Annotated in this window: 52 protein-coding genes (1 of these 52 cut by a window edge); 29 read left to right on the top strand and 23 right to left on the bottom strand. The window is 67.5% G+C overall.

What is annotated here, in order from left to right; all coding sequences use genetic code 11:
• The 5 genes from cbiD to mrdA all read left to right on the top strand — a co-directional run.
• Window positions 1-501, top strand: partial view of a cobalt-precorrin-5B (C(1))-methyltransferase CbiD gene (gene cbiD, locus CYAGR_RS10880; protein WP_051017119.1) — the final stretch only. Its footprint begins 633 nt before the window's first position; only the last 501 of its 1134 coding nucleotides appear in the window; its start codon lies beyond the left edge, outside the window; its stop codon occupies window positions 499-501.
• A 48-nt stretch (window positions 502-549) separates the two neighbouring features.
• The gene (gene guaA, locus CYAGR_RS10875) at window positions 550-2169 is read left to right on the top strand and encodes a glutamine-hydrolyzing GMP synthase (protein ID WP_015109862.1); all 1620 of its coding nucleotides are present in this window, start codon (window positions 550-552) and stop codon (window positions 2167-2169) included.
• Between the two features lie 125 nt (window positions 2170-2294).
• On the top strand, window positions 2295-2876 hold the full coding sequence (locus CYAGR_RS10870; protein WP_015109861.1) for a hypothetical protein: 582 nt from the start codon (window positions 2295-2297) through the stop codon (window positions 2874-2876).
• Window positions 2877-2928: 52 nt separating this feature from the next.
• On the top strand, window positions 2929-3339 hold the full coding sequence (locus CYAGR_RS10865) for a hypothetical protein (RefSeq protein ID WP_015109860.1): 411 nt from the start codon (window positions 2929-2931) through the stop codon (window positions 3337-3339).
• Window positions 3339-5120 carry a penicillin-binding protein 2 gene (gene mrdA, locus CYAGR_RS10860; protein ID WP_015109859.1) on the top strand — a complete coding sequence of 594 codons (1782 nt, stop codon included), beginning with the start codon at window positions 3339-3341 and terminating at the stop codon, window positions 5118-5120. Before CYAGR_RS10865 ends, mrdA begins: the two co-directional genes overlap by 1 nt.
• A 6-nt stretch (window positions 5121-5126) precedes the next feature.
• Here mrdA and CYAGR_RS10855 read toward each other — a convergent pair whose 3' ends face one another.
• The 4 genes from CYAGR_RS10855 to CYAGR_RS10840 all read right to left on the bottom strand — a co-directional run bounded on the left by CYAGR_RS10855 (window position 5127) and on the right by CYAGR_RS10840 (window position 8507).
• The gene (locus CYAGR_RS10855) at window positions 5127-6263 is read right to left on the bottom strand and encodes a glycosyltransferase family 4 protein (protein ID WP_015109858.1); all 1137 of its coding nucleotides are present in this window, start codon (window positions 6261-6263) and stop codon (window positions 5127-5129) included.
• A 10-nt stretch (window positions 6264-6273) separates the two neighbouring features.
• Window positions 6274-7470, bottom strand: coding sequence for an NAD-dependent epimerase/dehydratase family protein (locus tag CYAGR_RS10850; RefSeq protein WP_015109857.1), 1197 nt, complete (start codon window positions 7468-7470; stop codon window positions 6274-6276).
• A 65-nt stretch (window positions 7471-7535) separates the two neighbouring features.
• On the bottom strand, window positions 7536-7700 hold the full coding sequence (psb34, locus tag CYAGR_RS10845) for a photosystem II assembly protein Psb34 (RefSeq protein WP_015109856.1): 165 nt from the start codon (window positions 7698-7700) through the stop codon (window positions 7536-7538).
• A gap of 57 nt (window positions 7701-7757) precedes the next feature.
• Window positions 7758-8507 carry a thiazole synthase gene (locus tag CYAGR_RS10840; RefSeq protein WP_245552666.1) on the bottom strand — a complete coding sequence of 250 codons (750 nt, stop codon included), beginning with the start codon at window positions 8505-8507 and terminating at the stop codon, window positions 7758-7760.
• A gap of 138 nt (window positions 8508-8645) precedes the next feature.
• On the opposite strand from CYAGR_RS10840, the gene CYAGR_RS10835 reads away from it, so the two are divergent.
• The gene (locus tag CYAGR_RS10835; protein ID WP_015109854.1) at window positions 8646-9215 is read left to right on the top strand and encodes a hypothetical protein; all 570 of its coding nucleotides are present in this window, start codon (window positions 8646-8648) and stop codon (window positions 9213-9215) included.
• 64 nt (window positions 9216-9279) lie between these two features.
• On the opposite strand, the gene CYAGR_RS10830 is transcribed toward CYAGR_RS10835, so the two are convergent.
• The 3 genes from CYAGR_RS10830 to rpmI form a co-directional block, all read right to left on the bottom strand.
• Window positions 9280-9843, bottom strand: a complete 564-nt coding sequence (locus tag CYAGR_RS10830; protein WP_015109853.1) for a tetratricopeptide repeat protein — start codon at window positions 9841-9843, stop codon at window positions 9280-9282.
• 37 nt (window positions 9844-9880) lie between these two features.
• Window positions 9881-10228: a 50S ribosomal protein L20 gene (gene rplT / locus CYAGR_RS10825; RefSeq protein WP_015109852.1), complete on the bottom strand. Its 348-nt coding sequence runs from the start codon at window positions 10226-10228 to the stop codon at window positions 9881-9883.
• Window positions 10229-10302: 74 nt separating this feature from the next.
• Entirely contained in the window at window positions 10303-10503 is a 201-nt protein-coding gene (gene rpmI / locus CYAGR_RS10820) for a 50S ribosomal protein L35 (RefSeq protein WP_015109851.1), read from the bottom strand.
• Window positions 10504-10577: 74 nt separating this feature from the next.
• Between rpmI and CYAGR_RS10815 the strand changes: the two genes are divergently transcribed.
• The 3 genes from CYAGR_RS10815 to CYAGR_RS17260 all read left to right on the top strand — a co-directional run bounded on the left by CYAGR_RS10815 (window position 10578) and on the right by CYAGR_RS17260 (window position 14649).
• Entirely contained in the window at window positions 10578-12167 is a 1590-nt protein-coding gene (locus tag CYAGR_RS10815; RefSeq protein WP_015109850.1) for a SpoIID/LytB domain-containing protein, read from the top strand.
• Between the two features lie 25 nt (window positions 12168-12192).
• Window positions 12193-13602 carry a glycosyltransferase family 2 protein gene (locus CYAGR_RS10810; RefSeq protein WP_015109849.1) on the top strand — a complete coding sequence of 470 codons (1410 nt, stop codon included), beginning with the start codon at window positions 12193-12195 and terminating at the stop codon, window positions 13600-13602.
• A gap of 123 nt (window positions 13603-13725) precedes the next feature.
• On the top strand, window positions 13726-14649 hold the full coding sequence (locus CYAGR_RS17260; protein WP_015109848.1) for a glycosyltransferase family 2 protein: 924 nt from the start codon (window positions 13726-13728) through the stop codon (window positions 14647-14649).
• A 53-nt stretch (window positions 14650-14702) separates the two neighbouring features.
• On the opposite strand, the gene CYAGR_RS10805 is transcribed toward CYAGR_RS17260, so the two are convergent.
• From CYAGR_RS10805 to tig, 5 genes are all read right to left on the bottom strand, one after another.
• The gene (locus CYAGR_RS10805; RefSeq protein WP_015109847.1) at window positions 14703-16619 is read right to left on the bottom strand and encodes a DNA polymerase III subunit gamma/tau; all 1917 of its coding nucleotides are present in this window, start codon (window positions 16617-16619) and stop codon (window positions 14703-14705) included.
• Window positions 16620-16646: 27 nt separating this feature from the next.
• The gene (locus CYAGR_RS10800) at window positions 16647-17381 is read right to left on the bottom strand and encodes a lecithin retinol acyltransferase family protein (protein ID WP_015109846.1); all 735 of its coding nucleotides are present in this window, start codon (window positions 17379-17381) and stop codon (window positions 16647-16649) included.
• A gap of 210 nt (window positions 17382-17591) precedes the next feature.
• Complete coding sequence (clpX, locus tag CYAGR_RS10795) at window positions 17592-18965, bottom strand: ATP-dependent protease ATP-binding subunit ClpX (RefSeq protein WP_015109845.1); 1374 nt, start codon at window positions 18963-18965, stop codon at window positions 17592-17594.
• Between the two features lie 108 nt (window positions 18966-19073).
• Window positions 19074-19715 carry an ATP-dependent Clp endopeptidase proteolytic subunit ClpP gene (clpP, locus tag CYAGR_RS10790; protein WP_043327052.1) on the bottom strand — a complete coding sequence of 214 codons (642 nt, stop codon included), beginning with the start codon at window positions 19713-19715 and terminating at the stop codon, window positions 19074-19076.
• A 144-nt stretch (window positions 19716-19859) separates the two neighbouring features.
• Entirely contained in the window at window positions 19860-21353 is a 1494-nt protein-coding gene (tig, locus tag CYAGR_RS10785) for a trigger factor (RefSeq protein WP_015109843.1), read from the bottom strand.
• Window positions 21354-21620: 267 nt separating this feature from the next.
• On the opposite strand from tig, the gene CYAGR_RS10780 reads away from it, so the two are divergent.
• The 3 genes from CYAGR_RS10780 to CYAGR_RS10770 all read left to right on the top strand — a co-directional run bounded on the left by CYAGR_RS10780 (window position 21621) and on the right by CYAGR_RS10770 (window position 25722).
• Complete coding sequence (locus CYAGR_RS10780) at window positions 21621-22706, top strand: aspartate-semialdehyde dehydrogenase (RefSeq protein ID WP_015109842.1); 1086 nt, start codon at window positions 21621-21623, stop codon at window positions 22704-22706.
• A 71-nt stretch (window positions 22707-22777) separates the two neighbouring features.
• A complete protein-coding gene (gene dapA, locus CYAGR_RS10775) occupies window positions 22778-23632 on the top strand; it encodes a 4-hydroxy-tetrahydrodipicolinate synthase (RefSeq protein WP_051017228.1) in 855 nt (284 codons plus the stop codon).
• 77 nt (window positions 23633-23709) lie between these two features.
• Window positions 23710-25722 carry a ribonuclease J gene (locus CYAGR_RS10770; RefSeq protein ID WP_015109840.1) on the top strand — a complete coding sequence of 671 codons (2013 nt, stop codon included), beginning with the start codon at window positions 23710-23712 and terminating at the stop codon, window positions 25720-25722.
• A 16-nt stretch (window positions 25723-25738) separates the two neighbouring features.
• Here the strand turns inward: CYAGR_RS10770 and CYAGR_RS10765 are convergent, their stop codons facing one another.
• Both CYAGR_RS10765 and tilS read right to left on the bottom strand, forming a co-directional pair.
• Window positions 25739-26512 carry a hypothetical protein gene (locus CYAGR_RS10765; RefSeq protein ID WP_015109839.1) on the bottom strand — a complete coding sequence of 258 codons (774 nt, stop codon included), beginning with the start codon at window positions 26510-26512 and terminating at the stop codon, window positions 25739-25741.
• Entirely contained in the window at window positions 26505-27536 is a 1032-nt protein-coding gene (gene tilS / locus CYAGR_RS10760; RefSeq protein ID WP_015109838.1) for a tRNA lysidine(34) synthetase TilS, read from the bottom strand. The genes CYAGR_RS10765 and tilS overlap by 8 nt, the downstream gene beginning before the upstream one ends.
• Before the next feature lie 23 nt (window positions 27537-27559).
• Between tilS and CYAGR_RS10755 the strand changes: the two genes are divergently transcribed.
• The 3 genes from CYAGR_RS10755 to uvrB are packed head-to-tail and all read left to right on the top strand — an operon-like array spanning window position 27560 to window position 30841.
• The gene (locus tag CYAGR_RS10755; protein WP_015109837.1) at window positions 27560-28330 is read left to right on the top strand and encodes a DUF561 domain-containing protein; all 771 of its coding nucleotides are present in this window, start codon (window positions 27560-27562) and stop codon (window positions 28328-28330) included.
• Window positions 28331-28357: 27 nt separating this feature from the next.
• Window positions 28358-28780 carry a phage holin family protein gene (locus tag CYAGR_RS10750; RefSeq protein WP_015109836.1) on the top strand — a complete coding sequence of 141 codons (423 nt, stop codon included), beginning with the start codon at window positions 28358-28360 and terminating at the stop codon, window positions 28778-28780.
• Between the two features lie 51 nt (window positions 28781-28831).
• Window positions 28832-30841: an excinuclease ABC subunit UvrB gene (gene uvrB / locus CYAGR_RS10745; protein ID WP_015109835.1), complete on the top strand. Its 2010-nt coding sequence runs from the start codon at window positions 28832-28834 to the stop codon at window positions 30839-30841.
• Here uvrB and mscL read toward each other — a convergent pair.
• From mscL to CYAGR_RS16560, 7 genes are read right to left on the bottom strand one after another with little or no spacing between them, the layout of a single operon-like run.
• Window positions 30838-31239, bottom strand: coding sequence for a large conductance mechanosensitive channel protein MscL (gene mscL, locus CYAGR_RS10740; RefSeq protein WP_425386779.1), 402 nt, complete (start codon window positions 31237-31239; stop codon window positions 30838-30840). The genes uvrB and mscL overlap by 4 nt on opposite strands.
• 24 nt (window positions 31240-31263) lie before the next feature.
• The gene (locus CYAGR_RS10735) at window positions 31264-32049 is read right to left on the bottom strand and encodes an EAL domain-containing protein (RefSeq protein ID WP_043325738.1); all 786 of its coding nucleotides are present in this window, start codon (window positions 32047-32049) and stop codon (window positions 31264-31266) included.
• 27 nt (window positions 32050-32076) lie between these two features.
• Complete coding sequence (locus CYAGR_RS10730) at window positions 32077-33234, bottom strand: PQQ-dependent sugar dehydrogenase (RefSeq protein WP_015109833.1); 1158 nt, start codon at window positions 33232-33234, stop codon at window positions 32077-32079.
• Window positions 33207-35042, bottom strand: a complete 1836-nt coding sequence (locus CYAGR_RS10725; RefSeq protein WP_015109832.1) for an MBL fold metallo-hydrolase — start codon at window positions 35040-35042, stop codon at window positions 33207-33209. Before CYAGR_RS10725 ends, CYAGR_RS10730 begins: the two co-directional genes overlap by 28 nt.
• 39 nt (window positions 35043-35081) lie before the next feature.
• Entirely contained in the window at window positions 35082-36896 is a 1815-nt protein-coding gene (locus CYAGR_RS10720) for an aspartate kinase (RefSeq protein ID WP_015109831.1), read from the bottom strand.
• Between the two features lie 28 nt (window positions 36897-36924).
• Window positions 36925-37950 carry a DNA polymerase III subunit delta gene (gene holA, locus CYAGR_RS10715; RefSeq protein ID WP_015109830.1) on the bottom strand — a complete coding sequence of 342 codons (1026 nt, stop codon included), beginning with the start codon at window positions 37948-37950 and terminating at the stop codon, window positions 36925-36927.
• Entirely contained in the window at window positions 37950-38630 is a 681-nt protein-coding gene (locus CYAGR_RS16560) for a type II toxin-antitoxin system prevent-host-death family antitoxin (protein WP_015109829.1), read from the bottom strand. The genes holA and CYAGR_RS16560 overlap by 1 nt, the downstream gene beginning before the upstream one ends.
• 274 nt (window positions 38631-38904) lie before the next feature.
• Here CYAGR_RS16560 and CYAGR_RS10705 point away from each other — a divergent pair, with 274 nt between their 5' ends.
• Window positions 38905-39588 (top strand): precorrin-8X methylmutase, encoded by a 684-nt coding sequence (locus tag CYAGR_RS10705; protein ID WP_015109828.1) that lies wholly within the window; start codon window positions 38905-38907, stop codon window positions 39586-39588.
• Here CYAGR_RS10705 and mutS read toward each other — a convergent pair.
• Window positions 39558-42398 (bottom strand): DNA mismatch repair protein MutS, encoded by a 2841-nt coding sequence (gene mutS / locus CYAGR_RS10700; RefSeq protein WP_015109827.1) that lies wholly within the window; start codon window positions 42396-42398, stop codon window positions 39558-39560. The genes CYAGR_RS10705 and mutS overlap by 31 nt on opposite strands.
• 110 nt (window positions 42399-42508) lie before the next feature.
• On the opposite strand from mutS, the gene ribH reads away from it, so the two are divergent.
• From ribH to CYAGR_RS18410, 13 genes are all read left to right on the top strand, one after another.
• The gene (gene ribH, locus CYAGR_RS10695) at window positions 42509-42997 is read left to right on the top strand and encodes a 6,7-dimethyl-8-ribityllumazine synthase (RefSeq protein WP_015109826.1); all 489 of its coding nucleotides are present in this window, start codon (window positions 42509-42511) and stop codon (window positions 42995-42997) included.
• Entirely contained in the window at window positions 42994-43902 is a 909-nt protein-coding gene (gene rfbA / locus CYAGR_RS10690) for a glucose-1-phosphate thymidylyltransferase RfbA (protein ID WP_015109825.1), read from the top strand. Before ribH ends, rfbA begins: the two co-directional genes overlap by 4 nt.
• Window positions 43899-44513 carry a dTDP-4-dehydrorhamnose 3,5-epimerase gene (rfbC, locus tag CYAGR_RS10685; protein ID WP_015109824.1) on the top strand — a complete coding sequence of 205 codons (615 nt, stop codon included), beginning with the start codon at window positions 43899-43901 and terminating at the stop codon, window positions 44511-44513. The genes rfbA and rfbC overlap by 4 nt, the downstream gene beginning before the upstream one ends.
• 86 nt (window positions 44514-44599) lie before the next feature.
• On the top strand, window positions 44600-44788 hold the full coding sequence (psbZ, locus tag CYAGR_RS10680; RefSeq protein ID WP_015109823.1) for a photosystem II reaction center protein PsbZ: 189 nt from the start codon (window positions 44600-44602) through the stop codon (window positions 44786-44788).
• Window positions 44789-44840: 52 nt separating this feature from the next.
• Window positions 44841-45659 (top strand): ABC transporter permease, encoded by an 819-nt coding sequence (locus CYAGR_RS10675; protein ID WP_015109822.1) that lies wholly within the window; start codon window positions 44841-44843, stop codon window positions 45657-45659.
• Complete coding sequence (locus CYAGR_RS10670) at window positions 45656-46918, top strand: ABC transporter ATP-binding protein (protein WP_015109821.1); 1263 nt, start codon at window positions 45656-45658, stop codon at window positions 46916-46918. Before CYAGR_RS10675 ends, CYAGR_RS10670 begins: the two co-directional genes overlap by 4 nt.
• A 31-nt stretch (window positions 46919-46949) precedes the next feature.
• The gene (locus CYAGR_RS10665; protein WP_083891381.1) at window positions 46950-47972 is read left to right on the top strand and encodes a class I SAM-dependent methyltransferase; all 1023 of its coding nucleotides are present in this window, start codon (window positions 46950-46952) and stop codon (window positions 47970-47972) included.
• Window positions 47911-48522 (top strand): dTDP-4-dehydrorhamnose 3,5-epimerase family protein, encoded by a 612-nt coding sequence (locus CYAGR_RS10660; RefSeq protein WP_342662058.1) that lies wholly within the window; start codon window positions 47911-47913, stop codon window positions 48520-48522. Before CYAGR_RS10665 ends, CYAGR_RS10660 begins: the two co-directional genes overlap by 62 nt.
• Window positions 48519-49760, top strand: a complete 1242-nt coding sequence (locus tag CYAGR_RS17255; protein WP_015109818.1) for a class I SAM-dependent methyltransferase — start codon at window positions 48519-48521, stop codon at window positions 49758-49760. Before CYAGR_RS10660 ends, CYAGR_RS17255 begins: the two co-directional genes overlap by 4 nt.
• Window positions 49761-49763: 3 nt before the next feature.
• On the top strand, window positions 49764-50894 hold the full coding sequence (locus CYAGR_RS17250; RefSeq protein ID WP_015109817.1) for a DegT/DnrJ/EryC1/StrS family aminotransferase: 1131 nt from the start codon (window positions 49764-49766) through the stop codon (window positions 50892-50894).
• 11 nt (window positions 50895-50905) lie between these two features.
• Window positions 50906-51652 (top strand): formyltransferase family protein, encoded by a 747-nt coding sequence (locus CYAGR_RS17245; protein ID WP_015109816.1) that lies wholly within the window; start codon window positions 50906-50908, stop codon window positions 51650-51652.
• A 29-nt stretch (window positions 51653-51681) separates the two neighbouring features.
• Complete coding sequence (locus CYAGR_RS17240; protein WP_245552509.1) at window positions 51682-52407, top strand: cephalosporin hydroxylase family protein; 726 nt, start codon at window positions 51682-51684, stop codon at window positions 52405-52407.
• A 166-nt stretch (window positions 52408-52573) separates the two neighbouring features.
• Window positions 52574-53404: a class I SAM-dependent methyltransferase gene (locus tag CYAGR_RS18410; protein WP_015109814.1), complete on the top strand. Its 831-nt coding sequence runs from the start codon at window positions 52574-52576 to the stop codon at window positions 53402-53404.
• Window positions 53405-53413: 9 nt separating this feature from the next.
• Here CYAGR_RS18410 and CYAGR_RS17235 read toward each other — a convergent pair whose 3' ends face one another.
• Window positions 53414-54766: a glycosyltransferase family 2 protein gene (locus CYAGR_RS17235; protein ID WP_015109813.1), complete on the bottom strand. Its 1353-nt coding sequence runs from the start codon at window positions 54764-54766 to the stop codon at window positions 53414-53416.
• Window positions 54767-55281: the final 515 nt, after the last annotated feature.

The raw sequence follows: 55281 nt of genomic DNA, 5'->3' as shown, positions 1-55281 counted from the left end.
GAGAACGGCCTCGATCTGGCCCCCCAGCTGGGCCTGCCGCCGGAGCTGCTGCTCAAGGCGGGCAACTGGCTCGGCCCCGTGTTGGTGGCGGCCGCCGAAGCGGGGGTGGAGCGGCTGCTGCTGTTCGGCTACCAGGGCAAGCTGATCAAGCTGGCCGGCGGCATCTTCCACACCCACCACCACCTGGCCGACGGCCGTGCCGAGGTGCTCACCGCCCTGGCCGCCCTGGAGGGGGCCGGCGGCGCCACCCTCGCCGCCCTGCACGGGGCCGCCACGGTGGAGGCCGCCCTGGCCGGGCTGGAGCAGGCCGATCCCGACCTGGCCGGACGCCTGCGGGCCCGGATCGCCGCCGCCATCGAGAGCCGCTGCCGGGCCTACCTGGCCAGCCATGGCGCCCCGACGGCCGCCGTGGGGGCGGCCCTGTTCGACCGCCAGCGCCGGCTGCGGGTCTGCGGGCCGGTGGGGGCGGCGCTGATGGAACGCTTCAGGGGCGCGACCTAGGGTGCTGGGACCGATCACCGGGCCCAGGCCCAGGCCTCCTTCGAGCCGATGTCCCAAACGACGCAGACCGCACCACCGGGTTCGGAACGGGACCACGCCAGCGGTTCCCGCCGTCACCCGGCCATCGTCATCCTGGATTTCGGCTCCCAGTACTCCGAGCTGATCGCCCGCCGGGTGCGGGAGACGGAGGTCTTCTCCCTGGTGATGGGCTACACCACCAGCGCCGCGGAACTGAAGGCCCTCCAACCGAAGGGAATCATCCTCAGCGGCGGCCCCAGCTCCGTCTACGAGGAGGGGGCCCCCACCTGCGACCCCGGCCTCTGGGACCTGGGCATCCCGGTGCTGGGGGTCTGCTACGGCATGCAGCTGATGGTGCAGCAGCTGGGCGGATCGGTGGTGGCCGCCGGCCGGGCCGAGTACGGCAAGGCGCCGCTCCATGTCGACGACCCGGTCGACCTGCTCACCAACGTCGAGGAGGGCTCGACGATGTGGATGAGCCACGGCGATTCGGTGGAGTCGCTGCCGGAGGGCTTCGTGCGCCTCGCCCACACCGACAACACCCCCGAGGCCGCGGTGGCTGACCATGCCCGCCGCCTGTACGGGGTGCAGTTCCATCCCGAGGTGGTGCACTCCACCTGCGGCATGGTGATGATCCGCAATTTCGTCTACCACATCTGCGGCTGCATCCCCGACTGGACCACGGCCGCCTTCATCGATGAGGCCATCGGCGAGGTGCGCGCCCAGGTGGGCGAGAAGCGTGTGCTGCTGGCCCTCTCGGGCGGGGTCGATTCCTCCACCCTGGCCTTCCTGCTGCACCAGGCGATCGGCGATCGCCTCACCTGCATGTTCATCGACCAGGGCTTCATGCGCAAAGGCGAGCCGGAGTTCCTGATGGATTTCTTCGATCGCCAGTTCCACATCAATGTGGAGTACATCAATGCCCGTGAGCGCTTCATCTCCAAGCTCGCCGGCATTACCGATCCGGAGGAGAAGCGCAAGATCATCGGCACCGAGTTCATCCGCGTGTTCGAGGAGGAGAGCCGCCGCCTCGGCCCCTTCGACTACCTCGCCCAGGGCACCCTCTATCCGGATGTGATCGAGAGCGCCGGCACCAACGTGGACCCCAAGACGGGCGAGCGGGTGGCGGTGAAGATCAAGAGCCACCACAACGTGGGCGGCCTGCCCAAGGACCTGCAGTTCAAGCTGGTGGAGCCGCTGCGGCGTCTGTTCAAGGACGAAGTGCGCAAGGTGGGCCGCAGCCTCGGGCTGCCCCAGGAGATCGTGGGCCGCCATCCCTTCCCCGGCCCCGGCCTGGCGATCCGCATCCTGGGGGAGGTCACCGACGACAAGCTCGACATCCTCCGTGACGCCGACCTGATCGTGCGGGAGGAGGTGCGCGACGCCGGCCTCTACGACGAGATCTGGCAGGCCTTCGCCGTGCTGCTGCCCGTGCGCAGCGTCGGGGTGATGGGCGACAAGCGCACCTACGCCTACCCGATCGTGCTGCGCTGCGTCTCTTCCGAGGACGGCATGACCGCCGACTGGTCGCGGCTGCCCTACGACCTGCTGGAGCTGATCTCCAACCGCATCGTCAACGAGGTGCGGGGGGTGAACCGGGTGGTGCTCGACATCACCAGCAAGCCCCCCGGCACGATCGAGTGGGAGTAGGCGGGAGTGCCGGGCTGGCCCGCAGGGGCTGGCTTCGATAATCTCGGCGCCCGGCCGTTCGCTCCGTGCCTCCCGTCTCCCCCGCCGTCGCTGGCAGCCCTGCCGGGGCTGAGCAGGACCCCCAGATGCACCGCCGCCTGCAGCAGGACAGCATCCTGCTGGCCGGCAAGACCGTCTTTCTCAACCCTTTCCTCTACTGGCGTCGTTTTGATGCCAACACCGACCGCTGGCTGCGGGAACCCGGCCAGCTGCCGGAGGAGCAGATCCGCAGCAACCGTCTGCGCTTCTATCCCGAGGTCGACTGGGACGCCCTCGATCCGGCCGACCTGGCGATCAAGGAGGGGGCCGTGGAGATGTTCCTCAAGAGCCTGGAGCTGATCAGCACCTTCAACCCCGACCTCAGCGCCGGCCACCTGCTGGAGGTGGAGCGCAAGATGGCCGTCACCAAGAAGAAGGCCTTCGAGCGCTGGGTGGCCCGGGCCCTCGACCGCCGCGGCAAGGAGAGCCTCAGGGAGCGGCGCCGCTTCGACCGCGACCGCTGGCTGCGGGGCTGGATGGAGTGGCTGTCCCTTGAGGGCACCCGCCAGGCCCTGCTGCCCTTCAGCGTGCTGTTGGTGCTGGCCGTCGGCGGCGGCTGGTGGCTGGGCAGCACCCGCTTCTGCGGCCAGGTGATCGTCGATCCCGGGGTGCAGCGACCCGCACCCTGAGCGGGGCCGTTCCACACGTCAGACTGCAAATCCCGGTCCGGGTTCCGACGTCATGGCTGCCGATCCCCTCGATTCCCTGCGCCTGGCCCTGATGCAGGACGTGCTGCCGGTGGGACTGGCGGTGGTGGAGCGGGTCCGCAAGGGGGGCCCGGCCGAGGTGCTCGCCGCCTTCGACGGCACCAGCGCCGATCCCCTCGGCCAGCTGCGCCAGGAGGGGGAGCCCGCGGCCAGTCAGGTGAGGGAGAATCTGGATCGCTTCCAGCCCGGCCTGGGCAACCCCGTGATGAAGGTGGAGGTGCGCGACGTCGGCGCCGAGGAGGGCTCCGCTGGCCCGGGCCCCGGGGCCACCCCTGCCGCCTGGGAGGCCGCGCCGCCACCCAACCCGGCGGATCCGGCCGAGCTGCTGGCGGCCCTGGAGCGCATCGAGACGCGCCTGGCCCTGCTCCAGAGCCGACTCGGCTGATGGTGCGCGCTGCCGGCGGTGGGGTCGGGGCCGCCTCCACCCGCCACACAGGGACCGGCCACCAGGCCGCCCTTCTGCTCACGTTCATGCTGCTGGTGCTGGCGGCGATCCTTGGGCGCCTCGCCTGGCTCCAGCTGTTGCACGGGGCCGAGAACCGGGCGATGGCGGACGAGAACCGGATCCGCCTGTTGCCGCGCAACCCCGTGCGGGGCCGCCTGCTGGATCGCAAGGGGCGGGTGCTGGCCACCAACCGGCTCACCTACAACCTCTACCTCCAGCCCCTCCAGGTCGACGACCGCGGCTGGCCCGGGCTGCGCGACCGGCTGGCCGGCCTGCTGGCGATCCCCGCCGACCGGCTTGAGGCCGCGCGGAAGCGCGGCGCCAACGCCCAGGGGTTCCGGATTCCCCTGGCCCTCTCGCTGACGCCGGTGCAGGTGCTGCGCTTCCGGGAGCAGGCCGGGTCCCTGCAGGGAGCGGAGGTGTCCGAGGACGTGCTGCGGGCCTATCCCGACGGCAGCCTGGGGGCCCACGTGATGGGCTACACGAGCAGCATCACCGAGGAGGAGTACGCCGCCCTCAAGGACCACGGGTACCGCATCAGCGATCGCATCGGCCGCAGCGGGCTGGAGAAGGTCTACGAAACCCACCTGCGCGGCGAATGGGGCGGCCAGCAGCTGGAGGTCAACGCCGAAGGCCAGGTGCAGCGGGTGCTGGGGGACAAGCCCGCCAAGGCCGGCAAGGATCTGCGCCTCACCCTCGACCTTGACCTGCAACGGGCGGCGGAGAAGGCCCTTGATGGGGTGCGCAAGGGGGCGATCGTGGCCATGGACCCCCAGACCGGAGCCGTGCGGGCGATGGCCAGCCGGCCCAACTTCGATCCCAACATCTTCTCCGACGGCCCCACCACCGCCCAGTGGAACGCCCTCAACCGGCCGGAGGCGCCGATGCTGAACCGGGCCTTCCAGGGCTTCCCGCCGGCCAGCACCTTCAAGGTCATCACCACGATCGCCGGCATCGAGTCGGGCAAACTCAACGAAACGTCCACCGTGCCGACGGTGGGCTCCTTCTGTTACTACGGCCAGTGCTACGCCGACCACGGCTCCTTCGGCAGCATCGGCTTCCCCTTCGCCCTCGGGGTGAGCAGCAACAGCTTCTTCTACAAGGTGGGGCTGATGGTGGGCCCCGATGAGATGTTCAAGGCCGCCCGGCGCATGGGTTTCGGCCGCCGCACCGGCAGCGAACTGTCCGCCGAGGAATCCCCGGGACTGCTCGGGGACCCGGCCTGGAAGAAGGAGGTGCTGGGCGAACCCTGGACACCGGTCGACACGATCACTTCCTCGATCGGCCAGGGGGCGGTGACCGTGACGCCGATCCAGATGGCCCGCCTCTATGCCGCCGTGGCCAACGGTGGCTGGCTGGTCACCCCCCACCTGGTGGAACGCAACTACCCGCGCCAATGGATCGGGCTGAAGCCGGCCACCCTGCGGGTGCTGCACGCCGGCCTGCGCCAGGCGGTCACCAGCGGCACGGCCACCATCCTCAACGACCCCAGCCTGCCGCCCGTGGCCGGTAAGACCGGCACCGCCGAGGATCCGCCCCGTCCCGACCATGCCTGGTTCGGCGGCTACGCCCCGGCCACCGGTAAGCCCACCCTGGTGATCGTTGCTTTCGGCGAGAACTCCGGCGGCTACGGCGGCACCGTGGCGGCTCCGATGGTGAAGGCCCTGATGACCGTCTGGTTCCGCGGCGTCAGGCCGCCGGTGGTGGCCCGGCCGGGCTGAGGACCCTCAGGCGGCCTGGGGCAAGCGGCCCTGCTGGAGCACCTGGCGGTAGTAGCCCTGCAGCTGGGCGGTGGCACCGGCCCAGCCCCAGCGCTCGGCCTCCTCGCGGGCGGCCAGGCGCAGCTGGCGGCGGGCCGCCGGATCCCCCAGCAGCCGCCGCACGGCCGTGGTCAGGCTGGAGGGCTGGTCGGGGTCGTAGAGGCAGCCGTTGACGCCGTCGCTGACGATGTCGGGGATGCCGCCCCGGTTGGCCCCCACCACCGGGCAGCCGGCGGCCATCGCCTCCAGCAGCACGAGACCGAGGGTTTCGGTGCTGGAGGGGAACAGGAAGGCGTCGCCGCTGGCATAGGCCGAGGCCAGCTCCTGGCCGGCCAGGTAGCCCACGAAGGTGGTGGCGGTGCCGTCGAAATGGCGCTCCAGCTGCTGGCGGTGGGGACCGTCTCCCACGAGGGCCAGCCGGGCCTGGGGCATGGCTTCGAGCACCGGCTGGATCCGCTCGATCTGCTTCTCCGCCGAGAGCCGGCCGATGTAGAGGAGCAGATGGCCGGTGTCCTCATGGCCGCCGTGGAGCCGCTCACGCATGGCGCCGGAGGCCAGTTCGGGGCGGAACAGGTCGGTGTCCACGCCCCGCTGCCAGAGGGCCGTGTGCTGGATGCCCCGGGCCGCCAGTTCCTCGACCATGGCGGTGGAGGTGCAGAGGTTGAGCTGGGCCTGGTTGTGGGCGGCCTTGAGCAGTTCCCACAGCAGGGGCTCGAGCATCCCCATGCCGTAGTGCTCCAGGTACTTGGGCAGATGGGTGTGGTAGCTGGCCACCAGGGGCAGGCCGCGGCTGCGGGCCAGCCAGATGCCCCCCAGGCCCAGCACGGCCGGATTCACCACATGGACCAGATCGGGGCCGAAGCGGTCGAGGGCCTCCGAGACCGCCGGCCGCGGCAGGGCCAGCTTCAGCTCGGGGTAGAGCGGCAGCGGCATGGCCGGCACCCCCACCACCCGGGCCCCCATGTAGCCATCGGGAGCGCCCTCGGGGCAGAAGATCAGCACCTCGTCGCCGGCCAGCACCAGCTGCTGCACCGTCTTGGTGAGCCGCGTGACGATGCCGTCCACCTTCGGCAGGAAGGTTTCGGTGAAAAAGGCGATCTTCACAGGGAGGAGATCAGGCGAAGGCCTTGATCGCTTCGGCCTGGCGCTGGGTCCAGGCGGAGAGGCAGGGGATCTTGGAGCGGTCGCAACGGTCGGCCCAGCGGCGGGCCACGTCCACCACCTCGGCCAGCAGGCCGTCGTCGAGGGTGGTGGGTTTGAGGCCCAGCTCGATGAAGCAGCGGTTGTCGACGATCAGATCGTTCTCGATCGCCTCCTTGCGGGGATTGGGAAGGTAGTTGATCTCGGCGCCGGTGAGGGCCGCCACCTTGCGGGCCAGTTCGCCGACCTGGTGGCTCTCGGTCATCTGGTTGAAGATCTTCACCTTCTCGCCCGGCTCGGGGGGGTGCTCCAGGGCTAGCTGGACACAGCGCACCGAGTCGCGGATGTGGATGAAGGCACGGGTCTGGCCGCCGGTGCCGTGGACGGTGAGCGGGTAGCCGATCGCCGCCTGCATCAGGAAGCGGTTGAGGACGGTGCCGTAGTCGCCGTCGTAGTCGAAGCGGTTGGTGAGCCGGGGATCCCGCTGGGTGAGATCGGTGTTGGTGCCCCAGACGATGCCCTGGTGCAGATCGGTGACCCGGATCGCATCGTTCTTGTTGTAGTAGAAGAACAGCAGCTGATCCAGCGTCTTGGTCATGTGGTAGACGCTGCCGGGGTCCGTGGGGTGCAGGATCTTCTCGGTGAAGCAGGTGCCGTCCGGCTGGGGCACCTCCACTGTCAGGTAGCCCTCCGGGATCGTGGCGCCCCGGTGGGAGCCGTAGCCGTAGACGCCCATGGTGCCCAGGTGCACGATGTGGACGTCGAGGCCGCTGTCGACGATGGCCGCCAGCAGGTTGTGGGTGCCGTTGACGTTGTTGTCGACGGTGTAGCGCTTGGTGGCGCTGCTCTTCATCGAGTAGGGGGCGGCCCGCTGCTCGGCGAAGTGGACGATCGCTGCCGGGCGCTCGCTGCGCAGCATTTCCAGCAGCCGGTCGTACTCCCGGGCGATGTCGAGGTGCACGAAGGTCATGGCCCGGCCGCCCACCTGTTCCCAGGCCCGCAGCCGGTCCTGGATCGTGGCGATGGGCGTCAGCGACTCGACGCCAAGGTCGATGTCGATCTTGCGACGACTCAGGTTGTCGACAATGACGACGTCGTGTCCGGCTTCCGCCAGGTTCACGGCACAGGGCCAACCACAGAAGCCGTCGCCGCCGAGAACGAGAACCTTCACCCCAGACTCCTGAACGAGCAGTTGCTCAGACGGGCAAGCTACTACAGGCCTCAGAGGCCCAGCCCTCAGCTGATGCCGGCCGCCACCGCCACCATCACGGCCACCAGGACCAGGCCGCCGATCAGCAGCATCCGGTTGGCGCCGCTGGTCTCGCCCTGCTCCTGGAGCACCATGCGGGGCTCCTTGGCGAAGGCGTTGAGCTTGCCGCCGTCTTCTTCGGTGACCTGCATGGCTGGGGATCGGTTTGCGGCAAACCCTATGGAGCGGGCCGGCGATCGGCCCGATCGTCAATGGTTCGTCACACGCCCCTCCAGGGGAGAACTGGCCCGGGCCTCGGCCCGCTGCGGCAGCCGGCCCGCCAGCAGGGCGGTGCGACCGGCTTCGGTGGCCAGGGCCATCGCCCGTGCCATCGCCGGCGGATCCCCCGCCAGGGCAATGGCGCTGTTGATCAGCAGGGCGTCGGCGCCCATCTCCATCGCCTGGGCGGCCTCGCTGGGCACCCCCAGGCCCGCATCCACCACCACCGGCACGCCGGCGTTCTCAATGATCAGCGCGATGTTGGCGGCGTTGCGGATGCCCTGGCCCGAGCCGATCGGCGATCCCAGCGGCATCACCGTGGCGCAGCCGACCTCCTCCAGCCGCTTGGCCAGCAGCGGATCGGCGTTGATGTAGGGCAGCACGGCGAAGCCCTCCTTCACCAGCTGCTCGGCGGCCTCGAGGGTGCCGAAGGGATCCGGCAGCAGGTGGCGGGAGTCGGGGATCACCTCCAGCTTCACGAAGTTGTTGTCCTCCTGGCCCGCCAGCCGCGCCAGCTCCCGGCCCAGCCGGGCCACCCGCACCGCCTCTTCGGCGGTGGCGCAGCCGGCCGTGTTGGGCAACATCCAGATCCGGCTCCAGTCGATCGCCTCCATCAGGCCGCCGTGGCCCGGGGCGCCGCTCTGCACCCGCCGCACCGCCACGGTGACGATTTCGCAGCCACTGGCCTCCAGGCTCGCCTGCATCGTCTCCAGGCTCGGGTACTTGCCGGTGCCGGTCATCAGGCGACTGCGGAAGCGGCGTCCGGCGATCAGCAGATCGTCTCGGGAGGTCAGGGGGGCGATGGCGGTCACGGTCGGGGGCCTGCGGCGGACGGGCGCATCCCGATTAGTCTGCCTTCTGCCTGTGAGACCCACGCCATGCCGGTGCCTCTGGCCGCCGTGCCCCTGCTGCTCGCCGCCAGCCCGGTGCTTGCCGCCAGCCCCCTGCCGGCCGATGGATTCGTGCCCTTCACGGCCCCCGAGGCCCAGGTGATCCGCCAGGACGGCGGCACGAACGGCGAAGTGGAGACCTTCGATCCGATCGCCCGTGCCCGGCTGATCGCCGAACAGATGCCCCGCCGCTGGAGCGGCCGCTACCAGTCCTTCAGCGGCGGGCCCACCGTGCCCGTCCAGCTGCGGATCGACGGGGCCACCCCGATCGGCCAGATGGTGGACCTGCGCGGTGCAATGGCCATTGGCGGGGTCGAATCCCAGGTGCAGGGCAACCTCAATGCCAAGTCCGACCAGCTCGACCTGCTGCTGCTGGGGGATCCCCTCGGCGGCGCCCTGGAGCCCGGTGGCGCCTTTCAGAGCGTTCAGGGCCTGTCGTTGAGCGGTTGGCGGGCGCCCCGTCTCACCACCCCCGGCGGCCGGCTGCAGCTGGTCCCGGAGCGCACCGCCCAGGCCCCCGCCGCTGCCGATCCCGCCCCGGTGCGCGGCCTCTGGTGATCCAAGCCGTGGCGGCGGCAGCCAGGCCGGCCGTGGTGGCGGCAGCCAGGCAGGCCGGAGGCCGTCAGGAGGCCTTGCCCTTCTCGCCCGCCTCACGGCCACTCCGCCGTTCCAGGATCACGAGCCGCTTGCGGGCCGTCTTGTTGGTGGCCTCCAGCTGCAGCACCTTCTCGTAGAGGCTGCGGGCCTCGTCGGCCTTCGACTGCTTCTCGAGGGCGAAGGCCAGATTGTTGAGGGCCACCGGGTAGTCGGCCTTGGCCCGCAGGGCGGCCCGATAGTGGCGCACGGCGGCGCTGTAGTTGTTCTGGGCCGCCAGGGTGAAGCCGAGGGCGTTCTCCATCAGGGCCCGCGCCTCGGCAGGGACCTTCTCGGCGTCGGCCAGCTTCAGGGCCAGCTTGAGGTTGCCCTGGGCCTCGGTGTAAAGGCGCTTGCGCAGCTGCACCGAGGCCAGCTCGTAAAGGGTGGAGGCATCCCTGGGGCCGTCAGCGGCCTTGTCGTTGCCTCCGAGCCGGGCCAGGGCGAGTTCATCGCGCCGCACCCGCAGGATCTGGCGGCCGACCACGATGGCGGCCACGCCCAGGAGGGCGATCAGGCCGAGCAGGTAGGCCTGGGGCAGCAGATCGGTCATCGGTGCCGGCCGGACGGTCGGGGCTGGGGGGACGGCGTCAGTGGCCTGCCGCGGTGGCCACGGCGGTGAAGCTGGCGGGATCGGCCACGGCCAGCTGGGCCAGCATCTTGCGGTTCAGGCGCACGTCGGCCCGCTTGAGGCCACCGATCAGCTTGCTGTAGCTGAGGCCGTTCATGCGGGCAGCGGCGTTGATCCGGGCGATCCAGAGGCGGCGGAAGTCACGCTTGCGGCGGCGACGGTCGCGGTAGGCATTGCAGAGAGCCTTCATGACCCGCTGGTTGGCGGTGCGGAACAGGCTGCCGTTGCTCCCCTGGAAGCCGCGGGCGAGGCGAAGGATCTTGTTGCGGCGTTTGCGGGCGACGTTGCCCCTCTTGACGCGGGCCATGGGAAGTGATCTTGGGGTAGGAAACGGGGTGGAGAAACAGGCAGGCGGACGCTCCGAAGGGAGCCCGACCGGACTCAGCCGGCGTAGGGCAGCATCCGGGCCACGTTGTCGTGGTCACGATCGTCGACCACCGCCATCGTCCCCAGGTAGCGCTTGCGCTTGGGGCTCTTGTGATCGAGCAGGTGGTTGAGGAAGGCACGCCGGCGCATGAACTTGCCGGTGCCGGTGGCCTTGAACCGCTTCGCGGCCGCTTTGCGGGTCTTGAGCTTCGGCATCTCGGTAGGCGCAGGCACAAACAAGCACACTACGACGCGGGTGAACCCTCCTCCAACCCCCCCCCTGCCCGTCGATGTCGCTGCGTCCCCGCGTCCTGCCCCGGCTGCTGCTGGCGGCGGCGCTCCTGTTCCCGGTCGGCTGCCGGGCCGAGCAGGGGCCGCCCCCCCTGTCGCCGCCACCCCCTCCGGACGCCCGCACCCCTGGGGACACCAGCCTGGTGCACTGGCCGGTGGCCCGGCCGGAGCCGGTCACGGCGGCCCGTCCGGTGCTGGCGGTGGCCCTGGCGGCCCGCCTCGGTCCGGCGCCAGGAGAGGCCCCCGCAGCCCCGCCCCTGCGCCTGCGCAGCAACGAGGGCCTGCTCACCCTGATCGACGCCAACGGCCAGCGTTTCCAGGCTCCCTCCCTGGTGCTGCACTGGCGCCGGGAGGCGCTGCCCGGGCCCGTGGCGCTGCGGCGCCGGGTGCTGGGTCCGTTCGCCAGCTTCGAGAGCGCCGAGCAGGCGGCCGGGCTGTGGCGTTCGGAGGGGGTGGCGGCCGTGATCGCCCGGCCCCGTGAGTGGGAGGTGTGGGCCCCGGCCGGCGCCCCCGACCCCGCCGTGCTGCCCGAGGGGCTGCGGCTGCAGGCCTACGAACGGACGGTCAGCGAGCGCGTCGGCCTGGAGCTGCGCCGGGCCCAGGGGGTGGTGCCCCTGGCCGGCCCGATCCGGATCGAGGCCCCCGGCGGCCTGCTCTGGAACCGGGGGGTCTACGCCGGCCCCTTCCAGCTGCTGAGCGACGCCCACGGCGGCTGGAGCCTGGTGGAGCAGGTCCCCCTGGAGCGCTACCTGGAGGGCGTGGTGCCCCATGAGATCGGGGCCGGGGTGCCGGCGGCGGCCCTGGAGGCCCAGGCCGTGCTGGCCCGCACCTGGGCGGTGCGCAACCAGCACCGCTTCGCGGCGGACGGCTACCACCTCTGCGCCGACACCCAGTGCCAGGTGTACAGCGACCCGCGCGATGCCGGCGCCGCCGTGCGCCGGGCCATCGCCGCCACCCGGCTGGCCGTGCTGATGGGCGCCGATGGACCGATCCACGCCGTGTACCACGCCAGCAACGGCGGCATCAGCGCCGGCTACCAGGAGGCCTGGAACGGGCCGCCGGTCCCCTACCTGAACCCCTTCCCCGACGGTCCCGGCCCCTTCCAGGCCCGGTTCCCGGTGCCCCTGGCCGCCGCGGCCCTGCCCACGCTGCTGCGGGACGGCCAGGCGGCCTGGGGCGCCGACCATCCCGTCTTCCGCTGGCAGCGGCAGCTCACGGCGGCCCAGGTCGCCGCCGCCCTCGGGCCGGAGCGGGGCGTGGGGCGGCCCACCGCCCTGAAGGTGCTGGCGCGGGGCCCCAGCGGCCGGGTGCTGGCCCTGGAGGTGCAGGGAACCGCGGGCCGCACGGTGCTGCGGCTGGATGCGATCCGGCGCACCCTGCGCACCCTGCCCAGCACCCTGTTCACCCTGCGGCCGGCGGGCGAGGGCGTCTGGCAGCTCTCCGGCGGGGGCTTCGGCCACGGGGCCGGGCTCTCGCAGGCGGGGGCGATCGATCTGGCCGGTCGCGGCTCGAGTGCCCGGCGGATCCTGGCGCACTACTACCCGGGTACCTCTCTCCAGCCCCTGGGTGCCGGCGGCGATTCCCCCTAGAGTCACCGCCTGCATGAGGTTCACCATGGCTGCCGGCGGCAGTGACAGCGATCGCCGCCGTGCCAAGGCGGCCCTGTTCCTCGCCTGCTGCGGCCTGGTGGGAATTGCCCCCCACTGGCTGCCCCCGGGCCGCAGCCTGGTGCCGGCCCTCACCCTGGCGACCCTGCTCGGCGGTTACAGCCTCAGGACCGTTCTGCTGCAGGCCGTCCGCCGCCGGCCCAACGTGGCTCCCGCGGCGGCGGCCCCGGCGACGAGCGAGGCGGGCACCTGCCCCGCCGTCGATGTGGTGGTCGCCGCCCGGGATGAGCAGGCGGTGATCGCCCGGCTGGTGGAGCGCATCGCCGCCCTGCGCTGGCCCCAGGGGCAGCTGACCCTTTGGGTGGTCGATGACGGCAGCAACGATCGCACGCCCGAGCTGCTGGCCGATCTCCAGGGACGCCACCCCTTTCTGCAGGTGCTGCGCCGGCCCCGGGATGCGGGCGGTGGCAAGTCGGGGGCCCTGAATCTGGTGCTGGAGCAACTGGGTGGCCGCTGGATGCTCGTGCTCGACGCCGATGCCGATCTTCAGCCGGATGTGCTGGAGCGCCTCGTTCCCTGGGCGGAGGCCGGGGGCTGGGCGGCGGTGCAGCTGCGCAAGGCGGTGGCCAATGCCCAGAGCAACCTGCTCACCACCGCCCAGGCGATGGAGATGGCCTTTGACGCCATGATCCAGGAGGGGCGTCTGGCCAACGGCGGGGTGGCCGAACTGCGGGGCAACGGCCAGCTGCTCTCGCGGGAGGCGCTGCTGAAGGTCGGGGGCTTCAACGAGGACACGGTGACGGACGATCTCGACCTGAGCTTCCGTCTGCTGCTCGAAGGCCTGCCGATCGGCGTGCTCTGGGATCCGCCGGTGCAGGAGGAGGCGGTGCTGACCCTCCCGGCCCTCTGGCGCCAGCGCCAGCGCTGGGCCGAGGGCGGTCTGCAGCGCTTCTTCGACTACGGCCCTGGCCTGGTGTCCGACCGGCTCGGGTTCAGCCAGAAACTCGATCTCACCTGTTTCTTCCTGCTGCAGTACGTGCTGCCGGTGGTGGCCAGCGCCGACCTGATCGGCACCCTGCTCACCCGCACGGCCCCCACCATGTGGCCGTTCTCGATCGTGGCCCTGGCCCTCTCGGGCATGGCGATCGCCACGGGCTGCCGCCGGCCGTCGGAGGGCCCCCCCCTGCCGGCGATGAACCCTCTCAGTGCCGGCCTGGGCATCCTCTACCTGGTCCACTGGTTCCTGGTGATCCCCTGGGTGACCCTGAAGATGGCCCTGCTGCCCAAGAAGCTGGTCTGGGTCAAGACCCTGCACCTGGGTGCTGAGCCAACGGACCCCTTACAGGCTGATGGAGGCTCATCCGACGATCCTGATGGACCTGATGGCCAGAAGGAGCTTGTCTCTGAGGTTGGCTGAACGGATGGATGACAAACCTGCTTGCATCCCAGGGCTGAAGGATCTTGTGGTGCTGTCATTTTGCAGCATTATCCATGACCATCCTCTATGAATCCAGGGGCTCCATTCGAGAGTGGAGGTCCGATGCCAGGCGTTGATGTTTCCGTTGTCATCCCGTGCTTCAACGCGAAGGACTTTGTCGGAGAAGCGATCAGATCCGTTCATTGCCCCCCGCTCTTATCCATCGAGGTGATTGTCGTCGATGACGGGTCAACGGATGGATCATGGGAAGAGCTGGGTCGGCTGCAGGAAACCGAGTTTCCGTCCCTGAAGATCCTTTCTCACCCAGGACATGCCAACCGGGGGGTCAGCGCGGCGAGGTATCTCGGCTTCAGTGCTTCGGTGGGTCGGTACTTGGCATTCCTCGACGCCGATGACGTCTTTATGCCCGACAAGATTGCCGCGCAGGTCAAGGTTATGGATGCCAGCCCGGAGGTTGTGCTCTGCCATACCGGTGTTCAGGTCGTCGGTGACGTTCAAAGGAGTGCATTTTTTGAGTCGTCCTTCTCCCGAAATCCGACCAACCCCTATCGACTGCGCTCCTTGAAAGACTATCTGGTCAGAAACAGCATCTGCAATTCATCGGTCATGGTGCGCTCCTCATCGCTCAGGGAAATCCCATTCGCCTACGTTCAGTTGGCTCAGTATGAGGACTGGTTGTGCTGGTCTCTGCTGGCGGCAAAGGGCTTCTTCCTCTATCTTGATAGGCCACTTGTCGGCTACCGTGTTCACGGCAATGCGGCAACAGCTTCCATTGAAAAAGGCAAGCTCAACCATCTCTATGCCTTGCTTGAGTACAAGATTGTCCTGTTAGTCCGCTCGGAGTCAGCATTACATGCCTGTCGCGTTCTATGTTCACTTCTGGAGACGATTCGACTGCTGATGGTGGAGTACCTGTGGCAGCCAATTGAAGAAGCAAGTAAGGCTCCGAAGATCCGTAGAAACCTCTTGGTCTGGATCCTTATTGGAGGAGCAAAAATCGTTCGCAAAGTCCGACTCCCGCAATAGTATCTCCAGGTCAGGAGAGAGATGATCCGCGCATCCTCGTCAGCAATCGTTGGTCAGGGGACATCTTCAAAGTCTTCGATCACTTCACCGCCGAAAAAGTCTGCAAGGTTGCGCGCCTTCTCGTTCAAGCGTGATGGGGCATGGACGCGAGAGGACGGTCCCGCCTTGATCTCGTCGTCATTGGGTTCACTGGAGACGGGCGCCCGTGCCTGCCCCTGGAGGATGGTGGTGGTGGCTGGGAGTTCGCCATTCCTGGGGCGGGGCCCGGAAGGAACCCCCTCCAGCTGCGGGCCACCCTGCGGCTCCGGCGATGGGAGCTCCCGCCTGTTCAGGGGTATGGGAGCCGTGGGCGGAGGCTGTGGCTGTGGGGTTGCTTCCGATGCCCCCGCCTCCAGGGTCAGCTGGCGTGGGCTTCCCAGGGCGGTGGCCACCGCTTTCTCCAGCAGGGGCAGGCGGCTCTGAACCATGGCCATCCAGGTCCCGGCCACCCGCACCACCGCCCGCCGCCCATCCAGCCGCAGCAGCTGGGCCTGCTGGGAGAGCAGCATCCGGGTGGAGGGGAGTTCCAGCCCGGCCAGGATCTGCTGCCACAGTTCGGCCAGATCCTCGCCGGCGGGCACCGGTCCCTCCGGGGCGGTCGCCGGTTCCGGTGGGGGAGCGGCCGGCATGGTCCCGGCCGTGGCCGCCGGGGCCATGGCCGGGGTCGGTGCCAGCGGTGTCGGCGCTGGTGAGGCCGAAACGGCCGGCACGGGCTCCGGGCTGCGGCTGACCCGCTGGCCTTCGGCGCCGGGCGGCTGCGGCCCGGCCGGGGTGGTGGCGGTTGTGGCCGTGGCTGTGGCGGCGGGTGTGGCGGAGGCTGTGGCGGCCACGGGGTCCGGTTCGGCGAGCAGGCCCAGCAGCAGCACCTCCAGCCACAGCCGCGGCTGGACGCTGTGGCGCAGCTGCTGTTCGCTGCCCTTCAGCTGGGACTGCCACCGCAGCAGGCGGGCCTTGCCGATCCGGCGCGCCACTTCCGGCAGCCGCGGCCGCAGCTCCGGCGACACGCTGGTGAGCTCCAGCCGGTCGGGGGCCACCCCCGCCAGCAGCAGATCCCGCAGCAGGCTGACCAGCCCCTGCAGCACGGCGGCCGGTTCCCGTCCCCGGTCCAGCAGTTCGCGGCAGCCCTCCACTACCTGGAGGGGATCCGCCGCCGCCATGGCCTCGGCCAGCTGCAGCAGTTCCACCTCCGGCACCGCCCCCAGCAGGTCCCACACCGCGTCGGCGGCGATCGGCTCCGGCAGCAGGCTGAGCTGGTCGAGCAGGCTCTCGGCGTCCCGCAGACCCCCCTGGGAGCGCTGGGCCACCAGGTGCACGGCCTCCGGGGTGATGCCGATGGATTCCTCGGCGGCGATCCACTGAAGATGCCCCACCAGGTCCTCCAGGGGGATGCGCCGGAAATCGAAGCGCTGGCAGCGGCTCAGGATGGTGGGCAGCACCCGCTGGGGATCGGTGGTGGCCAGCACGAACACCACCCGCGGCGGCGGTTCCTCCAGGGTCTTGAGCAGGGCGTTGAAGGCGGCGGTGGAGAGCATGTGACACTCGTCCACCACGTAGACCTTCCAGCGGGCCTGGACCGGGGCGAAGCGGGACCGTTCGATCAGCTCCCGGATGTTGTCGACGCCGGTGTTGGAGGCGGCGTCGATCTCGATCACATCGAGGGCGTTGCCGGCGGCGATGTCGTTGCACAGCTGGCAGCGGCCGCAGGGCTCCGGGGTGGGTGCCGGGCTGGCCAGGCAGTTGAGCGAACGGGCCAGGATCCGGGCGCTGGAGGTCTTGCCCGTACCCCGGGGCCCGCTGAACAGGTAGGCCGGGGCGATCCGGTTCTGGAGCAGGGCCTGGCTGAGGGTGTCGGCCACAGCCTTCTGGCCCACCAGCTGGTCGAAGCGCTGGGGCCGGTACTTGTGATGAAGGGGCTCGTAGGACTGGACCATGCACCCTGCCCTGACCGGATGAGGAGCCTAGGTCGGGCCGCCATCGGTCGGATCGGGTCCCGCCGGCTCCAGCAGCCGCTGCAGCCGGTCCTCCATCTCCTCCACCGCCGCCAGCTGGTCGGCCAGGTTCTGCCCCGCCAGGCGCAGGCGCTCGAAGGGGTCGTTGCCTGTGGTGATGGCCCCATTCCCTTCGCCCCAGCGCCGTTCGGCCCGGGCCAGCTCCTCCTCCAGGCGCTCCTGCAGTCGCTGCCGCAGGCCATCGAGCTGCTCCAGGCTGCGGCGGGCCAGCTCCCGACCCCGGGCCAGCTGCTCGGGGTCGAGGCCGCTGGCCAGGGTCTCGGCGAGGGACTGGCCCTGGCGCAGCAGCACCCGCGCCCCGGTGAGCAGGGCCGCCGGCACGAACTGGCCCAGGGCCAGAGCGCCGAGGCTGCCGGTGTGCAGCCAGTCCTCCACCTGGGCGCTGCGATGCCGACCGGTCTTGCACCAGTGGGCGAAATGCTCGCAGTTGTTGAACAGCAGGTTGTAGCGCTGCTCCCCGATGCGGCCCATGGCCCGCCGCAGGGTCACCCCCACCGGCGAGCAGGACCCGTCCGGGTAGGTCACGGCGCTGATGGGCTCCCCGCGGCTGAACTCCTGCAGGGGGCTGCGCAGGATTTCCCGGCCCTCCAGGTAGTGGGCCACGGTGCCGTCCCCAAGGTCGATGCCGTGGTGCAGGAAGAGGCCGTGCTGGCGGGGAGCCTGCAGGTGGTCGGCGGCGGCCAAGGCGTGGGGCGGAGCAAGGGGAGTCCGCTCAGCATCGCGTCACCGGTGCGGCCGTCGATTCCCTCCGGGGTGGGGATAGCCGCTCGCCCGGGTCCCGGGGTTCCGCCGTGGCCGTAGCGACAGAATCGCGACCAGCGCCATGTCGGCTTAGCACTCGACCCCCTCGCGCACCGTGACGACGTGGACCGCCTGATTGGACACAGTCCCGTGTCAGGCCGTGGCCTGTTCACCCCGGTGGCCGTCGAGGTCGGCGGCGGCACTGATCGGCAGCACCTTGGCCTTGCTGCGCTGCTCCACCAGCTCCCGGGTGATGGTGAAGGTCTGCACATCGCGGCGGGAGGGCAGGTCGTACATGACGTCGAGCATCAGCTCCTCGACGATGCCCCGCAGGGCCCGGGCACCGGTCTTGCGGCGGTGGGCCTCGGCGGCGATGGCCTCGACGGCCCCCGGTTCGAACTCGAGCCGCACGTTGTCCATGCTCAGCAGCGTCTGGAACTGCTTCACCAGCGCGTCCCTGGGTTCGGTGAGGATCGCTTCGAGGGCGCTGGTGTCGAGGGGTTCGAGCACCGCGCTCACCGGCAGCCGGCCGATGAATTCGGGAATCAGGCCGTAGCGCACCAGATCCTCCGGTTCAAGGTGGCGCATCACCTCGCTGGAGTGCTTCTCCTTGCCGGAGCGCACCCGGCTGCGGCCATCGGCCGGCAGAAAGCCGATCGCGTTGCGGCCCATCCGCTTCTGGACCAGGTCCTCCAGTCCCACGAAGGCGCCGCCGCAGATGAACAGCACCTGGCTGGTGTCGATCTGGATGCAGTCCTGGTAGGGGTGCTTGCGGCCGCCCTGGGGGGGCACATTGGCGACGGTGCCTTCCAGCATCTTCAGCAGGGCCTGCTGCACCCCCTCACCGGAGACGTCACGGGTGATGGAGGGGTTCTCGCTCTTGCGGGCGATCTTGTCGATCTCGTCGATGTAGATGATGCCCCGCTGGGCCTGTTCGACGTCCAGATCCGCTTTCTGCAGCAGGCGCAGCAGGATGTTCTCGACGTCCTCGCCCACATAGCCCGCCTCGGTGAGCGTGGTGGCATCGGCCACGGCGAAGGGCACATCGAGCATCTCCGCCAGGGACTGGGCCAGGAGGGTCTTGCCGCAGCCGGTGGGGCCGATCAGCAGGATGTTCGACTTGTGAAGGCGGGTGGCCGTCTGGTCCGTCTCGCCCTTGCCGTCCCCCTGCCATGCCAGCCGCTTGTAGTGGTTGTAGACGGCCACGGCCAGCACCTTCTTGGCCTCCTCCTGGCCCACCACCTGCTGGTCGAGGAAGCTCTTGATCTCCTGCGGCCGGGGGATGGTGGCCAGGGTGGGGGCCGGCCTGGCCGATTTCTTCGCCGGGGCCTTGCGGCCCCCATCGGCCATGGGCCGGCCCGGGGGGCCATGGCCGTGGTGCTCGACCAGTTCCTCGTCGAGGATCTCGTTGCAGAGATCGATGCACTCGTCGCAGATGTAGACGCCAGGCCCGGCGATCAGCTTGCGCACCTGTTCCTGGGACTTGCCGCAGAAGGAGCACTTGAGATGGGCGTCGAACTTGGCCATCGGCAAGGAGGCGGCGGGAGCGGCGGTGGTCGCCCTGGGTGTGGCGGCAGGAAGGGCCTGCCCCCAGGATCGACCCCAGCCGTCGATTTGTCAGTCGTTCCTGAAGTTCTAGGGGACGACGGGGGCCGGGGCGTCATCGACCACCCGGTCGATGAGTCCGTATTCAACCGCCTCCGCCGGGGAAAGGAAGTAGTCCCGGTCGGTATCTTCAGCGATCTTGTCCAGCGGCTGGCCGGTGTGCTCGGCCATCAGTCCGTTGAGGGTGTCCTTCAGGAACAGGATCTCCCGCGCCTGGATCTCGATGTCGACCGCCTGGCCCTGGGCGCCCCCGAGGGGCTGGTGGATCATGATCCGGGCATTGGGCAGGGCCATCCGCTTGCCGGGCGCCCCACCGGTGAGCAGGAAGGCCCCCATGCTGGCGGCCAGGCCGTAGCAGATGGTGACCACGTCCGGCGCCACCTGCTGCATGGTGTCGTAGATGGCCAGGCCGGAGGTCACCGAGCCGCCCGGGGAGTTGATGTAGATCTGGATGTCCTTCTCGGGATCCTCGGCTTCCAGGAACAGCAGCTGGGCCACCAGGGAATCGGCCACCTGGTCGTCGATGCCGGTGCCGAGGAAGATGATCCGCTCCCGCAGCAGCCGGGAATAGATGTCGAAGGCGCGGTCGCCCCGGCCGGACTGCTCCACCACCGTGGGCAGCACCCCAGGAGCGGCGGTGGGGCTCGGAGCGACCATCCCGTTCCAGGGCATTGGCCCTTGCCAGAGGTTGTTCACGGGGTGGGGCTGCGCCCCCGACGGGCTGCCCGCCAGGGCGGCGGGCAGCCCGTCGGGGATCAGGGGCGGTCGGGCGTCGATCACGCGGTTTCGCTGGCGGACGGGGGGAGTGGCCTCAATCTATGGCTGGGCGTCGTCCTCCCGGGCCTTGGCGCCGGCGGCACCGGCGGCTCCCTTCTTCGCTTTGGCCGCTGGCTTGGGCGCCTTCGGCTGCGTTTCGGCAGCGGTTTCGGTGGCGACGTCCCTGTCGTCGTCGCTGGCCTCGGGGGCCTCCTCCGCGGCCGGGGCCTTGTCGGTGATGGTGCTGTTGGCCTCGAGCCACTCCAGCAGCTTCTCCTTCAGCAGGTCCTCGGCCACGGCCAGCCGCAGCCGCTCGGGGTCGATGGTGGCGCTGTCGCTCAGGCCCCTGCGGATCTCGGCCAGCCTGGCCTCCAGGTCGGCGGCGGGCACCTCGATCGTCTCGGCCGCGGCCAGGGCCTTGAGCGCCAGGCTGCGCCGCAGCCGCTGCTCGGCCTCGGGCCGGGACGTGTCCATGAGGCTGCGCACCAGATCGGGGGTGAACAGCTTCTTGACGTCCATGCCCTGCTGGGAGATCTGCCCGGCGGTCTGCTCGATCAGGTTGCGCACCTCCTGCTGGATCAGGGTCTCGGGCAGCTCCACCTCCAGCTCCTCCACCAGGACCGTCAGCAGGGCCTCGTGGCGGTTGGCGCGATGGCGGCGCTCGGCGTCCTCCCGCAGGCGGGTCTCCAGGTCGGCGCGGAGTTCGGCCAGGGTGGGCTTGTCGCTGGCCTGCTGGGCGAAGGCGTCGTCGAGGGCGGGCAGCTCCCGGGTCTTCAGTTCCAGCAGGGTGATGGCGAAGAGGGCCTCCCGGCCCGCCGCCGTCTCCTGGGGGTAGCTGTCGGGGAAGCGGCAGGAGACGTCGCGGCTGTCCCCGACAGCCATGCCCAGGATGCCGGCCACGAAGCCGGGGATCATGCGACCCTCCTCCAGCTCCACCTCCATTCCCTCGCTGCTGCCGCCTTCGATGGCTTCGCCGGTGTCGACGAAGGTGCCGCGGAAGGCGATCTGGGCCACGTCACCCTCGGCGGCGGGCCGGTCCTCCACCGGCACCAGGGTGGCCAGCTGGCGGCGCGACTGCTCGATCAGTTCGTCGACCCGGGCCGGGTCGAAGGGCACGGGCTCCGCCTCGGCCTTGAAGCCCTTGGTGCTGCGCAGAGTGGGGGTGGGCTCCACGTCCATCTCCAGGGTGATGGTGAGCTCCTCCCCGGGCGTGAAGCGCTCCAGCACCTGCTCGAAGGCTTCGCTGAGTTCGGGCCGGCCGATGGCCTCGATGGCCTCCTGCTGCATCGCCTCCCGCACGACCGCATCGACCAGGTCCTCGAGGGCGGTGGCGCGGATCCGCAGCGGGCCGATCTGCTGCAGCAGCACCGGCCGGGGCACCCGTCCCTTGCGGAAGCCGGGCAGCTTGACGCTGCGGCTCAGCTTCTCGAGGGCGGCCTCGTAGCTCTTCTGGCTGCGCCCCGCAGGCACGGCGACCTCCACCGCCAGACGGCTTCCAGGGCGCGGGGAGGTGCTCACCCGGAGGTTGGCTTCGGTGCTGGCGGCAGGGCTCATGAAACGGGGCTCGCTCGGGGCAGCCCCCCATCCTAGAAACTGGCCGTTCCGGGCCTCCGCGACGTATTGTGCAATCGACGCACCGGCGCGCCCATATCTCCAACTGAAGAGTTCCGTCCGGCCCCAGGCTGGCGGTTTTGACTCAGGCTCCCGTCCCCGGAGCCTCCCGCCCATCCGCTCCACGATCCCTTTCCAGGGTTTCCTTCCGGGCCCCGACTCCAGCCAGCAGGCCCGCTCCCGCCCCGCCACCCGTCCCGTTTCCCCCCGTTGACCGTCTCAGCGACCCTTCCCTCCCCTCAGCGCCACCTGCCCTCGAGGCCGTTGCGCATCGCCATCCTCGGCGCCACCGGAGCCGTGGGCCAGGAGCTTCTGGTCCTGCTGCAGGAGCGTGGTTTTCCGGTGGCGGAGTTGCGGCCGCTGGCGTCGCCGCGCTCGGCGGGTCATGACCTGGACTGGCGGGGCGAGCGCCTGCGGGTCCAGCCGGTCGGCGCCGACGCCTTCGAGGGCATCGACCTGGTGCTGGCCTCGGCCGGTGGTTCGGTGTCCCGGCAGTGGGCACCGGTGGCTGTGGCCGCCGGTGCGGTCGTGATCGACAACTCCAGTGCCTTCCGGATGGATCCGGCCGTGCCCCTGGTGGTACCTGAGGTCAATCCCCAGGCCGCCTTCACCCACGGCGGGATCATCGCCAATCCCAACTGCACCACCATCCTGCTGACGCTGGCCTTGGCCCCCCTGGCGGCCCGGCGGCCGCTCCGCCGGGTGGTGGTCAGCACCTACCAGTCGGCCAGCGGCGCCGGTGCCCGGGCCATGGAGGAACTGCGCGCTCTGAGCCGCACGGTGCTGGACGGGGGCGAGCCGGTGAGCGCGGTGCTGCCCCATTCGCTGGCCTTCAACCTCTTCCTCCACAACTCGCCCCTGCAGCCGAGCGGCTACTGCGAGGAGGAGCTCAAGATGCTCCACGAGACCCGCAAGATCATGGGTCTGCCCGATCTGCGACTCACGGCCACCTGCGTGCGGGTGCCCGTCTTGCGGGCCCATTCCGAGGCCGTCAACATCGCGTTCGAGGAGCCTTTTCCGGTGGCGGAGGCCCGCGAGCTGCTGGCGGCCGCCCCCGGAGTGGAGCTGATCGAGAACTTCGAGACCAACCGCTTCCCCATGCCCACCGACGTCACCGGCAGGGATCCGGTGGCCGTGGGCCGCATCCGCCAGGATCTCAGCGATCCCTGCGCCCTGGAGCTGTGGCTCTGCGGTGACCAGATCCGCAAGGGTGCCGCCCTCAACGCCATTCAGATCGCCGAACTGCTGCGGGATCCCGCCGCGGCTGCTGCTGCCGCCGCCGGAGGTGCCGCTTGAGCACGGCCACCCTGCCGGCGCCCAGCACGGCTCCCTCCCCCGAGGCCCCCTTCGGGCGGGTGCTCACGGCCATGGTGACCCCCTTCCAGCCGGACGGGGCCGTCGATCTGGAGCTGGCGGCCCGGCTGGCGGACCATCTGGTCCGCCACGGGTCCGATGGCCTGGTGCTGTGCGGCACCACCGGGGAGTCCCCCACCCTCACCTGGCAGGAGCAGCATGAGCTCTTTGCCGCCGTGAAGGGGGCGGTGGGAAGTCGCGCCACCCTGCTGGCCGGCAGCGGCAGCAACTGCACAGCCGAAGCCGTGGAAGCCACCGGTGAGGCCGCCGCCCTGGGTGCCGACGGCGCCCTGGTGGTGGTGCCCTACTACAACAAGCCGCCCCAGGAGGGCCTCGAAGCCCATTTCCGCGCCGTGGCCCAGGCCGCTCCGGAGCTGCCCCTGATGCTCTACAACATCCCCGGCCGTACCGGCTGCAGCCTGGCCCCTGACACCACGGCCCGCCTGCTCGATGAGGCCAACGTGGTGGGCTTCAAGGCTGCCAGCGGCACCACCGAGGAGGTCAGCCGGCTGCGGGAGCTCTGCGGCGATCGCCTGGCGATCTACAGCGGCGACGACGCCCTCACCCTGCCGATGCTGGCGGTGGGTGCGGTGGGCGTGGTCAGCGTGGCCAGCCATCTGGTGGGTCCCAGGATCCGGGCCATGCTCCAGGCCTTCCTGAGCGGCGACGTCGCCGCCGCCCGCGACGAGCACCAGCAGTTGCTGCCCCTGTGCAGGGCGCTCTTCTGCACCACCAATCCCATCCCCGTCAAAGCCGCCCTGGAGATCAGCGGCTGGCCGGTGGGTGCCCCCCGACTTCCCCTTCTTTCCGCCGATACCGCCGTGCGACAGCGTCTTTCCTCGATCCTGGCTGCCCTGCGTCCCACCTGACGCCAAGGCTGATGTCCAGAGTCACCTCCATTTCCGCTCCACGTTTCCTTTCATCACCCCCCTGAGTCCTTCCCTACATGTCCAGTCAGAACGCCAATCCCATCGTCCGCTCCGGCAACGGCGCCAAAGCCAAGCACCAGGGCCTGCGTGTCATTCCGCTGGGCGGCCTGCACGAGATCGGCAAGAACACCTGCGTCTTCGAATACGGCGATGAGCTGATGCTCGTCGATGCCGGTCTCGCATTCCCCAGCGATGGCATGCACGGCGTCAACGTGGTCATGCCCGACACCAGCTATCTGCGCGAGAACCAGAAGCGCATCCGCGGCATGGTGGTCACCCATGGCCACGAAGATCACATCGGTGGCATCCCGCACCACCTCAAGAACTTCAACATCCCCATCATCTACGGCCCGCGGCTGGCGATGTCGATGCTGCAGGGGAAGATGGAGGAGGCGGGCGTCACCGACCGCACCACCATCCAGACGGTCGGTCCTCGGGATGTGGTGCATGTGGGTCAGCACTTCAAGGTGGAGTTCATCCGCAACACCCACTCGATGGCCGACAGCTTCACGCTGGCCATCACCACCCCCGTCGGCGTGGTCATCTTCACCGGTGACTTCAAGTTCGACCACACCCCCGTCGATGGTGAGGCCTTTGACCTGCAGCGCCTGGCCCATTACGGCGAGCAGGGCGTTCTGTGTCTGTTCAGCGATTCCACCAACGCCGAGATCCCCGGGTTCACCCCGCCGGAGCGGGCCGTGTTCCCGAACCTGGATCGCCACATCAGCCAGGCCGAAGGCCGGGTGATCATCACCACCTTCGCCAGCTCGATTCATCGTGTGTCGATGATCCTGGAACTGGCGATGAAGAACGGCCGCAAGGTGGGGCTGCTGGGCCGCTCCATGCTCAACGTGATCGCCAAGGCCCGGGAGCTCGGCTACATGCGGGCCCCCGACGATCTGTTCGTTCCCATCAAGCAGATCCGTGACCTGCCCGACCGGGAAACCCTGCTGCTGATGACCGGCAGCCAGGGCGAACCGCTGGCGGCCCTGAGCCGTATCTCCCGTGGCGAACATCCTCAGGTGCAGGTGAAGTCCACCGACACGATCATCTTCTCCGCCAGCCCGATCCCCGGAAACACCATCTCGGTGGTGAACACCATCGACCGACTGATGATGATGGGCGCCAAGGTGGTCTATGGCAAGGGCGAGGGCATCCACGTCTCCGGCCACGGCTGCCAGGAGGACCACAAGCTCATGCTGGCGCTGGCCAAGCCGAAATTCTTCGTGCCCGTGCACGGCGAGCACCGCATGCTCGTCTGCCATTCCAAGACGGCCCAGTCGATGGGCATCCCGGCCGATCACATTCTGATCATCGACAACGGCGATGTGGTCGAGCTCACCCCCGACACCATCCACAAGGGTGAGCCGGTGAAGGCGGGCATTGAGCTGCTTGACGCCTCCCGTAACGGCATCGTCGATGCCCGGGTGCTCAAGGAGCGCCAGCAGCTCGCGGAGGACGGCGTCATCACCCTGCTGGCGGTGATCACCACCGACGGTGTGATGGCGGCGCCGCCACGGGTGAACCTGCGCGGTGTGGTCACCGCCGCCGATGCCCGCAAGCTCTCGGTCTGGGCCGAGCGGGAGATCACCTGGGTGCTGGAGAACCGCTGGAACCAACTGGCCCGCAACACCGGCGGCAAGGCCCCGGATGTCGATTGGGTGGGTGTGCAGCGGGAGGTGGAGGTGGGCCTGCAGCGCCGCCTGCGCCGCGAGCTGCAGGTGGACCCGCTGATCATCTGCCTGGTGCAGCCCGCGCCGGCCGGCACCCCGGCCTACAAGGGCCGGGCCGATGCCGAACCTGACACCCGTCCGGCGCCTCGCGGCGGCCGCAGGGATGGAGGTGGGCGCCAGCCCGCCGCCGTGCCCCAGCGCCAGCTGGTGACCGCTGCGGCTTCGGCCGCCCCGGCGGCGGCTCCGGCCAGCGCCGCCGTTCCGGCCCCGGTGGCCGCCGCCAGCAAGGCCCCCGTCGAGGAGCCGGAACCCACCGGTCGCGTGCGTCGCCGCCGCTCGGCTGCCGCGGCCGGCTGATCGCCAGGGGGCGGACTCAGCGGACCCTGACCAGCATCAGGCCGCTGAGCAGCTCCTCATCTTCCTCCTTGCCCACCGGCGCAGCCGTGGCGGGGGTGGACTCCTGCCAACTCAGCTCCACGTCGTCGGCCAGGGCCGGATCCGCCTGGTGCAGCTCGATCAGCTCGGGCTCCTCCACCACCTCCGGAATCAGCGAGGGCTCGGCCCATGGAGCGGCCGGAGTGGCGGCCGGCGGCCCTGCCGGAGCCTCTTCCCCCGCCGTTGCCGGCTCCAGGTCGGCGGCGGCGGCTGGGGCGGCGGCTGCGGGTGCGGTGGTTGCGGGTGCGGTGGTTGCGGCCGGCGCCGTGGTCAGCCAGGGGGCCGCCGGGCCGGTGACCGCCTGCGCGGTGACGGCCAAGCCTGCGGCCCCCGCGACCAGGAACTCCGGACCGGGGGCGACGGTGTCCGCCACGGCCGACCCCGGGGTCGAGGTGGCGGCGTCCTCATCGATCGCACACTGCTTGAGTCCCTGCTCGGCGATCCTGGTGAGGGCGGCCTCGGCGTTCTGCTCCGCCACCGTCCCGTAGTACCCGGCGGCGGCGGACTTGTCCCCGTAGCCGTAGAGCTGGGTGTGACCCAGCAGCAGCTGGAGCCGCAGCTTCAGCCCGGTGAGCTGGGGATTGTCCGAGGGTTGCAGCTGTTGCAGCAGTTCGGCCCCGTCGGCCAGCACCGTGGCCCACTTCTCCCTGGAGTAGGCCTGCTCGATCACCGCATAGCGCTGGGCGGCGTCATTGGCGCTGGTCTCAGCCATGGAGCGGGTCGGGTGGGCGGACCCACAGTGTGCTGGGATCCCAGTGCAGTTGCCATCCTCCGGTCAGATCCAGCCGGCCCGTGTCCCCCCCGCGGATCAGCCGATCCACCAGGGTTTCGAGGCTCCTCGATCCCGGCTCTCGCCCGAGGTACCGCCGCAGCCAGTGGTGCAGCAGACGTCGCTGGCTGGCCGGGGCCAGGCAGGACAGCCGCCGACGCTGCAGCCGTGCGGGGAGCTCTCCCTGCTGGAGTCGCTCCAGAGCCAGGTCCAGCAGTTCCGTCTCGGCCTCGAACTGCGCCTCCAGGCGTTCCGCCTGGGCGCTGATCCGCCGGCTGGCCCCGGGATGGAGGGCCTCCAGCACCGGCATCACGTCGGCCCGCAGCCGGTTGCGGGCGAAACGCAGATCCGCGTTGCTGCTGTCCGTCCAGACGGGCAGGCCCCGCTCCCGGCAGAGGCGGCTGGTGTCGCTGCGGTCGAAGATCAGCAGCGGGCGGGCCAGCCGCAGGGGGCCGGCGGCCGGGGCCAGGGGCCGGCTGGCCCCGAGGCTGGCCAGGCCCCGCAGGTGGCTGCCGCGGGCCAGGTTGAGCAGCACGGTCTCGGCCCGGTCACTGGCGGTGTGGCCCGTCACCACATGGGTGCAGCGCCCCTGGAGGGCCGCCGCGGCCAGGCAGCCGTAGCGCCACTCCCGGGCCGCGGCTTCGCTGCCGGGCGCCGGATCGGCCCGGTCGAGCCCCAGATCCAGTCCCTGGCTGCGGGCCCACCGGGCCAGGTCCGCCGCCTGGCGCGCCGATTCCCGGCGCCAGCCGTGATCGCCGTGCCACAGCTGCAGCTGCCAGCCGTGGAGCGGCTGGAGGTCCAGCAGGAGGGTGGTCAGGGCCATGGAGTCCTGGCCGCCGGACACGGCCACCAGCAGCGCCCCCCCCGGCGGCAGCAGGGAGGGCCGCCGCAGCAGGTGCCGGTGCAGGCGCGTCTGGTCGCGTCCCCAGGGCCGCGGCGTCTGGCATGGGTCGGGTGGGAGAATCACCGTCTGCGTCTTTCCATCCGCCGATGACCCGCCTCTCCAGCCTGCCCACCGCCCTGCAGCAGGCGATACGTCAGGGGCGGGCGCTGAAAGTCATCGCCGGCCTCGACAACTTCGACGCGGCCCGGGTGCAGCGGGTGGTCCGGGCCGCCGCCGCCGGTGGCGCCGACCTGGTGGATCTGGCCTGTGACCCCACCCTGGTGCGCCTGGCCGTGGCGCTGGCACCGGGTCTGCCGGTCTGCGTCTCGGCGGTGGATCCGCTCCTGTTCCCGCCGGCCGTGGAAGCCGGTGCCGCCATGGTGGAGATCGGCAACTACGACAGCTTCTATCCCCAGGGGCGGATCTTCGGTGCCGCCGAAGTGCTCGCGCTCACCCGTCGCACCCGGGCGCTGCTGCCGGAGACGGTGCTCTCTGTCACCGTGCCCCACACCCTTCCCCTCGATGGGCAGGAGCGTCTGGCGGTGGAGCTGGTGGCCGCCGGCGCCGATCTGATCCAGACCGAGGGCGGCACCAGCGCCCGCCCCCTCAGCCCCGGTGCCCTGGGCCTGATCGAGAAGGCCGCTCCGACCCTGGCGGCGGCCCATGCCATCAGCCGGGCGGTGGCTGTGCCGGTGCTGTGTGCCTCCGGACTCTCGGCCGTCACGGTGTCGATGGCCCTGGCCGCCGGCGCTGCCGGCGTCGGGGTCGGCTCCGCCGTCAACCGCCTCGACGATGAGCTCGCCATGGTGGCGGTGGTGCGTGCCCTGCGGGAAGCCCTGCCCCTGGCGTCGATGGTTCAAAACGAACAGCCTCAGTAAGCTGAAAGTCTTCTGGTATCGCTCCCCATGGGCTCGCTCACCTGGCTCCTGCAATGGCCGATCCGGGCCCTCATTCTGCTGCTGGTGGCGCGACTGCCCGTGGGGGTGGAGCTGGCGAGCTTCTCCTCCGCCCTGCTCTCGGCCATCGTCATCGCCCTGCTGGGCACCCTGCTGGTGCTGCCCCTGAAGCTCCTGCTGGGGCCGGTCTGGTTCGTCTCCTCCCTGGGGGGCCTGATCAGCCCGGTGTCGTTCCTGTTCAACTGGCTGATCACGATCATCCTGTTCAGCCTGGCCGCCTGGCTGATCAACGGGTTCCGGCTCCAAAACGGCCTGATCAGCGCCATCCTCGGGGCCCTGGCCTACAGCGTGCTGAGCAGTGTGGTGCTGGGTTGGATGGGTCTGGATGTGCCCCTGACCCGGGCGATGGCGGCGGCTTCCGGGGTGGGCTGATCGGTTTTCCCCGCCGGGGCGTTCCCCCGTCGTGACCGCCAGAATGGTCCGATGCCATTCCAGCTTCACGCCCCCTACGAACCGAAGGGCGACCAACCCGCCGCCATCGAAGCGATGGTGAAGGGCGTCGACGGGGGCGAACGCTTCCAGACCCTCCTCGGTGCCACCGGCACCGGCAAGACCTTCTCCATCGCCAACGTGATCGCCCGCACGGGGCGCCCCACCCTGGTGCTGGCCCACAACAAGACCCTGGCGGCCCAGCTCTGCAACGAGCTGCGGGAGTTCTTCCCCAACAATGCCGTCGAATACTTCATCTCCTACTACGACTACTACCAGCCCGAGGCCTACGTTCCCGTCTCGGACACCTACATCGCCAAGACCGCCTCGATCAACGAGGAGATCGACATGTTGCGGCACTCGGCCACCCGGTCGCTGTTCGAGCGGCGCGATGTGATTGTCGTGGCCTCGATCAGCTGCATCTACGGCCTGGGCATCCCCTCGGAGTACCTCAAGGCCGCCGTCAAATTCGCGGTGGGCGACAAGCTCGATCTGCGCGGCTCCCTGCGGGGTCTGGTCAACAACCAGTACTCCCGCAACGACATCGAGATCAGCCGCGGCCGCTTCCGGGTGCGGGGCGATGTGCTGGAGATCGGTCCGGCCTACGAGGACCGGCTGGTGCGGATCGAGCTGTTCGGCGATGAGGTGGAGGCGATCCGCTACGTGGATCCCACCACCGGCGAGATCCTCCAGAGCCTGGAGACCATCAACATCTACCCGGCCAAGCACTTCGTGACCCCGAAGGAGCGGCTGCAGGGGGCGATCCAGGCGATCAGGACCGAACTGCGCGAACGGCTGGAGGTGCTCAACGGCCAGGGGCGGCTGCTGGAGGCCCAGCGTCTCGAGCAGCGCACCAGCTACGACCTGGAGATGCTCGAGCAGGTGGGCTACTGCAACGGGGTGGAAAACTACGCCCGGCACCTGGCCGGTCGGGAGGCTGGCACCCCGCCCGAATGCCTGATCGATTACTTCCCCGACGACTGGCTGCTGGTGGTGGATGAGAGCCACGTCACCTGCTCCCAGCTCCAGGCCATGTACAACGGCGACCAGAGCCGCAAGCAGGTGCTGATCGAGCACGGCTTCCGGCTGCCCAGCGCCGCCGACAACCGGCCCCTCAAGGGGGACGAGTTCTGGGAGAAGGCCCGCCAGACCATCTTCGTCTCGGCCACCCCCGGGGCCTGGGAGCTGACCCAGAGCAAGGGCCAGGTGGTAGAGCAGGTGATCCGCCCCACCGGCGTTCTCGATCCGATCGTGGAGGTGCGCCCGTCGGAGGGCCAGGTGGACGATCTGCTCGGCGAGATCCGCCTGCGGGCCGACCGCCAGGAGCGCGTGCTGGTCACCACCCTCACCAAGCGGATGGCCGAGGACCTCACCGACTACCTGGCCGAGAACGGGGTGCGGGTGCGCTATCTGCACTCGGAGATCCATTCGATTGAGCGGATCGAGATCATTCAGGACCTGCGCAATGGCGCCTACGACGTGCTCGTGGGCGTCAACCTGCTGCGGGAGGGTCTCGACCTGCCCGAGGTGTCCCTGGTGGCGATCCTCGATGCCGACAAGGAGGGCTTCCTGCGGGCGGAGCGCTCCCTCATCCAGACCATCGGCCGGGCGGCCCGCCACATCGACGGGGTGGCCCTCCTCTACGCCGACAACCTCACCGATTCGATGGCCAAGGCGATCTCCGAGACGGAGCGGCGCCGGGTGATCCAGCACGCCTACAACGAACGCCACGGCATCACCCCCACGCCGGCCGGCAAGCGCGCCGGCAATGCGATCCTCTCCTTCCTGGAGCTGTCCCGCCGGCTCAGCGACGACCAGCTGGAGGAGGCGGCCGAGCAGGCCGAGCACAATGAGGTGCCCCTCGATGCCCTGCCCGAGCTGATCACCCAGCTGGAGGACAAGATGAAGGCGGCGGCCAAGAGCCTGGAGTTCGAGGAGGCGGCCAACCTGCGGGACCGCATCAAGAACCTGCGCCACAAGCTGGTGGGACGGCCCGCGGCCTAGAGCGCTCGCCGCTCGAGGGCTTCGGCCAGGCGGTTGGCCGCGGCCGCCAGTTCGGCCTGGGGATCGGGCCCGGCATCGGCGGCCCGGGCCTCCTCCTGGCGTTTCATCGCCTCGATCGCCCGCACGATCAGGAACACCACGAAGGCGATCACCAGGAAGTTGATCAGGGCCACGATCACGGACCCGGCAGGCCAGGCGTTGATCGAATCCACCTGCGCCGCCTTCAGGGCCGGCTCCAGCAGGCTCGTCATCACCAGGCTGACGACGGCGTCGACCACCTTGCCGAAGGCACCGCCGATGACCACGGCCACGGCCAGGTCGACCACGTTGCCCTTGTTGATGAAATCCTTGAAGTCGCTCAGGAAGGAAGTGGCGGCGCGCCGGGCCATGGGAGCCATCTGCAGAAGTCGTCCTTTCCTACTTCACGGCTGGAGGTCCCCGTCAGCGTCCTCCGGCCCATGGGTTCGCTGATGGAAGGCGATCAGGTCGGCGGCGGCAATGGGAGGGGACAGGTGGAAGCCCTGGGCGGCCTGGACCCCCGCCTGCACAAGCGCCTGGAGCTGCTGGGCCGTCTCGACCCCTTCGGCGATGACCATCAGCCGGGACGAACGGATCAGGGCGGCGAGTCCCTCCAGCCACTCGGGATTGGGCCTCTCCGGGGTGATCATGGCCAGCAGGTGGCGATCCACCTTGATGATGTCGAACGGGCAACGGCTGAGGATGGCGAGATTGGCTCCCCCCAGCAGGTTGACATCATCGAGCGCGATCCTGATGCCGAGTTGCTGGGCCTGGAGCAGGCCCTCCAGGCCCAGGGCATCGGGAAGTCCCCGCTCGGTCACCTCCAGGATCAGCTGGGGAATCATGTCGGCCAGGCCGGATGTCATGGCGGTGTAATAGACCCCGCCCCGACCGACGATCTCCGGTGGAATGTTGAGACTGAGATGCACGTCGGGATGGCACCGCAGCCAGTCGCTGAGTTCCGCCGCCGCGGTCTCGACCACCCAGCAGGTGAGCACACCCGAGGCGGGCGTGGACTCCAGGGACGGGATGAACTCCCCGGGCATCACCAGAGAGCCATCGGCTCGCCGCCAGCGGATCAGGGCTTCGGCGCCGATGCAGCGGAGATCCGGGAGGGACAGGATCGGCAGATACTCCAGGTAGAACTCACCCTTTGCCAGGCCTTCGGCGATCTCCACGGGTTGGATCATGAGAAGCGCCGTTGCACGGGAAGGGAATCAGGGCTTGCCGATCGGTTCCAGGCGGAGCAGCTGGCCATCGCCGGCGCCGTCGGTGAGCACGTACAGGAAACCATCCGGGCCCTGGCGCACGTCCCGCACCCTGGCCCCGATCGCAATCTCCTGCTGTCCAGCCACGGATCCCTGCGGATCCAGACGCAGCCGGTGCACCTGCCGCGACACCAGTCCACCGGCGAAGAGGTCGCCACGCCAGTCCGGGTAGCGGTCGCCGTCGTAGACGGCCAGGCCGGAGGGGGCGATGGCGGGCGTCCAGACGATGACCGGATCCCGCAGGCCCGGGGCGCTGGTGGCCGGGGCGATGGGCGGGCCGAAGTACTCACGGCTGTGGGTCACCCGCGGCCAGCCGTAGTTCAGGCCGGCCTCGATCCGGTTGAGCTCATCGCCATCGCGGGCGCCATGTTCGCTCGCCCAGACCCGGCCCGTGCGGCGATCGAGGGCCAGCCCCTGGATGTTGCGGTGGCCGAGACTCCACAGCCCCGGCAGCGCGCCGGCCTGGCCGGCGAAGGGATTGCCCCGGGCCGGTGTGCCGTCCGCATTGAGCCGCAGCACCTTGCCCAGGGCGCTGCCCGGGTTCTGGGCCTGGAGGCGGATCAGTTGCCCCTCCAGCTCGATCGGAGGATTGCCCCCGTCTCCGATCGCCAGCAGCAGGGTGCCATCGGGGAGCCAGAGCAGGCGGGAGCCGAAGTGCTGGGCGCCGCTCTTGCGCTGCGGCACCGCGTACAGCACCTGCAGATCGCTGAGGGCCCGGCCATCGAAGCGGGCCCGGGCCAGCCGGGTCTGGTTGGTCTCGCTGCTGCCGGCGGCGTAGGTGAGATAGATCCAGCGGTTGGTGGCGAAGTCGGGATGGACGGCCACATCCAGCAGGCCCCCCTGGCCGGCGGCCAGCACCTCCGGCACGCCGCGGATCGGCTCGGCCTGCAGCACGCCGCCCCGCACCAGGCGCAGCCGGCCCGGCCGCTCCGTGATCAGCAGGTCGCCCCCCGGCAACCAGGCCACGGCCCAGGGGTGCTCGAGCCCATCCACCACCGGCACGCTGCGCACCGGGGCGGAGACGGCTGCGGGCTGGCAGCTGCCCAGGACTGGCAGCAGGAGAACACCGACCAGCCCGTTCAGGAATGGTGGAGGGCGACGGGCCATGGCTGGGGGGACAGCTCCAGAAGCACAAGGTCGCGCAGGTCGTGGAGCAGGGAGAGCTCGGCGCCGCTGAGCTGACGCGGGCGGGTGTCAATCAGACACAGTGTGCCCAGACAGGTGCCGTCGTCGAGGATCAGGGGCGAGCCGGCGTAGAAGCGGATCCGGGGTTCTCCCAGCACCAGGGGATTCTCCGCGAAGCGTTCATCGAGCCAGGTGTCCGCCACCAGCAGGTCCGACCGCTGGCTGATGGCATGGGCACAGAAGGCCAGGTCGCGGGAGGTCTGGCAGGTGGCCAGGCCATGGCAGGACTTGAACCACTGCCGCTCGGCATCGATCAGGCTGATCAGGGCGATCGGCACATCGAAGGCGGCAGCGGCGATCCGGGTCAGTCGGTCGAAGCGTTCCTCCCGCTCCGTGTCCAGCAGACCCAGCTCAGCCAGCCGCTGCAGGCGCCGTTCCTCGTCCTGAGGCGGCCGGGCCCGCTCCCAGCGGCAGGGGGTGCGCAGGCTCCAGGCCCGGATCCGGGCCCGCAGGTAGCTCTCGGAGACGGGCAGCACCAGCCACTCGCTGACCAGGGGATCGTCGTGGCGGGCCTGCTCCTCCGCGGCCGCCAGCATCACGACGGGGATTTCGGCCGCCGCCATGGCCGGGGTCTCCTGCAGCCTGCGGACCAGGCCGGGGCCATCGCGGACGGGGAGCGCCTGCTCCAGCAGCAGCAGGGAGGCCCCGTCACGCTCGAGACGCTGCGTCAGATCGGCTTCGCCGCCGCAGACATGAAAGGGCAGGCCCTCGAGGCGCAGGGCGGTGGTGAGGGCCGCCTCCAGATCCCGGTCCGTCACCCAGACCAGGGCCGGAGGGCCGCCGGGATCGCCGCTGAGGGCCCCGGCGGTGGGGTCGGTCCCGGCTGCGGCCGGCGGGGCGCCGTTGGCGGCCTCCGGGGTCCGGGGGGTGGTGTGCAGCACCAGGCCCTCCGCAGCCGCCAGCACCTCCAGGGGGCTGCCCCGCGCGGCCAGATCGGCGCGCACGCCGGCCAGGATCAGGTCGATGGTCGCGTCGTTGCGCAGGGGGTCGTGGTGGGTGAGCGCCAGCCGGGCCACCCCGGCCTCCTCGCAGAGGCGCACGGCATACTCCACCGAGCTGTGGCCCCAGCCGAGCTTGGCCGGGAACTCCAGGGCGGTGTACTGGGCGTCATGGATCACCAGGTCGGCCCCCTCGATGAACGCGGCGTAGTGCAGGTCCTGGCCGGAGAGCGGACCGAGGCCGCTGGCCAGGGCGGGGTCGTGGGGTTCGTGGTCGCAGCAGTAGATGACCGTGGCCCCGTCCGCCTGGAGCCGGTAGGCCAGGGTGAGGGCGGGATGGTTGAGCAGGTGGGTCGTGATCGTCACATCCCCGATCCGGAAGGTGCCCTCGTGCAGGTCGTGGTAGCGGATCGTGGCCGCGAACTGCTCGAGGGTGACGGGGAAGTAGGCGTGCTGCATCTGGCCGGAGAGCACGCTGCGCAGGCTTCCCGAGAGGCCGCTGGGTCCGAAGACATCCCAGGTGTGGCCAGGGGCGAAGAAGGGGGCGAAGAAGGGAAAGCCCTGGATGTGGTCCCAATGGGTGTGGCTGATCAGCAGCGACCCCTCCATGCCGTCGGGACGCTCCTGCATCAGGGCCTGGCCCAGGCCGTGGGCACCGGTGCCGCAGTCGATCACCAGCAGGGTGCCGGCGTCGGAGCGGACCTCCACGCAGGAGGTGTTGCCACCGAAGCGGAAGGTGTCCGGGCCGGGTTTGGCGATCGAACCGCGGGTTCCCCAGAACCGAACCAACATGTCCCGTTCCTGGCGCGCCCCAAGACTAGGAAGCCGCGGTCAGGCTGGCCCCTCCGTCCCCTCGGCCGCGTGCAGCTCGGCGCCGCCGAGGCCGAAGGCCTGGTGCACGGCCTGGAGCGCGCGCACGCCATCGGCCTCTGCCACCACGCAGCTGGTGCGGATCTCGCTGGTGGCGATCAGGGAGATGTTGATGCCCGCGTCGGCCAGGGAGCGGAACATCCGCGCCGCCGTGCCGGCGGTGCAGGCCATCCCGGCGCCCACGGCGCTGACCCTGGCGATGGCCGGGCCCTCCTCGAAGCCGGCGCCGTCCCACTGGCGCAGGATCGGGGCCAGGGCCCGTTCGGCCCCCGGCCGGTCGTCGCGGCGCAGGGTGAAGCTCATGTCCCGCCGCCGGTCCTCGGGGCCGCCGTGGGTGCGCTCCGACTGCACGATGGCGTCGAGGCTGATGCCCGCATCGGCCAGGGCCCGGCAGATGGCCGCGGCGACCCCCGGCCGGTCGGGCACCCGCCGCACCGACACCTGCACCTGGTCGCGGTCGAGGGCCACGCCCCGCACCGCCGGATCGCCCAGGTGGCAGGGGGGCGGATCGTGGCGCAGCTGCTGGTCGGAGAGCTCGAAGGCCTCGCCGGCGGCCCGCAGGGCCCGGGCCCCCAGCTGGCCATCCACCACGCAGCTCACCTTCACCTCGCTGGTGGCGATCAGGCGCAGGTTGATGCCGAGGCGGGCCATGGTGTCGAACAGCCGGGCCGCCACCCCGGGGCGACCCAGGATGCCGGCCCCGGCGATGCTGAGCTTGGCCATGCCCGCCTCGGCCGAGAGCTGGGCCCCATCGGCCCCCATCGCCGCCAGCACCTCCTGGCACACCTGGCGGGCACGCTCCATCTCCGTCGCCGCCAGGGTGAAGGCGATGTCGTTGCTGGCGCCCTCGTGGATCGCCTGGACGATCAGGTCGACGTTGAGGCCGGCGGCGCCGAGGGCCTCGAACAGGGTGGCGGCCACCCCCGGCCGGTCGGGCACGTGGGAGAGGGCCAGCACCGCCTGGTCGGCCTCCAGTTCGGCCCCGTCCACGGGCCGGCCCAGCTCCAGCCCCTCACTGCCGATCGGGCGGGCCGGACCGCTGGTGAGCCGGGTGCCGGGGGCCTGGCTCCAGCTGGAGCGCACCGTCAGGGGCACCCCGTAGTTGCGGGCGATCTCCACGGCCCGGGGGTGGAGCACCGCGGCCCCGAGGCTCGCCAGCTCCAGCATCTCGTCGCAGCTGACGCTCTCCATCAGCTGGGCGTCGCTCACCTTGCGGGGGTCGGTGGTGAGCACCCCGGGCACGTCGGTGTAGATCTCGCAGCCGTCGGCGCCGAGGGCGGCCGCCAGCGCTACCGCGGAGGTGTCGGAACCGCCCCGGCCCAGGGTGGTGATCTCCGGGGTGCCGGCGTGGCCGCTGCTGGTGCCCTGGAAGCCGGCCACCACCACCACCAGGCCGTCCTCCAGCAGGCGGCGCAGCCGTTCGGTGCGCACCTCCAGGATCCGGGCCCGGCCATGGGCCGATTCGGTGATGATCCCGGCCTGGGTCCCGGTCATCGAGACGGCGGGCACGCCTTCGGCATGGAGGGCCATGGCCAGCAGGGCGATCGACACCTGCTCGCCCGTGGCCAGCAGCATGTCCATCTCCCGGCGGGGGGGATCGCTGCAGAGGCTGGCGGCCATGCCGGTCAGCTGGTCGGTGGTGTGGCCCATGGCCGAGACGACGACCACCAGCTCGTGGCCCTCCTCGCGGCTGGCGGCGATGCGGCGGGCCACCGCCCGGATCCGATCGGCGTCGGCGACCGACGTCCCCCCGAACTTCTGTATCAGCAGGCCCATGGGCTCGTCGCCGGCGCGTCGGGCTCGATTATCGACGTGGGCCGTGGCCGGGCTGGGCCAGGGCGGCCAGCAGGAAGCCGTCCCGGAAGGCGTCGCCGGGGTCGGCGCCACGCTTGAGGGCGGCCTCCACGTCGAGCAGGCGGCGCAGCAGGGCCAGCAGTTGCTCGGGCGTGCGGCCGCGGATCTGTTTGCGCATCACGTAGATCCGCTTGGGGTTGCCGATCCCCGCGGCCTTGGCGATCACGGCCACGTCCTGTTCGCCGCTGCGCTCCAGCAGGCACACCCAGAGCCAACCCCGGATCTGGCTGGCCAGGGCTGCGACGATGCGCAGGGCGGGCTCGCCCACCTCCAGCAGGGCCTCCACCAGAGCAATGGCCTCGGCGGGGTGCTGGGCCAGCAGGGCATCGCCCACGGCCAGGCTGCTGGTCACCTGGCCGCCGATCAGGGCGGCCACCGCCTCGGCGGTGATCGGGCCCCCACCACCGCCGCCACTGCCACCGCCGCCGCCGCCGCCGGCATGAAGGGCCAGCTTCTCCAGCTCGCTGGCCAGTCGCATCCCGTCGCTGCCGATCGCCTCGGCCAGGGCCTCGGCCGCCGCCGGCGCCAGGGTCAGGCCCCGGTCCCGGGCGGCGCTCTGCACCCGCTCGATCTGCCCGGCTCCATCCCAGATCGGCGGCAGGGTGAAGGATTGCTCCTCGGCCAGGGTCCGCAGACGCTTGGTGGTGCGCAGCCGGGCGTCCGGTTTGCCGTCACTGACCAGGAACAGGTGGCAGTCGGGCGGGATCAGCTCGACGGCGGCCTCCAGCTGGGCGGCCAGCTCCGCCGGGCAGGCCTGGCAGAAGGGACTGCGCTGCAGCACCACTACCCGGGCCCCGGCGCCGAAGGGGGGGGTGCGGGCCTCCTCGAGGGCCCGGGCCGCCTGGCCGGCATCGGCCCCGTCCAGGCGGCTGAGGTTGATCGAGGCCCAGGTGGGATCCACCAGGGCCTCGATCTGCGCCGCCAGGGCCCGCTGCCGGGCGGCCTCGTCGTCGCCCCAGTAGAGGTGGATGGGCATCAGGGAAGGGGCGGCCGGCTCGGCGCCGGCAGGGAGGCGAGCAGGCGGGGGTCCCAGCTGATCATCGCCGTGGCGCCGCCATGCAGGGCCGAGGCCAGCTCCAGGGCGCCATCGGGCCCCAGGGCCGGCCCGGTGCCGGGCCGCTGCAGGCGTGCCGCCGCCAGAGCGACCTGGGGGGTGAGGCTCACCAGGGTCCAGGCCGCGGGATCGCTGAACACGGCTTCGTAGCGGGCCGTCAGGGCCTCGTCCCCCCGCAGCAGCGGCCCCTCCACCAGCGTCCTCAGGGTGGCCATGCTCAGGACCCCGCGCCAGTGCCCGGCGGCGATCGTGGCGATCAGGGACTCGTGGCGGCGGCTGGAGGCTTCCCCGCGCAGCCAGGGAATCAGCGCCGTGGCGTCGATGGCCACGGCCGACCCGAGGGCCAGGGCAGCGGCGCCCCCCAGCGGTTCGATGGGCCCGCTGCTGCCGGCGGGGGGCGGCCGGTGATCCGGCCAGCAGTCGCGGCCGCTGCCCTTGAGGGCGAGCAGGGCCTGCCGCTGGGAACGGTGGCGCCGCCACAGGGGGACCAGGGCGGCCACCGGGTGGCCATGGCGCGCGATCAGTGTCTCCTCCCCTTTCCGGGCCCGATCGAGCAGCTCGGGGAAGCGCTTCCTGGCCTCGAGCACGCCGAGGGTGTGCATGGTGCGCGGGGCCGGAATCGGGGTCTGTACACAATGTACAGGTCTCGAATTCGGTGGAGGACTGCCCCTACCCCTCCCTCTGCCTCTGCCTTGCCTCTGCGCCTGTCGCTGTTCCTGCTCCTCCCGCCACGTTGGAGCCCGCCCAGTCGCTTCGCTGCTGGCCAGGTCCGGCTCCGCCCGGGCCAGCGCCTCCCGTAGCCTCCCCCTTTCCCCCCTCCGGGCTGCGGGCCGCGCCGGGCGCCGAGGAAGTTCAGCGCCCCGGGCGCCGCAGGCGATGGACAGCTTCGATTCTTCCGGCTCCGCAGCCTCCCTCGACCATCCGATCTTCCGGGAGAGCGTGCACCGCATCCGCGGCTGGCTCGGGCCCACCGGCCTGGAGGGGGTGGAGCAGGAGCTGCTCGAGCGCCTGGTGCACAGCAGCGGCGACCTGGCCCTGGCGCCGGATCTGCGTCTCGGCCCGGGGGCCTGCGCCGCCGGCCTCACAGCCCTGGCGGCCGGCGCGCCGATCCTCACCGACACGGCGATGGCGGCGGCGGCCGTGGCGCCCATGGCCCGGCGCACCTTCGCCAATCCGGTGCTGTCGGTGCTGGCCTGGGCCCCGGCCGTGGCTCCCGCCGGTGGCACCCGGGCGGCGGCGGGGATGGAACGGGCGCTGCTGGAGCACCCGGGGGCCGTGGTGCTGGTGGGCAGCGCCCCCACGGCCCTGGAGCGGCTGCTGGAGCTGGTGGAGGCCGGAGCCATCGCCGCTCCGGCCCTGGTGATCGGCATGCCTGTGGGTTTTGTGGGGGTGGCCGAGAGCAAGCGCCATCTCGCCGCCAGCACCCTCCCCCAGATCCGGCTGGAGGGCAGCAAGGGCGGCGCCGGCCTGGTGGCGGCCGCCGTCAATGCCCTGCTGAGGCGGGCCTGGCTGGATCAGGCGGCCCAGGATCAAGCCGCCCTGGATCCGCCGCCGCCCTGAAGCCCCACGGCCACATGGCTGTTGGCCTCGATGCGGCCCAGCACCTGGCGGGCCCGCAGCACCACCGAGGCGGGAACTCCCGCCAGCCGGGCCGCCTCGATGCCGTAGCTGCGGCTGGCCCCCCCCCGGCAGACCCGATGCAGGAACACCAGGTCGTTGCCGGTCTCCTCCACCAGCACCTGGGCGTTGCCGACGTTGGGCAGCAGCTCGGCGAGCTCGTTGAGCTCGTGGTAATGGGTGGCGAAGATGGTCCGGGCACCGATGCCCTCGGCCAGGTGCTCCGCCACGGCCCAGGCGATCGAGAGGCCGTCGAAGGTGGCCGTGCCCCGGCCGATCTCGTCCAGCAGCACCAGGGACCGGGGGCTGGCGTGGTGAAGGATGTTGGCGGTTTCGGCCATCTCCACCATGAAGGTGGACTGGCCGCTGGCCAGGTCGTCCACCGCCCCCACCCGGGTGAAGATGCGGTCGGCGATGCCGAGACGGGCGGAGCGGGCGGGGATCCAGCTGCCGATCTGGGCCATCAGCTGCAGCAGGCCGCTCTGGCGCAGATAGCAGCTCTTGCCGCTGGCATTGGGGCCCGTGAGGACGATCAGGTCGGGCGCCGGGATGCCGTCGGGGCCGGGGGCCGCCAGGTGCAGGTCGTTGGCGGTGAAGGAGGCGTCGACCAGCAACTGCTCCACCACCGGATGGCGACCCGCCTCGATCACCAGCTCGCGCCCCTCGCTGAGCTCGGGCCGGCAGTAGCCGCCGGTGGCCGCCACCTCCGCCAGGGAGGCCAGGGCATCGAGCTCGGCCACCCGCCGGGCGGCCGCCCGCACGGGGCCCGCCGCCTCCCCCACCCGGCGGCGCAGGTCGCAGAAGAGGTCGTACTCCCGCTGGCAGGCCCGGGCCCGCAGCTGCAGGATCCGGCCTTCGCGGCCCTTGAGCTCCGGGGTGACGAAGCGTTCCTCGTTGGCCAGGGTCTGGCGGCGGATCCAGTGGTCCGGAACGGCGGCGGCCCGGGCGCGGCTCACGGCCAGGAAGTAGCCGAAGGTGCGGTGGTACTGCAGACGCAGGTTGGGGTTGCCGCTGGCCCGCCGCTCGATCGCCTCCTGCCGGGAGAGCCAGGCCTCCTGGTCGTCGAGCTGGTTGCGCAGGCCGTCGAGCACCGGGTCGACCCCGTCATGGAGCAGCCCCCCCTCGCTCAGCGACAGGGGCGGCGCCTCCACCAGGTGGTGGCGCACCTGCTCGGCCAGGGCGGCCAGCTTGGGCCAGGGACCCTTGAGGGCCGCCAGGGGGCCGCTGCGGCAGGGGGCCACCAGGGCCGCCAGGCGGGGCAGCCGCTCGAGGCCGTCGGCCAGGGACACCAGGTCGCGGGCGGAGGCGCTGCCGGCGCCAGCCCGCCCCGCCAGCCGCTCCAGATCCCCCATGGGCCGCAGCAGCCGGCGCAGCCCCACCCGCAGGGGCCGCTGCTCCACCAGCTCGCTCACCGCCTCCTGCCGCTCCAGGATCGCGGCGCGATCCACCAGGGGGGCCTCGATCCAGCGGCGCAGGCAGCGGCCGCCCATGGCGGTGGCGGTGCGGTCGAGGGCCCAGAGCAGGGAGCCCTGCAGGGCGCCGCCCAGCTGGGTGCGGGTGAGCTCCAGGTTGCGGCGGGTCTGGGCGTCGAGCACCAGCTGGTCGCCGTCGTGCCAGAGCCGGGGCATCTCCAGCGGGATGGCCGCAGGTTCGGCCTGGGTGGTGTCCAGGTAGGCCAGCAGGCCCCCGGCGGCCCGCAGCGCCAGGGGCGCCTCCCCCAGCCCCAGGCCATCGAGGCTGGCCAGGCGGAAGCGGCGGCGCAGCAGGGCGTCGGCTTCGGTGGCCTCGAAGGGGGTGCGGGCCAGGGCGGTGAGCCTCAGCCCCTCGGGACACCAGGGCGGCGCCTCCTCCGGGCCTGGCCACACCACCTCGGCGGGCTCCAGCTGCAGCAGCTCCTGGTGCAGGCTGCCGCTGCCCGTGCGCTCGGTCACCCGGAACTCGCCGGTGCTGACGTCGGCGACCGCCAGGCCCCAGCGGCCGGCGTGGCTGCCGTCCCCGTCGAGGACCACGGCGCAGAGCCAGTTGTTACGCCGGGCCGCCAGCATGCCCTCCTCCAGCACTGTGCCGGGGGTGAGCACCCGGGTGATGCCCCGGCGCAGCAGGGCCCCCTTGGCGGGGGTGGCCTCCAGCTGGTCGCAGAGGGCCACGCTGAGGCCGCGGCGCACCAGGTCGGCGCAGTAGCGCTCGGCGGCGTGGTGGGGGATGCCCGCCATCGGCACCCGCCCCAGGGCCTTGCCGGCGTCCTTGCCGGTGAGGGTGAGCTCGAGCAGGCGCGAGAGCAGGATCGCGTCCTCGAAGAAGAACTCGTAGAAGTCGCCGAGCCGGTAGAGCAGCACCCGGTCCGGATGGGCCGCCTTCAGCTCCACGTAGTGGCGCAGCACCGGGGTGAGCGCCGCCGGGTCCACCAGGGAATGGTGGTGCCAGCGGGGCAGGTCGTCCCCGGTCTCCGGGCCGGCGTCGCCGGGCGGCGTAGGGGTGCCGCTGGCGTCGCCAACGCTCGGGTCACCGGCCTGCTCGCCGTCGCCCTCGGGGCCGGCGGCGGCCACGGCCGCTGGCCGCTGCCGGCGGGTGCGCGGCCGGGCGCTGGCATCGGCCAGCAGGGCCTGGTCGTCCGGGGCGCCATCGTCAGAGCCTGACTCCGCCACCGGCTCCGGCAGCGGAGAGGTCACCGGTTCAGGGTCGCCCCCGAACAGGTCCCCCTGCAGGGCCGGATCGTCCGCGAGCGAGAGCTGCTGCTGGACTTCCCTGGCCATGGGTCCGCCGTCAGGAGCGTCCCGATCGTAGGGGGACCGGGCCGGGGGGCTGGCCGGGTCGGCCCTGGTGCTGCTCAACTGGGACATGAGCTTGTTCGTGGTCTGACCCCTTGACGGTTTTCGAAGGTCGCTTCACCGATGTCGCCGGTCTGCGGATCGGCCTGGTGATCGCCCGCTTCAACGATCTGGTGACCGGCAAGCTGCTCAGCGGCTGCCTCGATTCCCTCTCCCGCCACGGCATTGATGTGGGCCCCGAGAGCAGCCAGCTCGACGTGGCCTGGGTGCCGGGTAGCTTCGAGATTCCCCTGGTGGCCCAGCGGCTGGCCGCCAGCGGCCGTTACCAGGTGGTCATCACCCTGGGGGCCGTGATCCGTGGCGACACCCCCCACTTCGACGTGGTGGTGGCCGAGGTGAGCAAGGGGGTGGCCGCCGTGGCCCGCGACACCGGTGTGCCGGTGATCTTCGGGGTGCTCACCACTGACACCCTGCAGCAGGCACTGGAGCGGGCCGGCATCAAGAGCAACCTGGGGTGGAGCTACGGCCTCCAGGCCCTGGAGATGGGCAGCCTGATGGCCGCCCTGCCGCAGCCGACGCCATGAACCGCAAGGGACTGATCCTGGCGGGAGGCAGCGGCACGCGCCTGGCGCCCCTCACCACCGCCGTCAGCAAGCAGCTGGTGCCGGTGTACGACAAGCCGATGATCTACTACCCGCTCAGCACCCTGATGCTGGCGGGCATCCGCGAGGTGCTGGTGATCACCACCCCCACCGACCGGCCCGCCTTCGAGCGGTTGCTGGGGGACGGATCCGGCTGGGGCATGACGATCCGCTATGCGGTGCAGCCCAGCCCCGACGGGCTGGCCCAGGCGTTCCTGATCGGCGCCGAATTCCTCGATGGCGCCCCGGCGGCCCTGGTGCTGGGGGACAACCTGTTCCACGGCCATGACCTGATCCCCCAGCTGCAGGGGGCCAACGGCGAGCGGCCGGGGGCGACGGTGTTCGCCTACCCGGTGAGCGATCCGGAGCGCTACGGGGTGGTGGAGTTCAGCGGCGACGGCCGGGTGCTGAGCATCGAGGAGAAGCCGCCCCAGCCCCGCAGCCGCTATGCGGTCACGGGCCTGTACTTCTACGACCACACGGTGGTGGAGCGGGCCCGCCAGGTGCGGCCCTCCCCGCGGGGGGAACTGGAGATTACCGACCTCAACCAGCTCTACCTCGATGAAGGCCTGCTGCGGGTGGAGCTGATGGGCCGCGGCATGGCCTGGCTGGACACCGGCACCCCCGATTCCCTGCACGAGGCCGCCAGCTACATCCGCACCCTGGAGAAGCGCCAGGGCCTCAAGGTGGGCTGCCCCGAGGAGGTGGCCTGGCGCCTGGGCTGGATCGATGACGGCCAGCTGGAGCGGCTGGCCCTGCCCCTGAAGAAATCCGGCTACGGCGACTACCTGCTGCGCCTGCTGCAGGAGGCCGCCAGCGACCACCTGGCCCTGGAGCCCCAGCGATGAACGTGCAGTTCCTGGCCATCGACGGCCCCCTGCTGCTCACCCCGGCGGTCTACGCCGATGAGCGGGGCTGGTTCAGCGAGAGCTGGAACCGGCGCCGCTTCGCCGATGCCCTCGGCAAGGAGGACGCCGATGCCCCCGAGTTCGTGCAGGACAACCACTCCCGCTCCGTGCAGGGGGTGCTGCGGGGCCTGCATTTCCAGCGGGCACCGCACCCCCAAGGCAAGCTCGTGCGTTGCACGCTGGGGGAGGTGTTCGATGTGGCCGTCGACCTGCGCCGGGACTCCCCCACCCTGGGGCAGTGGGTGGGCGAACGGCTCAGCGCCGAAAACCACCACCAGCTCTGGGTGCCGGTGGGCTTCGCCCACGGCTTCCTGACCCTGAGCGCGGTGGCCGAGGTGCAGTACAAGACCGCCGGCTACTGGAACCGCGACTGCGAACGTTCCCTGGCCTGGAACGACCCGGCGATCGGCATCGACTGGCCTCTGGGGGAGCTGCCGGAGCCGCACCAGCCCCTGCTGGCCCCCAAGGATGCCGCCGCCCCCGGTCTCGGGGCCCTGGCGGCCGCCGGCGATCTGTTCGGTTCCCAGTCCAGCGCTGCCGACAACGTGTGAAGGATGGCTCCGGCGGCGGGCATGGCCCCGCTCTGCATGGCAGGATCCCCCACGCTGCCTGATCCGGCCTCGAGCCTTCCTGCCCCATGCAGATCCTCAATACCCTGACCGTTCTGGCCCTGGTGGTGCTCTCCTTCGCCCTGATCGTGGCGGTGCCGGTGCTTTACGCCAGCACCGAGGACAGCGGCCGCTCCAACCGCCTGATCCTGATCGGCGGCGCCGCCTGGGTGGCCCTGGTGCTGGTGAACTGGGGCATGAGCCTGCTTGTGGTCTGAGGTCGACAGGGTGACGGCGTGACAGCCTCCCCTGACCACCCAGTCCCGCCATATGAGCGTCACTCGCATTCAGCCCAGGCGCCGCTTTTCGTTCTTTGAGTGGAAGGAGATCGTTGAATATCGCGATCTCCTCTATTTCCTTTCACTGCGCGATATCCAGGTTCGCTACAAGCAGACCAGCCTGGGTGTCGTCTGGGTGATTCTCCAGCCGCTGGTGCCGGCGATCATCTTTGCCGTGCTGTTCGGCAACTTCGCCCGCCTGCCCAGCAATGGTCAGCCCTATCTGCTGATGGTGTTCACGGGCCTGATCCCGTGGAGTCTGTTCAGCAACACCATCGGCCGGGCAGGGGGGAGCCTAGTGGGTAATTCCAACCTGCTGTCGAAGATCTATTTTCCGCGCCTGATCATTCCCCTGGCCGCCATGGGATCGGTGGTGGTGGATGGTCTGGTGGGGCTGATGGTTCTGGTGGTGCTGTTGGCCCTCTTCGGTGTGGGTCTGGGATGGCCCATGCTGGCGGCACCCTTCTTTCTTCTGGCGGCGTTCCTGATGGGCTTCGGACTCACTCTCATCGTGGCCTCCTTGAATGTCTACCATCGGGATTTCGGCTATGCGGTGCCGTTTGCTCTGCAGGCCTGGAACTATTTGACACCGATTGTCTATTCCTCATCATTGATCCCTGAGAAATGGCTGTTTCTCTATTCCCTGAATCCCACCGTGGGACTGATTGAGGGTTTCCGTTGGTCAATACTTGGTGGCGTGCCGATCACCACCACCATGTTCCTGAGCATGCTGACCGGTCTGGTGGGCTCCCTGTGTATTGGTATGGCCGTGTTTCAGCGGATCGAGAGGGGCTTTGCTGACATCGTATGAGTGAGTCTTCCGATATCGCCATCACGGTTCGCTCCCTCGGCAAGTCCTACAAAATCGGCCATCTGGAAACGGTGGCTGCCGATGAAACGCCGGCGGATGGGATGCCCCAGCGGGGACTCTGGCCCTGGCGACGGACTGGTGGCCGGCAGCACTTGAGCAGCGAGACCTTCTGGGCGCTGCGGGATGTGGACTTCGATGTTCCCCGGGGCAAGGTGTTCGGTGTGATCGGTCGCAACGGCGCTGGCAAGAGCACCTTGCTGAAGATCCTCTCGAGGATCACCGAGCCCTCCACGGGCATGGCCGAGATCCGCGGACGGGTGGGATCCCTGCTGGAGGTGGGCACGGGCTTTCACCCGGAGTTCAGCGGTCGGGAGAACATCTACCTCAACGGCACCTTGCTGGGCATGCGACGCCGGCAGATCGATCGGGTCTTCGATGCGATCGTCGATTTCGCTGAAGTCCACCGCTTCATCGACACTCCCGTGAAGCGCTATTCCAGTGGCATGTATGTGCGCCTGGCCTTTGCCGTGGCTGCCCACCTGGAGCCGGACATCCTGATCATCGATGAAGTTCTGGCCGTTGGTGATATCCAGTTCCAGAAGAAGTGCCTCGGTAAGATGAAGGATGTCACTGGCCAGGGCCGCACGGTGCTGTTCGTGAGCCACAGTCTCACCACGGTCAATAGCCTGTGTGATACCTGCATGTTGCTGGAGAATGGCAGGGTCACTCAGATCGGCTCCACGGAATCCGTTACGGCTTCCTATTTCGCCAGCAGCGAGGAAACGTCGGGCTCATCGCTCGACCTGCGTGCGGATCCACCCGGCGACAGGTTCTGCCGCATGGTCGGGGCACGGATGGTGGACCGGTCCGGCGAAAGTCTCAGCTATGCCCACATTGACCGAGAGTTCGGCCTCGAGATGACGTATGAGCTTCTCGAGCCTTCCACGGGACCGGTGATCCCGAATTTCCATCTCTTCACGGGAGGGCAGTGTGCGTTCGTTTCCAGCCCCAGCCAAGACCCACCTGTTTCCCCAGGGCGGTATCGAGCGACGGTCTGGCTGCCAGCCCGCTTCCTCAATGAGGGGACTTACTCGGTTAACTTCGCAGCGACGACTATGGTTCCTCAGCGAGTTCACTTTTATGTGCAGGATCAGTTCTGTTTTCAGGTCATTGAGGATCTGCACGATGAAGCTCGCCATGGTTACGTTCACAAGGTCCCCGGTGCTGTGCGGCCGCAGTTGAACTGGAGTTTGGATTAATGGCCCCATATCTGGCGCTGGGGTGGACGTCATGGGAGGATGGAGCACTGCAATGAGTTGGCTTTCGATGCGCTCTCTGGTTGCCAGGATCCGAAGGAAGCTGGCCCGTATCGGTGCTGTGGCCGCCAGTCGTCCTCCGTCCTCAAGGCGCCAAGCCATTGAGCGTATCCAGAAGAGTCCTGGCCTGCTGGTTCCCTGGCTTGATCTCATCGGCTTGGTGAAGGAGGATTTTCCCTCCAGTCTTCGCGAACAGGTCCTTTCCCATGACCTGACACGCAGCGGCGTGATTCTTTGCTTCCAGGAGGAGCTGCAGAACCGGATGGCTGCCGATCTGAACCAGGCCTCCTTGCAGTTGAAACAGGAGGATCCGGTTGCGGTCTGCGGCGTTGTGGCGGCCGAGATGATCCGGCTCAAAACCATCGCCCAGTGCCGTGACGCCCATGCGGAAGGCAACTATTACCGAGATGCGGAGCCTCACATTCAGAAGCAATGGGATGGGGTGATCTGGCCCATCATCCAGGATCTCGATTTCCGGGAGGTGCTGGAACTGGCTCCTGGCCATGGACGTAACACGGAACTTCTGCGTCGGCTGGCGGGCTCGATCACCCTCGTGGATGTCAATCTGAATTGCATCGAAGCCTGCAGGGAACGCTTCGGGGAGCAACGTGATGGCTGCCGATTCCGCTACTTCGTCACCGATGGTGACACCCTGGCCATGGTCGATTCCAGCTCCCAGACCCTGGTCTATTCCTTTGATTCCATGGTCCATTTCGATTCTTCGGTGGTCCGCGCCTATGTCCTTGAGATTGCCCGGGTCCTCAGGCCCGGCGGCAGTGCCTTCCTGCACCACTCCAACTACGGCACCGTCGCGCCCAACAGCGATTGGGCCCACAATCATGGAAACCGCAGTGACATGACCGCCGAGCTGATGCGGGGGTTTGCGGCGGAGGCCGGGCTTGACGTGGCGTTCCAGCGCCTCAGTGGCACCGCCGATGGCTGGGGTCTGGAAGACCTCGATGCCTTCACCGTGCTGCGCCGCCCCGCCGTCGCCTGAGATGGCCGAGCCCAGCCACCGCGTAACGGCCCTTGAGGGTGTGCTGGAGATCCGGCGCCAGCCCCATGGCGATCACCGCGGCCGTTTCCTGAATGTCTTCCGACGCGGTGAGTGGAACCAGCTCTGGGGGGCAGAGCGTCCGATCGAGCAGGTCAACCTCAGCCAGAATCCGCGGCCCGGGACGGTCCGTGGACTGCATCTACAGAGGGGAATGCCTGCCGAGGTCCGGTTGGTCACCTGCGTAGTAGGACGTGTATGGGATGTGGTAGTTGACCTGCGGCCACACTCCGCAACACGAGGCCGCTGGGTGGCGGTGGAGCTCAGTGCTGAGACAGGGAATTCCTTGCTGATCCCCACCGGCTGTGCCCATGGGTTTCAGGTGCTGGAGCCGGACAGCACCCTGCTCTATCTCCACGGGGCTCCTTATCGCCCAGTGGAGGAGTCGGGTGTGCGTTGGGATGATCCCCAGCTCGGTATCAGCTGGCCTATGGAGCCCAAGGAATTGAGCGAGCGCGATCGGTCGCTGCCTCGGTTGGAGGGCCTGCCATGACCCACCATTGCCGGCACTGCGGAACTCCCCTGCACCATGAAGTGATTGATCTCGGTCATCAACCACCAAGCAATGCCTATCTTACGGAAGAAAAGTTGGACTTGCCAGAAGTCTACTTCCCGCTCAGAGTATTCGTCTGCACTTCGTGTTGGCTTGTCCAGCTTCCAATGCATGCCCCTGCCAATGAATTGTTTACCGCAGATTATGCCTACTTCTCAAGCACCTCCGTTACGTGGTGCCGACATGCCCAGCGCTTCGTGAAGCAGGCGGCCGAGAGGCTTGCATTGAACGAGCATAGTCTTGTAGTGGAGGTAGCAAGTAACGATGGGTATCTGCTCCAGTATGTTCAAGAACTGGGCATACCTTGCTTGGGTATTGAGCCTACCCATGCAACTGCTGAAGCCGCGCGGGAAAAGGGCATTGAAACAATTGAGCTTTTCTTTGGCGGCCCCCTTGCGGCGGAGTTGGTCTCCCAAGGGTTGAGGGCGGATCTGCTTGTTGCGAACAACGTGCTAGCGCATGTTCCAGATATCAATGACTTTCTTGCTGCTGTTGCAGCGATGCTCAGGCCTACAGGACTGGCTTCTATTGAATTCCCCCATCTTCTGAGTCTCTTGGATGGCAATCAGTTCGACACGATCTACCATGAGCATTATAGCTATCTAAGCCTTACTACTATGTTGAGTGTGGCGAGAGATGCCGGATTGATGGTGCTTGATGCAGAGCAGATCACCACCCACGGAGGCAGTCTTCGAGTCTGGTTGGCCCGAGCCGGCGAGTCGGCTGCAAGGGCCCAAACGATTGCGGAGCGTGAAGCTGTGGACAAGGTGCTTTCGGACGAGATTGCTGCGGGCCTTACCACAGTTGAAGCTTACGTTCGCTGCCAAGAACGGGCACTGGAAGCTAAGTTCGCTCTACTGGAGTATCTGTTGGCCGCGCGTCGTAGCGGACGTCGTGTTCTGGCTTACGGCGCCGCTGCCAAGGGAAGCACGCTGCTGAACTTTGCAGGGATCCGCAGTGATCTGCTCGAGGCTGTGGCAGATCTAGCCCCTAGTAAGGTCGGGAAGTGGCTGCCAGGAAGTCATATCCCGATCGTGAGTGTAGAGGAGTTGCTTCTGCGGCAGCCCGATGAACTGCTTATTCTCCCCTGGAACCTAGCGGCAGAGGTGAAAGCCCAGCTTAGCCCAATGATTACAATACCAGTGAAAGTGGCGATTCCGTACCTCACAGACATCTGAGCGATGGCAGACAAGCAGCTACGAAACATCCCCTATACTCGTCCATCGATCACGGAAACTGAAGTGGCTTATGCCACCGATGCGGCTCGTAATGGCTGGGGAGACCACTGTTACGACTACATTATCCGTTTTGAGGAGGTATTTAAAGCTCATCTTGACGTGAAGTACGCCATCGCCACGAGCAGTTGCACAGGGGCTCTCCATATGGGCATGCATGCTCTTGGGATAGGTCCTGGCGATGAGGTGATTATGGCTGATACAAACTGGGTCGCCACAGCGGCCCCAATTGTGCACTTGGGAGCCACACCGGTGTTTGTCGATATCCTGCAGGACAGTTGGTGCCTAGATCCTCAACAGGTGGAGGCGGCGATCACCTCCAACACAAAGGCGATTGTGGCTGTGCACCTCTACGGTAACCTTTGTGATATGGATGCCCTACTCAAGATTGGTGAGCGCCACGGCATCCCGGTGATTGAAGATGCTGCAGAAGCGATCGGTTCGGTCTATCACGGCAAGCGGGCTGGCAGCATGGGCTCCTTCGGTGCCTTTTCTTTCCACGGCACCAAGACGATGACGACAGGGGAGGGAGGCATATTTGTTACCAATCAACCGGATCTTTATGAGCGTGTATTGACGCTCTCAAATCATGGGCGTTCAAGAGCTCAGGGGAAGCAATTCTGGCCAGATCTAGTCGGATATAAATATAAAATGAGTAACGTTCAGGCGGCGATCGGCTGTGGTCAAATCCAACGGATTGACTGCCTTATAGAAGCTAAACGTAATATCTTCTTGATGTATTATGAGTGTTTCAAGGACTTGCCGGTCCGCATGAATCCTGAGCCGGAGGGATGCACGAATGGCTTCTGGATGCCTACGCTGGTGGTTGAGGATGATATCCCGTTTGAACGTGATGTGCTGATCTCCGAACTGAAACAGAATGGGGTCGATGCACGGGTTTTCTTCTGGCCTTTGAGTGCTACGCCGGTTCAGGGAAGAAAGGCATTTAACAGACGATTCATCTCGGAGAACATTTACCTCAGAGCACTAAACCTACCCTCATTTCACGACCTGACCGACAGTGACATTCTCTTCGTTTCTGACATCGTCAGAAATGCTATTGCAAGGACCCATTAGGCTGGAGCAGAATGCCACCATCAGTTATCGTCTTTGCTGACGGAGTAGTTGGAAGCCACTGTGTACAATGGCTTGCACGTTTTCACAGGGCCGACCTAACAGCAATCTTTACTACTTCCCAGAATGATATCTATTGGCTTGCACTAGAGGAGGGCCTTTGTGCCCACGAGTTTGACAACGAAGAATCTTGTCTTCAAGTGTTGGCAAGCCATGCTGGGACTATCGATTTGGGACTTCTTCTATGGTGGCCACAACTAATCAGTCACCAGCTCATTGACGTTGCCAACCATGGCTTTATCAACACCCATCCAAGTCTGCTCCCCTACAACAGAGGTAAGCACTACAACTTTTGGGCATTAGTCGAGCAGTGCCCATTCGGCGTTAGCCTTCATGTTGTTGATCAGGGGATTGACTGTGGTTCAGTAGTGGCACAATCTCCCATCCATTATACTTGGGAGGACACAGGAGAGACGCTTTACAACAAGGCGACTGCTGCAATGAAAGCATTGTTTGAAAATACGTATCCTAGTCTTCGCTCACTGACCTTTGCCTCAGTAGGTCAAGATCTATCCTTGGGGTCTTTTCATTATGCTTCAGAGCTAGGGCCAGCATCTACAATCCAACTCGATGAGCCAACCACAGCACGCCGTCTCTTGAATCTGCTGAGAGCACGAACCTTTGCAGGGCATCCCGCTTGCACCTTTGTTGATGGTGGCATAGAATATGAAGCTAGGATCAAAATCACGAAGAGGAAATGAGTTATTCTGAGTTTAAAGAAACATGTTCAATGGAGATCACGTCCCAGGGAGCGGATGTAGAGCTCCTTAAATCAACGCGAGAGTGGTTTGGCAAGGCCAATAAGTATAACTATTCTTATCACTTTGAGTTTCTTGGAAGGCCACTTATCCAGTACCCGCAGGATATCGTCCAGGTCCAAGAGCTGATCTCGCTCACCAAACCAGACTTGATTATTGAGACTGGAATAGCTCATGGCGGCTCTCTAGTTCTTACGGCCTCTATGCTCTGCCTGTTGGATGTCATGGAAGGCAAAGACCCCCGTCAATCATCACGCAAAGTCGTTGGTGTAGATATTGACATACGGCCTCATAACCGAATTGCATTGGACGAGCATCCTTTGCGCTTTAAGATGGAATTGATTCAGGGCTCTTCAATCGATCGTCAAGTAATTGATACGGTAAGGAGTTATGCAGTGGACAAAGAATGTGTCTTGGTCTCACTCGATTCAAATCATACGCATCAGCACGTATTGGCTGAACTTAACGCCTATGCTGGCTTGGTTTCGCTGGGTAGCTACTGCATCGTGTTTGATACTGTCATTGAAGATCTACCCGCCGGTTCCTTTTCTAATCGCCCATGGGATATCGGAAACAATCCGATGACCGCGGTGGATGAATGGCTCACCACTCATCCAGAGTTTGAGGCGGATAAGGCCATTGATGATAAGCTTCTGATTACTGTTGCCCGTAAAGGGTATCTTAAGCGCATAAGATGACTTCTTTCCGGGAATCTGCAAGAACTGTTTTTGAAGTAAACCTCTCTTTCATCTTATTCAAAGATCGACTTTTGGCCATGATGTTAAGTGGCACCGCGACGGCCGGACTGTTCCTTGCATTGCCCTCTGCGCTAGACTAGGCTCAAGTTTAGGAGATCATTCTTCATTGCAGAATTACGTTGGACTGAATCAGTGGCGAGGGGTCTTCTCTTTGGAGGCTTTCCCATTCTGGAAATCAGAGAAACCAGCTTCGCAGATTCCTACAACCACAAGACGCAAGAGATCCAAGGCCTTCTATTTCGAGAATCAGTCATCTACGCTGCAAGAAAGACTCTTGGAATTGGGGCTCTGGAGTGAGGCCAAGCCCCTGCGACTGCATCTTGGGTGTGGCCAAGTTGGATTTGAAGAATATGTCAATATAGATTATCCTCCAGATAGGCATCAAGTAATGCATCAAACAGAGGCGGACCTTTATGCTGATATAAATCATCTCAGGGTTCTAGCAAATGAAGTTGATGAGATCCGACTTCATCATGTCTTTGAGCACTTCTCCAGGGTTGATGCCCTAATCATGCTGATAAAATGGAGTACTTGGCTCAAGAAAAATGGTTTGTTGATCATCGAGGTTCCCGACTTTGAGGCAAATGCTAGGCAGTTCCTACAAAGTAAAGACTATCGAACGAAATCAGGAATTGTGCGACATCTAGTGGGGGATCAGTCGTCTGAATGGGGCTATCATATTGAACAGTGGTGGCCGCAAAGGCTTCGGCAGACCCTCTTCAGTCTTGGCTTCAAAGTAGAAGCTATAGAGAAGTACGCATGGCCAAACCCTCCTTTTCTGTCAAACTGCACTATCTTTGCTCGTGCCCAAAAGGATATGGATGACTCAGGCAAAATTCTTGCGGCTAAGCGCTTGTTGGTTGATAGTATGATTAGTCCCTTAGAGGAAGATACCTTTCTAAAGTGGCAAGAGAAGTTGAATGCTTTAGAAGTTTAACATCAGCTTCTAGACTTTCTTTAGGAGTTTAGCAAGGGCGTCTGCTGTTTGGCGGATGAGTCTGCCAATAAATCTGGATGATCTCCTGTTTTGCACTCTTGGTTCTACGCATTCTGAGTGGCTCTCAGAATCTTGGAGAATGTTAATCTCAATACGAGACAAGTCAAGGAGGCTGTTGATATACTTGCCTGCCGTCTGAACATCTGAATCTCCTAAGGTGGTTAAATCTGCGACAATCTCGGGGCCATCTTCATGCAGCCGAACACCTCTTGCAAAGCCCGAACTAAGGCACTTCAGTTGTCCTTTGCATACAGGGACCTCTGCTTTTCCCGACAGGCGTAGATAGATATGCTCCAATCCCCTACGCCTTCGTGATGACTCGGAAATCAATGATAGATCATTGAGAATCTTTTCGGCTAGCCTGTCAATATTGATATTGTAAATGCCAAGAGCTTCCTTGTGAAAGTCATGGGCAGTTGCAAGTGAATCGGCCTCGGCAATTGTCACAGTTATGGGCTGTTGGCCTCCTTCGCCATGTCGAATAACTGGATGAAAGACATTTTTGGATAGAAAGCTACTCGCCTCTTCGTTCTTTATCTCATTGGTCTGTGCAATGCCGTTGCTCGCCCCAGAGGCCCCATTAATCGATAGCGGGAAGGAACAACGTAAAATGCTCTTGGCGTATGCAGACAATACAAAGGCCGAGTAGACATCTGGGGAGCACGATCTGAAGAATCTAGCTCCATCTTGCTTGACTACATGACAAATCAGATCTGCACGAACAAATGCCGAGTATATTGATGGCCCTAGGTCATACCCGCATGAGAAGTCATGAATATTCATGAGAAAACTCTGAGTTGGAATCCTTCGAATGGTTGAAGACAAAAAGAAGGAAAGATAGCCGCTCATGCCTGGAAGGGCTACGTCGGGCCAGCAGTATTCAGCTTTTTTCCATGATAGAACTGCCGCCGGTTGTAACCTCAAAGTCTGCGCAGCAAACTGAAGTGCTCCAGGAAGCAATCCGTCGTCGTCGCCAATAAAGGTCACATATTGATTCGTACCTAGAAGGGTGGGAATGGCTCGTTCCCAATTGTCTGTCATTGTAAGGCCTCGTTCTGATCTCAAGACTGTAACTCTGCGGTCACGCTCGGTATAGTCTCTGCAAAGTGAACTAGTAGCGTCTGAAGAAGCGTTATCAAGAATTAGAAGTCTGAAGTTCTGGTAGTCTTGTGTTATAACACTTTCAATAGTGTATGTGAGGGTTCGGGAGCGGTTTCGAGTTGGGACTACAATCAGAAAGCCTGTATCCTCTATTTCTGTCTGTGCATCGTGCTGCTCAAGAGTTTGTCCATGCGAGTTCATTAGATTCATAGAACGGAGGTGGTGTTCATAGCGCGGGCCCAATTAAGGCGATGCTGCCTTGATGGCGTTTGGAATGGAGTAATCCTTCTCACCGGTTAAGCGACATACCTGCCATTCTACGCAGCTGAAGCACCTTTAGAGGTGGGGGGCTCTTCAGTTGTTGCGTAAGTTCCAGGCTGCCCTTTCTCTATGCCTAAATGAAGTAAGATACTTGATGAATCTAGTTCTCTTTCCCAGCCTAGTTGGGGCATTGCACGGGTAATGGGCTGGGTTCGAATCTGTGATACTTGACAATGGCGCCACCTTGTTGAAAAGATATCGTCTTTTGATTCGTTTACATCGGGTCTTGATGGAGCCCATCACTATTCTTTCCCTTCGAGAGCGTCATGACCTTTCGTCTTAGACTAGTGAGCCGAATGAGACCCATGCGGCCGATCGACCTTTGGGTCTGGGCCTTTCCCGCAGTGACCCTCTGCTGCTGGGGCGCGGCATCTCGACCGTTCATGGCATACCAC

It is taken from the genome of Cyanobium gracile PCC 6307, from assembly GCF_000316515.1.
Classification (GTDB): domain Bacteria; phylum Cyanobacteriota; class Cyanobacteriia; order PCC-6307; family Cyanobiaceae; genus Cyanobium; species Cyanobium gracile.
Note: the sequence above shows the minus strand (reverse complement) of the source record. Positions and strands in the feature narration are given on the sequence as shown.

What these genes read in the sequence shown, in the direction of transcription:
- mscL (WP_425386779.1), bottom strand. Translation starts at nt 31,239, where the DNA reads ATGGCTCCCATGGCCCGGCGCGCCGCCACTTCCTTCCTGAGCGACTTC.
- CYAGR_RS10840 (WP_245552666.1), bottom strand. Translation starts at nt 8,507, where the DNA reads ATGACCGGCACCGGCAAGTACCCGAGCCTGGAGACGATGCAGGCGAGC.
- CYAGR_RS10720 (WP_015109831.1), bottom strand. Translation starts at nt 36,896, where the DNA reads ATGGGCCTGCTGATACAGAAGTTCGGGGGGACGTCGGTCGCCGACGCC.
- CYAGR_RS17250 (WP_015109817.1), top strand. Translation starts at nt 49,764, where the DNA reads ATGGCAGACAAGCAGCTACGAAACATCCCCTATACTCGTCCATCGATC.
- CYAGR_RS10665 (WP_083891381.1), top strand. Translation starts at nt 46,950, where the DNA reads ATGGGAGGATGGAGCACTGCAATGAGTTGGCTTTCGATGCGCTCTCTG.
- CYAGR_RS10765 (WP_015109839.1), bottom strand. Translation starts at nt 26,512, where the DNA reads ATGGCTGAGACCAGCGCCAATGACGCCGCCCAGCGCTATGCGGTGATC.
- CYAGR_RS10755 (WP_015109837.1), top strand. Translation starts at nt 27,560, where the DNA reads ATGACCCGCCTCTCCAGCCTGCCCACCGCCCTGCAGCAGGCGATACGT.
- psbZ (WP_015109823.1), top strand. Translation starts at nt 44,600, where the DNA reads ATGCAGATCCTCAATACCCTGACCGTTCTGGCCCTGGTGGTGCTCTCC.
- CYAGR_RS10660 (WP_342662058.1), top strand. Translation starts at nt 47,911, where the DNA reads ATGGCTGGGGTCTGGAAGACCTCGATGCCTTCACCGTGCTGCGCCGCC.
- holA (WP_015109830.1), bottom strand. Translation starts at nt 37,950, where the DNA reads ATGCCCATCCACCTCTACTGGGGCGACGACGAGGCCGCCCGGCAGCGG.
- rfbA (WP_015109825.1), top strand. Translation starts at nt 42,994, where the DNA reads ATGAACCGCAAGGGACTGATCCTGGCGGGAGGCAGCGGCACGCGCCTG.
- CYAGR_RS10705 (WP_015109828.1), top strand. Translation starts at nt 38,905, where the DNA reads ATGGACAGCTTCGATTCTTCCGGCTCCGCAGCCTCCCTCGACCATCCG.
- CYAGR_RS17235 (WP_015109813.1), bottom strand. Translation starts at nt 54,766, where the DNA reads ATGAACTCGCATGGACAAACTCTTGAGCAGCACGATGCACAGACAGAA.
- clpX (WP_015109845.1), bottom strand. Translation starts at nt 18,965, where the DNA reads ATGGCCAAGTTCGACGCCCATCTCAAGTGCTCCTTCTGCGGCAAGTCC.
- CYAGR_RS17255 (WP_015109818.1), top strand. Translation starts at nt 48,519, where the DNA reads ATGACCCACCATTGCCGGCACTGCGGAACTCCCCTGCACCATGAAGTG.
- CYAGR_RS17260 (WP_015109848.1), top strand. Translation starts at nt 13,726, where the DNA reads ATGCCAGGCGTTGATGTTTCCGTTGTCATCCCGTGCTTCAACGCGAAG.
- rpmI (WP_015109851.1), bottom strand. Translation starts at nt 10,503, where the DNA reads ATGCCGAAGCTCAAGACCCGCAAAGCGGCCGCGAAGCGGTTCAAGGCC.
- CYAGR_RS10735 (WP_043325738.1), bottom strand. Translation starts at nt 32,049, where the DNA reads ATGATCCAACCCGTGGAGATCGCCGAAGGCCTGGCAAAGGGTGAGTTC.
- CYAGR_RS10865 (WP_015109860.1), top strand. Translation starts at nt 2,929, where the DNA reads ATGGCTGCCGATCCCCTCGATTCCCTGCGCCTGGCCCTGATGCAGGAC.
- CYAGR_RS10670 (WP_015109821.1), top strand. Translation starts at nt 45,656, where the DNA reads ATGAGTGAGTCTTCCGATATCGCCATCACGGTTCGCTCCCTCGGCAAG.
- CYAGR_RS10830 (WP_015109853.1), bottom strand. Translation starts at nt 9,843, where the DNA reads ATGACCGATCTGCTGCCCCAGGCCTACCTGCTCGGCCTGATCGCCCTC.
- CYAGR_RS10725 (WP_015109832.1), bottom strand. Translation starts at nt 35,042, where the DNA reads ATGTTGGTTCGGTTCTGGGGAACCCGCGGTTCGATCGCCAAACCCGGC.
- mutS (WP_015109827.1), bottom strand. Translation starts at nt 42,398, where the DNA reads ATGGCCAGGGAAGTCCAGCAGCAGCTCTCGCTCGCGGACGATCCGGCC.
- clpP (WP_043327052.1), bottom strand. Translation starts at nt 19,715, where the DNA reads ATGCCCTGGAACGGGATGGTCGCTCCGAGCCCCACCGCCGCTCCTGGG.
- tig (WP_015109843.1), bottom strand. Translation starts at nt 21,353, where the DNA reads ATGAGCCCTGCCGCCAGCACCGAAGCCAACCTCCGGGTGAGCACCTCC.
- CYAGR_RS17240 (WP_245552509.1), top strand. Translation starts at nt 51,682, where the DNA reads ATGGAGATCACGTCCCAGGGAGCGGATGTAGAGCTCCTTAAATCAACG.
- CYAGR_RS10815 (WP_015109850.1), top strand. Translation starts at nt 10,578, where the DNA reads ATGTCGCTGCGTCCCCGCGTCCTGCCCCGGCTGCTGCTGGCGGCGGCG.
- mrdA (WP_015109859.1), top strand. Translation starts at nt 3,339, where the DNA reads ATGGTGCGCGCTGCCGGCGGTGGGGTCGGGGCCGCCTCCACCCGCCAC.
- CYAGR_RS10675 (WP_015109822.1), top strand. Translation starts at nt 44,841, where the DNA reads ATGAGCGTCACTCGCATTCAGCCCAGGCGCCGCTTTTCGTTCTTTGAG.
- CYAGR_RS17245 (WP_015109816.1), top strand. Translation starts at nt 50,906, where the DNA reads ATGCCACCATCAGTTATCGTCTTTGCTGACGGAGTAGTTGGAAGCCAC.
- CYAGR_RS10770 (WP_015109840.1), top strand. Translation starts at nt 23,710, where the DNA reads ATGTCCAGTCAGAACGCCAATCCCATCGTCCGCTCCGGCAACGGCGCC.
- uvrB (WP_015109835.1), top strand. Translation starts at nt 28,832, where the DNA reads ATGCCATTCCAGCTTCACGCCCCCTACGAACCGAAGGGCGACCAACCC.
- rfbC (WP_015109824.1), top strand. Translation starts at nt 43,899, where the DNA reads ATGAACGTGCAGTTCCTGGCCATCGACGGCCCCCTGCTGCTCACCCCG.
- CYAGR_RS10730 (WP_015109833.1), bottom strand. Translation starts at nt 33,234, where the DNA reads ATGGCCCGTCGCCCTCCACCATTCCTGAACGGGCTGGTCGGTGTTCTC.
- CYAGR_RS10810 (WP_015109849.1), top strand. Translation starts at nt 12,193, where the DNA reads ATGGCTGCCGGCGGCAGTGACAGCGATCGCCGCCGTGCCAAGGCGGCC.
- CYAGR_RS10805 (WP_015109847.1), bottom strand. Translation starts at nt 16,619, where the DNA reads ATGGTCCAGTCCTACGAGCCCCTTCATCACAAGTACCGGCCCCAGCGC.
- dapA (WP_051017228.1), top strand. Translation starts at nt 22,778, where the DNA reads ATGGTGACCCCCTTCCAGCCGGACGGGGCCGTCGATCTGGAGCTGGCG.
- rplT (WP_015109852.1), bottom strand. Translation starts at nt 10,228, where the DNA reads ATGGCCCGCGTCAAGAGGGGCAACGTCGCCCGCAAACGCCGCAACAAG.
- guaA (WP_015109862.1), top strand. Translation starts at nt 550, where the DNA reads ATGTCCCAAACGACGCAGACCGCACCACCGGGTTCGGAACGGGACCAC.
- CYAGR_RS16560 (WP_015109829.1), bottom strand. Translation starts at nt 38,630, where the DNA reads ATGCACACCCTCGGCGTGCTCGAGGCCAGGAAGCGCTTCCCCGAGCTG.
- CYAGR_RS10750 (WP_015109836.1), top strand. Translation starts at nt 28,358, where the DNA reads ATGGGCTCGCTCACCTGGCTCCTGCAATGGCCGATCCGGGCCCTCATT.
- psb34 (WP_015109856.1), bottom strand. Translation starts at nt 7,700, where the DNA reads ATGCAGGTCACCGAAGAAGACGGCGGCAAGCTCAACGCCTTCGCCAAG.
- CYAGR_RS10835 (WP_015109854.1), top strand. Translation starts at nt 8,646, where the DNA reads ATGCCGGTGCCTCTGGCCGCCGTGCCCCTGCTGCTCGCCGCCAGCCCG.
- CYAGR_RS10870 (WP_015109861.1), top strand. Translation starts at nt 2,295, where the DNA reads ATGCACCGCCGCCTGCAGCAGGACAGCATCCTGCTGGCCGGCAAGACC.